At 61.6% G+C, this 56662-nt stretch carries 52 protein-coding genes and 1 pseudogene (1 of these 53 only partly in view); 34 read left to right on the top strand and 19 right to left on the bottom strand.

Annotated elements, in window-relative coordinates:
- On the top strand, positions 1–1674 hold the 3' portion of the coding sequence (locus tag KHO23_RS18360; RefSeq protein ID WP_211612634.1) for an RHS repeat-associated core domain-containing protein. It extends 2007 nt beyond the left edge of the window; only the last 1674 of its 3681 coding nucleotides appear in the window; its start codon lies beyond the left edge, outside the window; its stop codon occupies positions 1672–1674.
- A gap of 17 nt (positions 1675–1691) precedes the next feature.
- A complete protein-coding gene (locus KHO23_RS18355; protein ID WP_211612633.1) occupies positions 1692–1994 on the top strand; it encodes a hypothetical protein in 303 nt (100 codons plus the stop codon).
- A gap of 106 nt (positions 1995–2100) precedes the next feature.
- Here KHO23_RS18355 and KHO23_RS18350 read toward each other — a convergent pair whose 3' ends face one another.
- Entirely contained in the window at positions 2101–2181 is an 81-nt protein-coding gene (locus KHO23_RS18350; RefSeq protein WP_236066911.1) for a SymE family type I addiction module toxin, read from the bottom strand.
- 279 nt (positions 2182–2460) lie between these two features.
- Between KHO23_RS18350 and KHO23_RS18345 the strand changes: the two genes are divergently transcribed.
- From KHO23_RS18345 to KHO23_RS18330, 4 genes and pseudogenes are all read left to right on the top strand, one after another.
- A complete protein-coding gene (locus KHO23_RS18345; protein ID WP_211612632.1) occupies positions 2461–2922 on the top strand; it encodes an Imm50 family immunity protein in 462 nt (153 codons plus the stop codon).
- 149 nt (positions 2923–3071) lie between these two features.
- Positions 3072–3347: pseudogene (locus KHO23_RS35675) on the top strand (RHS repeat-associated core domain-containing protein); the annotation flags it as partial.
- 59 nt (positions 3348–3406) lie between these two features.
- Positions 3407–3925 (top strand): hypothetical protein, encoded by a 519-nt coding sequence (locus KHO23_RS18335; protein WP_211612630.1) that lies wholly within the window; start codon positions 3407–3409, stop codon positions 3923–3925.
- Entirely contained in the window at positions 3918–4463 is a 546-nt protein-coding gene (locus KHO23_RS18330; protein WP_236066906.1) for a DUF4279 domain-containing protein, read from the top strand. Before KHO23_RS18335 ends, KHO23_RS18330 begins: the two co-directional genes overlap by 8 nt.
- Positions 4464–4659: 196 nt before the next feature.
- Here the strand turns inward: KHO23_RS18330 and KHO23_RS18325 are convergent, their stop codons facing one another.
- From KHO23_RS18325 to KHO23_RS18310, 4 genes are all read right to left on the bottom strand, one after another.
- Positions 4660–6324: a J domain-containing protein gene (locus tag KHO23_RS18325; RefSeq protein WP_211612629.1), complete on the bottom strand. Its 1665-nt coding sequence runs from the start codon at positions 6322–6324 to the stop codon at positions 4660–4662.
- Between the two features lie 6 nt (positions 6325–6330).
- Positions 6331–8040, bottom strand: a complete 1710-nt coding sequence (locus tag KHO23_RS18320; RefSeq protein ID WP_211612628.1) for a molecular chaperone HscC — start codon at positions 8038–8040, stop codon at positions 6331–6333.
- 293 nt (positions 8041–8333) lie between these two features.
- On the bottom strand, positions 8334–8795 hold the full coding sequence (locus KHO23_RS18315; RefSeq protein ID WP_054034106.1) for a GNAT family N-acetyltransferase: 462 nt from the start codon (positions 8793–8795) through the stop codon (positions 8334–8336).
- 50 nt (positions 8796–8845) lie between these two features.
- Positions 8846–9124 carry a hypothetical protein gene (locus KHO23_RS18310; protein WP_211612627.1) on the bottom strand — a complete coding sequence of 93 codons (279 nt, stop codon included), beginning with the start codon at positions 9122–9124 and terminating at the stop codon, positions 8846–8848.
- Positions 9125–9232: 108 nt separating this feature from the next.
- On the opposite strand from KHO23_RS18310, the gene pdxR reads away from it, so the two are divergent.
- Positions 9233–10732 (top strand): MocR-like pyridoxine biosynthesis transcription factor PdxR, encoded by a 1500-nt coding sequence (gene pdxR / locus KHO23_RS18305; protein WP_211612626.1) that lies wholly within the window; start codon positions 9233–9235, stop codon positions 10730–10732.
- Between the two features lie 2 nt (positions 10733–10734).
- On the opposite strand, the gene KHO23_RS18300 is transcribed toward pdxR, so the two are convergent.
- The 3 genes from KHO23_RS18300 to KHO23_RS18290 form a co-directional block, all read right to left on the bottom strand.
- The gene (locus KHO23_RS18300) at positions 10735–11838 is read right to left on the bottom strand and encodes an NAD(P)/FAD-dependent oxidoreductase (protein ID WP_211612625.1); all 1104 of its coding nucleotides are present in this window, start codon (positions 11836–11838) and stop codon (positions 10735–10737) included.
- Positions 11839–12015: 177 nt separating this feature from the next.
- Entirely contained in the window at positions 12016–12219 is a 204-nt protein-coding gene (locus KHO23_RS18295; protein ID WP_211612624.1) for a DUF3562 domain-containing protein, read from the bottom strand.
- 186 nt (positions 12220–12405) lie between these two features.
- Positions 12406–13470 carry a DMT family transporter gene (locus tag KHO23_RS18290; protein ID WP_211612623.1) on the bottom strand — a complete coding sequence of 355 codons (1065 nt, stop codon included), beginning with the start codon at positions 13468–13470 and terminating at the stop codon, positions 12406–12408.
- Between the two features lie 333 nt (positions 13471–13803).
- Here KHO23_RS18290 and KHO23_RS18285 point away from each other — a divergent pair, with 333 nt between their 5' ends.
- The 6 genes from KHO23_RS18285 (at position 13804) to KHO23_RS35570 (ending at position 20068) form a co-directional block, all read left to right on the top strand.
- Positions 13804–14403 (top strand): uracil-DNA glycosylase family protein, encoded by a 600-nt coding sequence (locus KHO23_RS18285; RefSeq protein ID WP_236066905.1) that lies wholly within the window; start codon positions 13804–13806, stop codon positions 14401–14403.
- Positions 14404–14585: 182 nt separating this feature from the next.
- Positions 14586–15185: a cytochrome b gene (locus KHO23_RS18280; RefSeq protein ID WP_211612621.1), complete on the top strand. Its 600-nt coding sequence runs from the start codon at positions 14586–14588 to the stop codon at positions 15183–15185.
- A gap of 60 nt (positions 15186–15245) precedes the next feature.
- Positions 15246–16697, top strand: a complete 1452-nt coding sequence (locus KHO23_RS18275) for a glycosyltransferase family 2 protein (protein ID WP_211612620.1) — start codon at positions 15246–15248, stop codon at positions 16695–16697.
- A 190-nt stretch (positions 16698–16887) separates the two neighbouring features.
- Positions 16888–18126: an aromatic ring-hydroxylating oxygenase subunit alpha gene (locus tag KHO23_RS18270; RefSeq protein WP_211612619.1), complete on the top strand. Its 1239-nt coding sequence runs from the start codon at positions 16888–16890 to the stop codon at positions 18124–18126.
- A 162-nt stretch (positions 18127–18288) separates the two neighbouring features.
- Positions 18289–19278, top strand: coding sequence for an alpha/beta hydrolase (locus KHO23_RS18265; protein WP_211612618.1), 990 nt, complete (start codon positions 18289–18291; stop codon positions 19276–19278).
- Positions 19279–19651: 373 nt separating this feature from the next.
- Positions 19652–20068, top strand: coding sequence for a rubredoxin (locus KHO23_RS35570; RefSeq protein ID WP_211612617.1), 417 nt, complete (start codon positions 19652–19654; stop codon positions 20066–20068).
- Between the two features lie 30 nt (positions 20069–20098).
- Here KHO23_RS35570 and KHO23_RS18250 read toward each other — a convergent pair whose 3' ends face one another.
- Positions 20099–21061: a LysR family transcriptional regulator gene (locus KHO23_RS18250; protein WP_211612616.1), complete on the bottom strand. Its 963-nt coding sequence runs from the start codon at positions 21059–21061 to the stop codon at positions 20099–20101.
- A 112-nt stretch (positions 21062–21173) separates the two neighbouring features.
- On the opposite strand from KHO23_RS18250, the gene lysA reads away from it, so the two are divergent.
- Positions 21174–22415: a diaminopimelate decarboxylase gene (lysA, locus tag KHO23_RS18245; protein WP_211612615.1), complete on the top strand. Its 1242-nt coding sequence runs from the start codon at positions 21174–21176 to the stop codon at positions 22413–22415.
- 11 nt (positions 22416–22426) lie between these two features.
- Here lysA and KHO23_RS18240 read toward each other — a convergent pair whose 3' ends face one another.
- A complete protein-coding gene (locus KHO23_RS18240) occupies positions 22427–23347 on the bottom strand; it encodes a LysR substrate-binding domain-containing protein (RefSeq protein ID WP_211612614.1) in 921 nt (306 codons plus the stop codon).
- A gap of 123 nt (positions 23348–23470) precedes the next feature.
- Here KHO23_RS18240 and KHO23_RS18235 point away from each other — a divergent pair, with 123 nt between their 5' ends.
- Together KHO23_RS18235 and KHO23_RS18230 are read left to right on the top strand one after the other, a co-directional pair.
- Positions 23471–24238: a transporter substrate-binding domain-containing protein gene (locus KHO23_RS18235; protein ID WP_211612613.1), complete on the top strand. Its 768-nt coding sequence runs from the start codon at positions 23471–23473 to the stop codon at positions 24236–24238.
- Between the two features lie 34 nt (positions 24239–24272).
- A complete protein-coding gene (locus KHO23_RS18230; protein WP_211612612.1) occupies positions 24273–25391 on the top strand; it encodes a succinylglutamate desuccinylase/aspartoacylase family protein in 1119 nt (372 codons plus the stop codon).
- 411 nt (positions 25392–25802) lie between these two features.
- Here the strand turns inward: KHO23_RS18230 and KHO23_RS18225 are convergent, their stop codons facing one another.
- Both KHO23_RS18225 and KHO23_RS18220 read right to left on the bottom strand, forming a co-directional pair.
- Positions 25803–27956, bottom strand: a complete 2154-nt coding sequence (locus KHO23_RS18225; RefSeq protein WP_211612611.1) for a phosphocholine-specific phospholipase C — start codon at positions 27954–27956, stop codon at positions 25803–25805.
- 61 nt (positions 27957–28017) lie between these two features.
- On the bottom strand, positions 28018–28332 hold the full coding sequence (locus KHO23_RS18220; RefSeq protein ID WP_211612610.1) for a hypothetical protein: 315 nt from the start codon (positions 28330–28332) through the stop codon (positions 28018–28020).
- Between the two features lie 211 nt (positions 28333–28543).
- Between KHO23_RS18220 and KHO23_RS18215 the strand changes: the two genes are divergently transcribed.
- The 5 genes from KHO23_RS18215 to KHO23_RS18195 all read left to right on the top strand — a co-directional run bounded on the left by KHO23_RS18215 (position 28544) and on the right by KHO23_RS18195 (position 36634).
- Complete coding sequence (locus tag KHO23_RS18215) at positions 28544–30562, top strand: amylo-alpha-1,6-glucosidase (RefSeq protein ID WP_211612609.1); 2019 nt, start codon at positions 28544–28546, stop codon at positions 30560–30562.
- A gap of 51 nt (positions 30563–30613) precedes the next feature.
- On the top strand, positions 30614–33436 hold the full coding sequence (locus tag KHO23_RS18210) for an MGH1-like glycoside hydrolase domain-containing protein (protein ID WP_211612608.1): 2823 nt from the start codon (positions 30614–30616) through the stop codon (positions 33434–33436).
- A gap of 21 nt (positions 33437–33457) precedes the next feature.
- Positions 33458–35068 (top strand): glucose-6-phosphate dehydrogenase, encoded by a 1611-nt coding sequence (gene zwf, locus KHO23_RS18205; protein ID WP_211612607.1) that lies wholly within the window; start codon positions 33458–33460, stop codon positions 35066–35068.
- Between the two features lie 36 nt (positions 35069–35104).
- Positions 35105–35905 carry an ROK family protein gene (locus KHO23_RS18200; RefSeq protein ID WP_211612606.1) on the top strand — a complete coding sequence of 267 codons (801 nt, stop codon included), beginning with the start codon at positions 35105–35107 and terminating at the stop codon, positions 35903–35905.
- A gap of 159 nt (positions 35906–36064) precedes the next feature.
- Positions 36065–36634: a YbhB/YbcL family Raf kinase inhibitor-like protein gene (locus tag KHO23_RS18195; protein WP_211612605.1), complete on the top strand. Its 570-nt coding sequence runs from the start codon at positions 36065–36067 to the stop codon at positions 36632–36634.
- 63 nt (positions 36635–36697) lie between these two features.
- Here KHO23_RS18195 and KHO23_RS18190 read toward each other — a convergent pair whose 3' ends face one another.
- Positions 36698–37693 (bottom strand): aldo/keto reductase, encoded by a 996-nt coding sequence (locus KHO23_RS18190; protein ID WP_211612604.1) that lies wholly within the window; start codon positions 37691–37693, stop codon positions 36698–36700.
- 194 nt (positions 37694–37887) lie between these two features.
- Here KHO23_RS18190 and KHO23_RS18185 point away from each other — a divergent pair, with 194 nt between their 5' ends.
- Positions 37888–38577, top strand: coding sequence for a nitroreductase (locus KHO23_RS18185; protein WP_211612603.1), 690 nt, complete (start codon positions 37888–37890; stop codon positions 38575–38577).
- Positions 38578–38605: 28 nt separating this feature from the next.
- Positions 38606–38917, top strand: a complete 312-nt coding sequence (locus KHO23_RS18180; protein ID WP_211612676.1) for a high-potential iron-sulfur protein — start codon at positions 38606–38608, stop codon at positions 38915–38917.
- A gap of 37 nt (positions 38918–38954) precedes the next feature.
- Here KHO23_RS18180 and KHO23_RS18175 read toward each other — a convergent pair whose 3' ends face one another.
- Positions 38955–39305, bottom strand: a complete 351-nt coding sequence (locus KHO23_RS18175; protein WP_211612602.1) for a DOPA 4,5-dioxygenase family protein — start codon at positions 39303–39305, stop codon at positions 38955–38957.
- Positions 39306–40150: 845 nt separating this feature from the next.
- Here KHO23_RS18175 and KHO23_RS18170 point away from each other — a divergent pair.
- The 6 genes from KHO23_RS18170 to KHO23_RS18145 all read left to right on the top strand — a co-directional run bounded on the left by KHO23_RS18170 (position 40151) and on the right by KHO23_RS18145 (position 47610).
- Positions 40151–40624, top strand: a complete 474-nt coding sequence (locus KHO23_RS18170; RefSeq protein WP_211612601.1) for a hypothetical protein — start codon at positions 40151–40153, stop codon at positions 40622–40624.
- A 141-nt stretch (positions 40625–40765) separates the two neighbouring features.
- The gene (locus tag KHO23_RS35115) at positions 40766–41128 is read left to right on the top strand and encodes a hypothetical protein (RefSeq protein WP_236066904.1); all 363 of its coding nucleotides are present in this window, start codon (positions 40766–40768) and stop codon (positions 41126–41128) included.
- Between the two features lie 92 nt (positions 41129–41220).
- Positions 41221–42516 (top strand): TolC family protein, encoded by a 1296-nt coding sequence (locus tag KHO23_RS18160; protein WP_211612599.1) that lies wholly within the window; start codon positions 41221–41223, stop codon positions 42514–42516.
- Between the two features lie 11 nt (positions 42517–42527).
- On the top strand, positions 42528–44060 hold the full coding sequence (locus tag KHO23_RS18155) for an efflux RND transporter periplasmic adaptor subunit (RefSeq protein WP_211612598.1): 1533 nt from the start codon (positions 42528–42530) through the stop codon (positions 44058–44060).
- Positions 44057–47263 (top strand): efflux RND transporter permease subunit, encoded by a 3207-nt coding sequence (locus KHO23_RS18150; RefSeq protein WP_211612597.1) that lies wholly within the window; start codon positions 44057–44059, stop codon positions 47261–47263. Before KHO23_RS18155 ends, KHO23_RS18150 begins: the two co-directional genes overlap by 4 nt.
- The gene (locus tag KHO23_RS18145; RefSeq protein WP_211612596.1) at positions 47260–47610 is read left to right on the top strand and encodes a copper-binding protein; all 351 of its coding nucleotides are present in this window, start codon (positions 47260–47262) and stop codon (positions 47608–47610) included. The genes KHO23_RS18150 and KHO23_RS18145 overlap by 4 nt, the downstream gene beginning before the upstream one ends.
- A gap of 131 nt (positions 47611–47741) precedes the next feature.
- Here KHO23_RS18145 and KHO23_RS18140 read toward each other — a convergent pair whose 3' ends face one another.
- Together KHO23_RS18140 and KHO23_RS18135 are read right to left on the bottom strand one after the other, a co-directional pair.
- Complete coding sequence (locus KHO23_RS18140) at positions 47742–49703, bottom strand: hypothetical protein (RefSeq protein ID WP_211612595.1); 1962 nt, start codon at positions 49701–49703, stop codon at positions 47742–47744.
- A 222-nt stretch (positions 49704–49925) separates the two neighbouring features.
- Complete coding sequence (locus KHO23_RS18135) at positions 49926–50090, bottom strand: glycine zipper 2TM domain-containing protein (RefSeq protein WP_211612675.1); 165 nt, start codon at positions 50088–50090, stop codon at positions 49926–49928.
- Between the two features lie 259 nt (positions 50091–50349).
- Between KHO23_RS18135 and KHO23_RS18130 the strand changes: the two genes are divergently transcribed.
- The 5 genes from KHO23_RS18130 (at position 50350) to KHO23_RS18110 (ending at position 53642) form a co-directional block, all read left to right on the top strand.
- Positions 50350–50703 (top strand): YciI family protein, encoded by a 354-nt coding sequence (locus tag KHO23_RS18130; protein ID WP_211612594.1) that lies wholly within the window; start codon positions 50350–50352, stop codon positions 50701–50703.
- A 156-nt stretch (positions 50704–50859) separates the two neighbouring features.
- The gene (locus KHO23_RS18125; protein ID WP_211612593.1) at positions 50860–51273 is read left to right on the top strand and encodes a YciI family protein; all 414 of its coding nucleotides are present in this window, start codon (positions 50860–50862) and stop codon (positions 51271–51273) included.
- A gap of 61 nt (positions 51274–51334) precedes the next feature.
- Positions 51335–51862 (top strand): SRPBCC family protein, encoded by a 528-nt coding sequence (locus tag KHO23_RS18120; RefSeq protein ID WP_211612592.1) that lies wholly within the window; start codon positions 51335–51337, stop codon positions 51860–51862.
- A 90-nt stretch (positions 51863–51952) separates the two neighbouring features.
- On the top strand, positions 51953–52360 hold the full coding sequence (locus KHO23_RS18115) for a VOC family protein (protein WP_211612591.1): 408 nt from the start codon (positions 51953–51955) through the stop codon (positions 52358–52360).
- 4 nt (positions 52361–52364) lie between these two features.
- Entirely contained in the window at positions 52365–53642 is a 1278-nt protein-coding gene (locus KHO23_RS18110) for an RNA polymerase sigma factor (protein ID WP_211612590.1), read from the top strand.
- A 38-nt stretch (positions 53643–53680) separates the two neighbouring features.
- Here the strand turns inward: KHO23_RS18110 and KHO23_RS18105 are convergent, their stop codons facing one another.
- From KHO23_RS18105 to KHO23_RS18095, 3 genes are all read right to left on the bottom strand, one after another.
- Positions 53681–54370 (bottom strand): class I SAM-dependent methyltransferase, encoded by a 690-nt coding sequence (locus KHO23_RS18105; protein ID WP_211612589.1) that lies wholly within the window; start codon positions 54368–54370, stop codon positions 53681–53683.
- 233 nt (positions 54371–54603) lie between these two features.
- Positions 54604–55182 (bottom strand): DUF4337 domain-containing protein, encoded by a 579-nt coding sequence (locus KHO23_RS18100; protein ID WP_211612588.1) that lies wholly within the window; start codon positions 55180–55182, stop codon positions 54604–54606.
- A gap of 213 nt (positions 55183–55395) precedes the next feature.
- Positions 55396–56364, bottom strand: a complete 969-nt coding sequence (locus KHO23_RS18095; RefSeq protein ID WP_211612587.1) for a quinone oxidoreductase family protein — start codon at positions 56362–56364, stop codon at positions 55396–55398.
- Between the last annotated feature and the right edge of the window lie 298 nt (positions 56365–56662).

The raw sequence follows: 56662 nt of genomic DNA, 5'->3' as shown, positions 1-56662 counted from the left end.
CAGGTCACCGAGTTCATCTACGACGCGGCTGGACGCAAGATGTTCAGGATGGCCACCCTTCCAGGCGAACCGAGGGCCCTGCGACAGTGGAGCTATGGGTGGGATGGTAATGGGCGGCTCACGGGCGTCCAGCTATATGGGGTGCGTGATCCATCCATCGGGCAGACTCTGACCCGGGTCTACTACTACGACGCCGTGACCGGCTACGTGGCAAAACAGGCCGAGGCGCCGGTCTTGCCGGGGCACACCATCGAGTACAGGTACGCGCCGGATAGTCGCGAATTGAGCAGTCTCCTGCTCGACCGGGTGACGGTGCAGTACACGCGTGACACGGAGCACCGCGTCACGCAGGTGGAGTACCTGCTCAACGACGACACTTCAAAAGCCTTCGGCTACACCTATGATGCACTGGGGCGCCGCAGCAAGGCGACGCTGGGCAACGGCATCACGATCAGCTATGCGTGGGATGCGGCGAGCCAGTTGACGGGCATCACGTATCGCAGGGCGGACGGCAGCGTTCTGGGTGACCTGACGTACGGCTACGACCTGGCCGGCCGTCGCACGAGCATGGGCGGTAGTCTCGCGAAAACCGACCTGCCACAGGCAGTGAGCGACGCGCAGTACAACGGCGCGAACCAGCTCACGCGTTGGGCCGGCCGGACGCTCACTTACGATCTGAACGGAAACCTGACCAGTGACGGGCTGAACCAGTACGGATGGGACGTCCAGGACCAACTGTCGCAATTGAGCAGGGCGTCGGGGTCGTGGAATGCGAGCTACGTGCATGACATGCTCGGCGGCCGCTATTGGGCGAAGATCAACGGCTCACGCACGGACTACTTTGGGGTAGGCGGTGACCCGAGTCTGTCGAACACGGACAACGACTGGTCCCACCGACAGCGCCAGTTCTCGCTATTTGGTGAGGGTGCGCCGGACGAACTCATGTTCCGTCGAATCGGCGACGACGCAAGTCAGGACCGCTACGTTCTGCGCGACGCGAACAACAATGTCATTGCGCTGACGGACGCGAACCAGCAGATCGTGACGGAGTACCGGTACGAACCGTACGGCACGACGACGCTGAGTGGTGCGGCGGATGTGAACCCGCAGCAATATACGGGGCGGGAGAATGATGGGACGGGGTTGTATTACTACCGGAATAGGTATTACAGTCCGGCCACAGCAAGGTTCATCAGTGAGGATCCGGTTGGCTGGGCGAGTGGGCAGACGAATGCGTATGCTTATGTGGGTGGCAATCCGGTGCAGTTCAGCGATCCGATGGGGTTGCAGGCAATTCCGGTTCCTATGCCTCCTCCAACTGGGCCGGGTTGCAATCCGGATTCGGGAGGTGTTCCGCAATGGTTTAGCGATCTGTTTGACGGATCGACATGGGCCAAGCCACCTGCAAATGCCTACGACAAGGACGGACCCAAGGCACCGGGCAAGCCGACAGCGGCTGATGGATTCAAAGATCCTAAAGGTGGTGACGATTGGGTCAAGAATCCGAACGGAAGGGGAAATGGCTGGCGCGATGACAGTGGCAAGGTGTGGGTGCCTTCGGGGCCGCCGGACAAAAGCAAAGGCGATTCGCATGGCGGGTCACATTGGGATGTGCAATATCCAGGATCGCGTGGGAGATACGACAATATCTATCCGGGTGGGCGCAGTCGATAATTTCCGGGAATCAAAGAATGCAGATTGAAATTCGTCTGAGCAGCTTCTACTCATTGGGTGATGAGCGGCGTTTCTTTAAGGCACTAGAGGATATTGCCGCGATCAAGCACGTACAGGGTGTAGGAAGGGGGTTGCTGATTGACATCGACCTGCGCTATTTGAGCGAGGATGCCTTGCTAGACATGATCGCTCTGTTCTGGCGTTATGGAGTCGTACTTGCCCCATTGCAGGCGTTGGCGACCCGGAAGAGATTTGCGTGGTTAAGCGACGAGCAGGCCTATTGGCACAAGAGCATGTTTGAGACATCTCTTGCGGAGTGAACATAATTTATGGGGCATTGTGTTGAAGCTGCTAGAGAACAAGGCTTCAGTTCTTGCCAAGCATCCGTGACGTGACAGAAGGGCCGCGCGAGCGGCCCTTCTGTATTTAAAGCGGCGTAATGATGAGCTTCTGGTGCTCGACGGTGATACGCACGCGCTGTCCGGGCTCGAAGCCGGCGGTCTCGATCCATCGGTATGCTTATGTTGAGGGCAACCCAATTTCCTACACTGATCCAGAAGGGTTAGCACGTGGCGTACCTCTAACGGGCAATGAACCGGGAGGATTTAGACTGAACCCCAACGGGCTGGACGTCGACTATTTTGACGGCGCAGGAAATCTTTGCGCGCAATACCATGAAAGCCGTGGAACTGCGCACGGTCATAATTTCGGACCGTCGGGTAGAGTAACACCCATATTCCGATGTGGCCTATACGGTGGCGCTAAGGATGATTCAGAGGAGCAAAGATGGATTACACGGACGGCGGTAACGGATGGGATTTGGCGAAAAACAAGGAACTGCTTGTCAAGGCTTTCGGAGGCTATCCCTCTTTTCACGATGCGTTTGTAAGTTCCATTTGCATGCAGCGGGGGAAGCGATGCCGAGAGGCCTCAATCAGCGCATCATCGGATCGGCACGGACGAGAAATTGTCGATCTTGAACTCGAGATTTTGCACAATCGCTTTGGACCGTTTGATGCCGCAGGTACAGACTACTTGGTTATGCTCTGCTTGCAAGATGTCAAGATGGCAAACATAGACGTGAATGCCATGCTTCAGGACAGTTGGGTGATGAATATGACCTTGTCCCGACAAACGGATGGTCTACTTGTCTTTGATCTTGAACCAAACATTGGGCTTGACGTACAAGTAACTTGTGCGGAGGTGGCGGTGTTGGGTATTCGGCCATATACCCGTGTCGATAGTTGACGGCGGTAAGCACGGGTTATTGCAAGCGGGGTAGCGGCGGCAGTTCGACGATGCACATTTGCGGCCGTCTATTGTGCGGAACCGTATTGAATCGATGCAGCTACGACGCGGCCACCCAGTGTGAACAGTTGCGTGTCCCGCAGTACCGGTTGTACTACTATCGGAACCGGTATTACAGCCCGGCGACCGCAAGGTTCATCAGCGAGGATCCGATTGGCTGGGCGAGTGGGCAGACGAATGCGTATGCTTATGTAGGTGGCAACCCAGTTCAACTCAATGACCCGTTCGGTCTCGGGTCAACAGGTACGCCGGGCAACAATCAAGCTCAAAACAAACAAGTTAGCGATATCATTAGGGAGCTTGGCTTGACCAAAGGTCAGCGTCGCAAATTGCATGACGCGATAACTGGTCAAGACTACGGCTAGCATGAGATCAAAGCGAAAGCGATAGATATGTTTTGCCCGACCAATAACTAGGCGAAGGTATGTTGCGTGATGACATAAGAGATGCTTTTTCGGAGGTCTGCGGCCTGCCCACCTGGCAGGTCCGGAAAGGCGTCGGATCGTTCCTTACCATGGAGTACGGTGACCCGCGTCTGCAGATTCAGGAACCGTGTTTGTCTCGATCGGAGTTGCCTGAAGTTCGCAAGTCGGCAGATCGTCGTCGAGTAATCGTGTCTGGTCGGTGGCACCTTTGGATCTATATGTGCAACTGGACGATAAGCTCGAATGGTACGTGGCTCGCGGATAACGAGGCGTCGAGCGAAGCCATCAATGAAGCGTCGCAATATCTCGATGGGCAAATATTGCTGTCGGTCGAGGTCTTACCGAAAGATGTAAAGACGGTCTTTCGGTTTGATCCTGGCGGAGAGCTTGCAACATGGCCATATCTGGACGAGGGAAATCGATATGAGGAGCAGTGGCTACTCTACGACTATGAGGCGAAGAAGGTGCGGACGCTTAGAGGTGACGGGACTTGGCTTTGTGAACCATTAGATGATTGATCTGTTGCTGCCGTTGCGTGTTACGGCGTCACGCAGCGGGCGATGCTGGAGCGGCTGCTGGTGCAGGCCGAAGAGGCGGCGCTCAGGCGGGCGGGGAAGCTACCCAGAGGGCAGGCTGATTACTACGCTGGCCGGCTTCGCGGTACGAAACATGTCAGCTTGTGCGCGGACCTATGTAACGCTTTGTATTTATGGTTCTGATGCGGACACGATGAATCGCATGGCGGACGAGATCAAAATGTCGCCGACCAGAACCAGCAACAAGAACGGCCTTCTTGGCTGGTTCTTCGACACCAAGGAACTCGACTCTGTCGACGTCGCGGATCATTTGGATCTGTTACTGCGAGAGTTGGAAGCGTATGGCGTTGACATGAAAAAGATTAAGGAAATGGGCTGCTGGTACCGAACTTACTGCTTCTGGTCTTCCGTTTCGGGAAATGGTGGCCCTGCGCTTGGGCCGAAGCAAATGGCGGCACTGGCATCGCTGGATATGGAGTTGCACTTCGATTTGTGGTTTGACCCGCCGGAAGAAGAGTAGCTGTAGCGGGATTGTGAATTGAAGAAGGGCCGCTTGCGGCCCTTCTGCTTTTAAAGCGGCGTAATGATGAGCTTCTGGTGCTCGACGGTGATACGCACGCGCTGTCCGGGTTCGAACCGGCGGTCTCGATCCATCGCCCGGAGAGCTTCATCCACTGAAGAAGGGGCATCCCATGCACAGGTGGCTACGCGACCCGCTAGGGCGCTGTCCGCTGCGATAGACGCCGTTGTTTCAGTTCCTCAATAATCCAGACACCCATCAATCTCGCGCTCACGCAAGCGATGATGTCCGGTTTGGAGAGTGCAAACGCCAACCAGACGAGGTGTACATAGCCACGGAAAAAGGGCGGCACGGCCCCGCGCAAATCGCTCCAACGCGTCGTCGCCAACACTCCACCCGTCGCCGCCATCACCGTAAAAAGCGCCCACGCGAATTGCGTCGAACGCTCTTCCCGTTGCAACAGCAAAACGATCAACGTAACGAAGCCCGCAAACCACATCGCCATGCCAACCCATGCGACGCGCGGCCGACCTACGAGCCAGCCGCGACATTCTTGCTGCGCAAAAGAGAAGAAGAAAGCGAACAGCACGCCGTGCGCGAACGGCATCTGCCACGCGCGAGGATCAGTGGAGAGCCAATGGCCGGCGAAGCCGAACCCGATCGCGCCGACGGCGGCGAGTATCGCGAGTTGTTTGATGCGCGGCCATCCATAGATCAGCGCGGCCCACATCGTGCAGATCCCGAGTGTGTCCATTGCGATCGACGTCAAGCGCCCACTGCCTCCGTCGCACAACGCGGCGGCGGTCGCGCCAAGCCACACCGGAATCCATCCGTAGCGCAGCCAGCCAATCGAGCGCAGCGTCCTCAGCCGCTGTTGCTGCGGTTCGGACAGCAGCACAGACGTCGCGGCGCTGGTGACCAGCGTCACCATCAGCGTGGCCAGAAGCACGGCCAGCTGAACGGGCGTCCATTGATCGAACCACCGATTGCTATTCAGGTTCATCGACGCGTTGGCGAACAGCAAGCCGCACCAGGCGCTCAACGCAAGAGCCGGACCGAACAGGCGGCCCGCACCAATCCGGAACGACAGGCAGCGGGTCCAGAATTCGACCTTCTCGCTGTCGAGCCGCAGGCGCACGACGTTCGGATGATAACGAGCGAGCGCGGTCAATAACTGCTCCATCTCGGTTCGCACGCCAGCGCGCAGCAGTGTGTGTGCACCGGCCGCCAATGGAGGCTGCGGCCCTTCCAGCAGCGCCATTGCATTCGTGAAGCGCAAACGTAGCGCGTTGTAGTCCTCGTCGGCGAATACGCGGTCTAGCGCGAGGGTTGCGATGGCCGCGTTGCGCCGCCGCAGATGCGCGGCGTTGTCCCGCCATCCCAGGACCGCACTCAGGTTCATGCGCAGCGCGGCCGGCGCATCCTCGTTCAGACAATGAACCAGCGCTTGCCATTCGAGTTCGTCGCGCATCTGAATATTGACGACGGCTGCGAATAGATCCTGCAGCGAACGACGCGACTCGAGTTGGTCGCGTTGCAAGACGAAGTGCTGCCACAACTGCACGGCGCTTTCGAAGGCGTCGTGTTCGGGAAGGTGGTGAGCCTCAGGTGGCGGGCTGGGCACCGACACAGGTACCGGTACCGAAGCCGACGCCGCGGCTATGGTCCCCGCGGCACCGCCGCTCGCCATCTGCAAAGCCGACTCATACGCGTACCGAAGCCGCTGAAACGCCTCAGCGTCCTCATCCGGGCGTTGCTGTTTCAAAAGACGCGCATAAGCGCGGCGCACGGTACGCTCGTCGGCGTTTGCCGCAATGCCGAGCACGTCCCACGGCCAGTGGTGAGCAGAAGTCGTATCCATAGCCGGTCAGTACGTCACATGCACATCGAAGCGATCCAGCAACGCACTCAATTCGCTGCGCACATGGGCGATTTCCTCGGCGTTCTGCCGCTCGAGCAGCGACTGAAAGCGCGCGATATGCGCAGCCAGATATTGCCGATGCTCCCCCAGCGTTTCCTCGTAGACGCGATCCGCACGCGTGAGCAGCGTGCGATTCTCCAACTGATCGCGCGGATGAATCTTCAACGCAGCCAGGGCCGCGAGTCGTTCACCGATTTCTTCCGGCGTCAGCACGCCCGGGTTCTCTTCAATCACCATCGCGCGCTTCACGCCATCGGGAAATGCAGTGGCTTCCACTTCCAGCACGCCGTTGACGTCGTAGGTGAAGCGTACATCCGCACCGGCCTGGCCAGCCGGCTTGACCGGCACCTCAAGCGTGAATTCGCCGAGCGCCACGTTGTCGACGGTCAAACGCGCTTCGCCCTGGAATATCTTGATGCTCAACATCCGCTGACGGTCGCTGACCGTAAAAATACGCTGCATGCGGCTCACCGGCACGATCGTATTGCGCTCGATGATCGGCAAGAAATGTCCCGGCACATATTGATTGGCACTGACCTGCATCGCAGTATCGATGCCGAGGCTATACGGCGCGACATCGGTCAGCACCATTTCGTCGAGGCCTGCGTCTCGCGTGACGAGCCCGGCCTGCACGGCGGCGCCAAGCGCGACGACTTCGTCCGGGTTCAGATTGGCGGCCGGCAAACGGCCGAACATCTTCGAGACCAGCTTGCGCACCATCGGCATACGCGAGGCGCCGCCGACGAGGATGATTTCATCGAGCGCATCCACGGCGATCTTCGAATCGCGTAACGCTCGCTCGACCGGTTTGCGCAGACGTTGCAGCAGATGCTCGCAGGTCCGTTCCGCGGCCAACGCGTCGAGTTCGAGGTTGTGCTCGTTATCGCCAACCGTGAGCTTGAGCGTGACGCTATCGGCACCGCTCTGCGTGAACAGACGCTTCGCACGTTCGGCCTGCTGGTGCAGACGTTGTGCGGCAATCGGAGTAAGCGATTTGACTTGAAGGCGATTGCGCTGGCAGAACAACTCGACGAGCGCTTCCGTGAAATCCTCGCCACCCAAAAAATTGTCGCCCGTGCTGGCGCGCACTTCCATCACGCCTTCGAAGAAGTCGAGCACCGAGACATCGAACGTGCCGCCGCCCAGATCGAAGATCAGGAACTTGCGTTCGCTGTCGCGCTGATGCACGCCGTACGCGAGCGAGGCCGCGGTCGGTTCGTTGACGAGGCGCAGCACATTGAGCCCGGCGAGTTCGCCGGCGATGCGCGTGGCCTTGCGTTGCGCGTCGCTGAAATAGGCGGGCACGGCGATCACGGCGTCGCTTACCGTTTCGCCGAGGAATGCTTCGGCATCGGCTTTCAGCGATTTGAGCACCAGCGAAGACAGTTCTTCAGGACGCAGTGTTTGCACGCCAAGCGTCACGTTGCGATTCGTGCCCATGTAGCGTTTGAAGTTGGCAGCGGTGCGTTCGGGATGCGTGTGCAACCGGTCATGGGCAGGCCGGCCGACGAGGATCGAGCCGTCGTCATCGATCGAGACGCACGACGGCGTTAGCACATCGCCCAGTGCGTTCGGGATGAGGGCAGCCTCGTTATTGCGCCAGACTGCCGCAAGACTATGCGTGGTTCCAAGATCGATGCCGATGATCGAAGGCATGTACAGTTTCCGATTCGTTTTGCGTCCCTTCGTGAGGAGATCGCCCAAGGTCGCGTGGGAGCCAGATGGCGCTCCGTCCAATGGCGATAACGGCAGGCTGCCTGCAAACTTGAGCGGCGAAGGGAACGAATGCGGTGTGTGTCGATGAGAGCGATGCGCTACGCATGCCGGCTGGATGGGCCGCCGGCCATGCGAATGCGATGTGTGGCCGCGCAAGAATGGCGACGCGAGAAGGGGATGCGAAGCGGGGACGCAAAGCCCGCCAGGCGGGCCTGCTGCGCTGTATCACAACGTCACAACGCCTTGCGGTACACCACGAAGCCGGAGTGATCGGCGACCTTGTCGTACAGCTTCATTGCCGTGTGATTCGTCTCATGCGTTTGCCAGTAGACCCGTTGCAAACCGTCGGCCTTGGCGCGTGCATACACTGCTTCGATCAATGCACGGCCGACACCTTTACCGCGCTCGGCTTCCAGCGTGTAGAGATCTTGCAGATAGCAGGTCGGTGCAACCATGGTCGTGTGACGGTGGTACAGGAAGTGCACGAGGCCGAGCAACTGGCCGTTGCGTTCGGCGACCATTGCGTGCATTGGCTCGTAAGCGTCGAAGAAACGCCCCCACGTGACTTGCGTGATTTCGCGCGGCAATGCCGTTTCACCCGAGCGGCCGTAGAACGCGTTGTAGGCGTCCCACAGCGGCAGCCACGCATCGAAGTCGGCGGGCGTGACGGGGCGGATTTGAATCGCGTCGGACATGGGTGTGGCTCCTTGTGTTGTGATGGTTGAGGGCGAGTGCGTCGTCGCTGCTAAGGCTGAGTTGAACAAGCATAGACGGCCGCGCTGAACGCCTGCTCGCGCTCTTCTTCTGCAGTAGGTGTTGCGGACGTTGCTGAAGCTGCGCCGGCTGCGCTACTGTGCTGCTCCAGATTTTCGTTCACGCAGGCATCCAGGCTCGCGCGTGCCGTTGCTGCCGGCTCAAGCAGCCCGTAGTAGGCATAAGCCGCGCACGCCAACGCCACGCACCACTTCACCGCGGCGCCATAGCGCAGGCGTGCGGTGACGGCGTGACGTGCATGCGTATTCATGGCAAGGGCCTCTCTCGAGAGTATTCGGCGACTCCAGAACCGTCAGCATAAGAAATTTGTGGCACCATTGTTAGCTCCACAATACGACCAGAATTTGGAGCCACGAAATTGGACTACGGTCTGTTGATGTCGAACGTCGAACGCGCAATGGGTGGGCGCAAGCTTACACAACAGGACTTGCTCTACGAGAGTCTGCGTCGCGCGATTCTCGATGGCGATATCCGCCACGGCAGCCGTCTTCTTGCTACGCGAGCGCTTGCCGAACAATTGGGCATTGCGCGCAACTCGGTGCTCTACGCGTACGAGCGGCTTACCGACGAGGGCTTCATCACGGCGAGCCGGCATGGTTCTATCGTCAGCATGGTGAGCGGTTCGGGCGCTTCGATCTCCGCAGCAAGCGGCAGCGTGCAGACGCCTGAAAACCATCTGTCGCGCCGCGTCGCCGATCTGCCGCGCGAGCGCACGAATCCCGACGACCCCACGCCGTTTCGTCCCGGCGTGCCCGCACTCGATGAATTTCCGCTTGCGCAATGGCGTGCCTCGATGGAGCGCGCATGGCGCGCGGTCGAGCCACGGGAACTCGGTTACGGCAACAACGCCGGACACCCCGCATTGCGCCGCTCGATTGCGGAATACGTGCGCGTGTCGCGTGGTGTGCGTTGTTCGGCGGAGCAGGTGTTTATCACCTCGGGCACGCAGGCGAGTCTCGATCTATGCGCCTGCATGCTGGCGGACCCCGGCGACAGTGTCTGGGTCGAGGATCCCGGCTATCACGGCGCGAAGGCCGCATTCCAGGCAGCGGGTCTGCAACTGGTGCCGATTCCCGTCGACGCGGCCGGCATGGCGCCGACGCCCGATCACTGGGAACAGACGCCCCCACGCCTGATGTACATCACGCCGTCGCACCAATATCCGCTCGGCAGCGTGCTGAGCCTCGAGCGGCGCTGGTCGATCATCGAGAACGCGGTGGCGCGCGGTGCATGGATCATCGAAGACGATTACGACAGTGAACTGCGCCACAACGGTCCACCGTTGCCGTCGATCCAGGGCCTCGCGGCCGACGCGCCGGTGATTTACCTCGGCACCTTCAGCAAGACGATGTTCCCAGCGCTGCGTATGGGCTTCATGGTCGTGCCTGCGCATCTCGTCGCCGAAATCGAGGAGGCGCTCAGCGAGATTGCCCGGCAAGGGCGCGTGGCTGAACAGATCGCGTTGGCGGATTTCATCGACAGCGGGAAATATGCGCGGCATTTGCGGCGCATGCGGCGACTGTATCAGCAGCGTCGCACCGCGCTGGTGCATGCGATCGAGCGGCATATGGACGACCTGGTGACCATTTCGTCCGATGGCGGCGGCATGCATCTGACGGTGCGGCTCGATGCGCCGCTGTGCGACCAGGACGTGAGCGCAGCGACGCGTGAGCACGGCTTGCATATCGCGGCGCTCAGTGCGTTTTGTCAGCCGTCTGCTAAAAACGTTACGCACTACAACGGCTTCATGCTTGGCTACGCGGGTATCAAGCCGCACGAAGCGGACGCGCTGGTGGCGCGGCTTGCCGCCGTGGTGCGTGGGCTAGAACGTGAACGCCGTATTGTTATGAAGAAATAAAGCTAAACCGTTTCCGCCCTGAGCCAGCGCGCGAGCGTGGCGTCGTCGTCGGTATCCAGTGCTTGTGCGACCCGGCGCCCGACTGCCGCACCGAATTTATAGCCGTGGCCCGAGCATGCCGACAGCACCAGCGTGTTGCCGATGCGCTTCGAAAAAAAACGGTTGTCCGCAGTAAACGTGTAGGCGCAGGTTTTTACTTCGGTAACCGTATATTCGCCGATGCGGCTGAACGGCGGTGAAAACAACCGGCGCAGGCTATCGCCTTCCCCAGGCGCCGCGACCCGGTTGGCATCAGGATCGGGCGCGCGTGATTTATGCACGCCGGCCCCGAACTTCAAACCGACGCCGTCGATCGGCGGCAACACGTAACCACCGCTATCGCCGCCAATATCGACGATAGCGGGCGCATTCGACCATGCGTCCCCCAAATCCGCAGGCGGCTCCATATAGGCAACCGCATTGCGATAAGTCATCAGGTTTTCGGCAAGCGCGGGGAACAATTGCAGCGTCCACGCCCCGGCGGCAACCACGAGCCGGTCGGCGCGAATAATGGTGTCGTCCTCGACCCGCACGGAGGCCGCATGGGCATCGACGGCGAGCACCTTGGCGTGGGTGCGAATCTCCGCGCCGCGCATCTTGAGCCACGCTTTCATGTCGCGCGCGATGTGTTCGCTAAACAGCGCGCCGCCATCGTGATCGAGATAGGCGTAGCGAAACGTGGCGGGATCGAGAAACGGATAACGCTCGGCCGCTTCGCGCGGGTCGAGCTGCTCATAGTCGAATTTCATCCGGTCGAGCCCGGCGCGGAAGAGCTCCGCGCCATCGCCCGCATGCTGCGAAATGCCGAGCACACCGCAGTTTGCATAGTGGGACACGCCCAGGTCATTCCACAGCAGGTCCCAGCTATCGAACGCCTCGGCGATGGTGCGTGCGTAGCCGTCGGCGTCGCCATAAGCGCGACGGATCATGCGATGCCGGTCGCCCGAGGCGGCGAGTGGATTTGGAATCGAGCCCTGCTCGATCAGCGTGATGTCGTGTCCCAGCTTGGCGAGCGACCATGCCGTGCTCAAGCCGGCAATGCCCGCGCCTACGATCGTCACCCGCATGCCGTCTTCCCCCGAGTCGATGTATCCGGGTCAGAGTCTAGCAGTGGGAAAAATAAATCGGTACGCGTTCTGGCGAATCAAAAATAATTCGGTACGCGTTCTAGCGAATCGCCACGCGAGCCAGCGAGGTCGATCCAGAGTGTTACAGGCAAGCAGTGGTCTCCGCGCGCCGCCGTATCAGTGTTTGTGCTTCGACGTATGGCGCAGCGTGTCGCGTACTTTCTTCGCGGCGAACAGCGGCACGTAGTCGAACACACGCGCCTCGTGCCGATAGTCGGCCAGCGTGTCCGCGTACATCTTCGAAACCGTTTCGGTGGGTGTGTCGGTTTCCTCTGCGATGCTTTTCACCAATTCGTCGACGTTAGGCTCGGGTTGGGACATGGATATCTCCGGGGCAGGCGGGGTGGGCTGGCGGGGGTGCCATGAGCGGGCGCGCACGACAGGAGTTTCATTAGAGGATGCGTTTGGCCGTGATGCCAATTGAATCGGTCTATCGCACAAATCGTTCCACAGAGATTTTTGTCTTGCACTGCCGCAAGCGCTCGCGCTACGTGGCGCCGCAGAAAATCAATGCGTATGCCGATGATGAATATCTGGGAAATGCGCGTGCGCATGGGTGAGCGGCGCATGGGAATGCGGGTGGGTGTGCGGTTCGTTGCCGTCCCAGGGGAAATCGTGCTCGTGCTGGTGATGCGCGTCGTGCCGATGCCGATGCGTGTGGTCCAGCGGAGCATGCGTATGCGGATGCTCATGACGTTCGCGGATGTGCAGCCAGACGCCGAGCGTCATGAGGGCCGCGGCCACCCAGAACAGCAGCGGCGGCATCTCCGGCCACAGCAGCCACGACAAGGTCACGCCAAATAGAGGGGCAACCGAGAAATAGGCGCCGGTACGCGCGGTGCCGAGATTGCGCAGCGCGACGACGAACAGCACGAGACTCACGCCGTAGCCCGCGAAACCTGTCAGCATGGCAAGCGCGAGGGTCGCGGCTTTGGGCCAGGATGCACCAAGAGTGAGCGCGAGCGTCACGTTGACTGATCCGGCTACGAGTCCTTTTACGCAGGCTATGAACATGGCGTCGTGAGTCGACACCTTGCGCGTGAGATTGTTGTCGACTGCCCAGCACGCGCAGGCGCCGGCCAGCAGCAGCGTGCCGGAGGGCAGGCCGACCGCGCCCGGCTGCCAGGATAGCGCGACGCCGCCCGCGACGATCGCGGCCATGCCCAGGAACACCTGAATGTCGACGTTCTCGCGAAACACGATCCACGCGATCAGCGCGGTGAATACGCCTTCGAGATTCAGCAGCAGCGAACCGGTGGCGGCCGGCGTCGTTTTCAGACCCAGCATCAACAGTGCCGGGCCCGCCACACCGCCGGCCACGATCGCGCCGGCGAGCCACGGCACGTCGTGCAGCGGGAAGCGGTGTTGATTGGCTGGCTGTCCGTCCGCGTGACCTTTCAGGCGGCGCGCCAGAATCACGGCGGCAAGGCCGGTGCCGCTGCCGAGATAGAACAGGCCGGCCAGCAGAAACGGCGACAACGAGCCGAGCAGCGCCTTGGCGAGCGGTGTGGTCGCGCCGAACAAGGCGGCGGCGAGCAGGGCGGTGAAAGCTGCGTTGAAGCGGGTAGGCATGAGCGGAAAAGTCGGCGGATGCGGGCGTTGCCGACACGATACCGCTATTGGCCAGCGCACGCCTAACTTCGCTGAACAAGTGCCCGGCTCGCCAATCCCGCCATCGCGATTGGCCGGGTCCTGCGTGACGCGTAGCGGGTACGCGAATGCGAATGAGTGGGGCGTTGGGCACTATCGGTTTGCAAAGCGGGTTCGCAAAGCACTGACGGGCGTCGCTTCGTAGGCCGGCGGTTTCGGGTGGCATGGTTGACCCGATGTCGCGGACGGGGTAAACGTAGCCTTTCGCCGTCCTGCATGACCCACCAGAAACCAAATCCCGATCCGCGCCACGGTATGAACGCAAGGAATCCCAGGTTACTCAATACGTTATTGCGTGACATACGCGCCTGTACGGTGTGCGCGCCGGTGCTGCCGCATGCGCCGCGGCCGGTTGTCGTGGCGTCTGCTGACTCGCGCATTCTGATCATCGGTCAGGCGCCCGGCGCGCGTGTGCATGCTTCCGGCATTCCATGGAGCGATGCGAGTGGTGCACGTTTGCGCACATGGCTCGAGGTCTCCGACGAGACTTTCTACGACGCCTCGAAATTTGCAATCGTGCCGATGGGTTTCTGTTTTCCGGGCAGAGGCGCGAGTGGCGATCTGCCGCCGAGGCCCGAATGCGCCGCGCATTGGCATCGGGCCTTGCTTGCCCAATTAGGCCAGATCCGGCTCACATTGCTGATTGGCCAATACGCGCAGCGTTTCGGTCTCGGCGACGCGTTCGGTCCGACGCTGACCGATACACTGCTGCGCTGGCGAGAATACGGCCCAAACGTCATGCCGCTTCCGCATCCCTCGCCGCGCAATATTGCCTGGTTCAAGCGTAATCCGTGGTTCGAGGCAGAGGTGTTGCCGACTTTGCGGACTCGGGTTGCAGCGGCGCTCAAAGAATGACTCGCCACGCGCGGTCGAAATAATCTGAAACACATCGCCAAGCGCTTGACGGAATAAAACGTCACACTAAAGCGTTTGCTCCATACCGGCGGCGCGACTGAACCTGTTCAGGCAACCTGCTCAGGCATGGCCGAATTTTCAAACAGCTTTCGCAAGAAAACCATTTGCAGACGGAACGACCCATGAATACCCACGCCGATTCCCTGAACGATTCGACCGGCACGCCGCTGTCGTCGCGCTATACCCGCACGGCGATCACGCTGCACTGGCTGATCGCGCTGCTGATGATCGGCAATGTCGTACTTGGCCTGAGCGCCGAATCATGGCCCGACGACTGGGTGCGTCCGGTGGTCGATACCCACAAGTCGATCGGCATCACGGTGCTCGGTCTCGCGCTCATGCGTATCTTGTGGCGCGTGTCGCACAAGCCGCCGCCATTGCCGCGCGAGTTTCCGTCATGGGAAAAGATCGCCGCGCATGTCGCGCATTTCCTGCTGTATCTGCTGATGATCGCGTTGCCGCTGTCGGGCTGGCTGCACGATTCCGCGTGGAAAGACGCGGCCACGCATCCAATGCGCCTGTTCAACCTGTTCCCCTGGCCGCGCATCGGCTACGTGATGAACCTCGACCCGGCGCTCAAGGAGACCTTGCACGACCGCTTCGGCGCCTTGCATACGTGGCTCGGCTACGCGCTGTATGCGTTGCTGGCGATGCACATCGGCGGCGCGTTGAAGCATCAATGGATCGATCGCAAATCGGTTCTGAAACGCATGGTGCCGTAAGCACCGCGCAACGCTGTCTTCTATCTAACAACCGCACCAACGACGGACTCAGCAGTCATTTTGAAGAAAACTCTGGAACAGGCGCTCGCCCTTGCATCTCCGCGCATTTTGCCGCGTCCCACTACGCTGCTGAGCACGCTGATTCATTTCAGCGTCGTCGTGTTGTGGCTGCTGCTCTTCGCGCGCGCGTTCTTTCTGCAAGGCGTGGTGGCGTGGTCGACAGGTATTGCGTACGTGGTGTATGACACGTTGCTGCTCGCGTTCGTCACGTGGAAAACGCTGCCGCTGATGCGGCCCACCCGGCCGCTCGAGCCTGACTTCGATGCGCGCAGCTTGCCGAGCATGGGCGTGATCGTCGCTTCGCATAACGAGGCGGCGGTGTTGCCCGTCACGCTCGCGGCGTTGCTGCGTCAGACGCATGGCCCGGCGCAAATCGTGATCGCCGACGACGGCTCCACCGATGCCACCCACGCACTGCTCACCGAGCGCTTTGGTCTCACTGCCGCGGCCGACGGCGTGCTGAGCGCGCCGAGCACGCTTTACCCCAATCTGTTCTGGCTGCGCGTGCCGCACGGCGGCAAAGCGCGTGCGCTGAACGCCGCCATCACGGTCATGTCCACCGACACCGTCATGACCGTCGACGCTGACACGCTGCTCGACGACGATGCCACCTACGCGATGCGCGCCGCCTTCGCAAGCGAGCCGAAGCTCGTCGCGGCGGCCGGCATTCTGGTGCCGGTATGCGGCAAGTCGGTATCGGGCCGCGTGTTCCAGTGGTTCCAGACCTACGAGTACATGCGCAACTTCATCGCCCGCTTTGCGTGGATGCGCGCCGACAGTCTGCTGCTGATTTCAGGCGCCTTTGCGTCGTTCAAACGCGAGGCATTGGTCGACGTGGGCGGCTTCGATCCGCAGTGTCTGGTCGAAGACTACGAACTGATTCATCGGCTGCGCCGCTATTCGGTCGATCATGGTCTCGGCTGGGACGTGCGCGTGATCGGCGATGCCCATGCGCATACCGATGCGCCGGATAACCTCGGCAGTTTCCTGCGGCAGCGCCGCCGCTGGTTTGCGGGCTTCCTGCAAACGCAATACTGGAATCGCGACATGACCGGCAACCCGCGTTACGGCACGATGGGCATGCTGATGCTGCCGGTCAAGGCCATCGATACCATGCAGCCGATCTACGGACTGACTGCCTTCGCGCTGCTGCTCGGCTTTCTGTTCGGCGGGCATGGCGCGCTCGTCGTGTCGATTTTCAGCGTGATCGGCCTCAAAACGGCGATCGATCTCGCGTTTTATCTATGGTGTATCCATCTGTATCGCGGCTGGACCGGCGAGCGCACCGGCTCCAGTTTGTGGATGGCGATGCTCGCGGCGATCACCGAGCCGTTCACGTTCCAACTGGTGCGGCATGTCGGCGCATTGCTCGGCTGGCTGCATTTTCTGCGTGGCGGCCGCTCGTGGGGTGTGCAACGCCGCTCCGGCCTCGTGACGCACGACGAAAGTTAGCCGCCAATCGCCTGATTGGACGCACGCGGGGCGGTAGAAAGGCGCGATTGCACCCATGGGCTGCGTAGCAGGACAGGGTGTACCGTCGGCGGAACCATGCCGCTTCGGGTTCGAGTAGACTGTGCAACGATGTCGGCCCGCGAATGGCGGGGTGGCACCTTCCAGCCGCTCGTGCACGGAGGCTTCACTCATGCATGCTGTTCCCCCGCTCGAGCAAGACACCGTCGATGCGCCAGTCGATGCGTCGGCCGCTCATGCAGCCGCGCAATCCAACGCCCCAGCAGCCGCGAATGCACACGCGCCTGACCAGGCCTTCAACAACGCCCCCGTGCGCGATCTGCGCCGCGTCGGTATTCACCCTGACTACTGGTATCCGCTCGCGTGGACGCATGAAGTGAAGCGGGGCAAGACGCATGGTGTGACATTCGCGGGGGAGCCGATCGTGCTGGCGCGTACGGAGTCCGGCAAGGTGTTCGCGCTCGAAGATCGCTGCGCGCATCGTCAGGTGCCGTTGCATCAGGGTGTGGTGGACGGTGAATCGATCCGTTGCGGCTATCACGGCTGGACCTACGACTGCGCGGGCACGTGCATCGATGTGCCGTATCTGGGCCGCGAACGTCTGCCGAATGGCGTGCGATCTTATCCGTGCCGCGAAATCGAAGGCCTGATTTTCGTGTTTCCCGGCGATGCCGCTTTGGCCGAAGAGCGGCCGCCACCCGCGTTCGGCGCCGTATCGGACAAGAAGTACAAGACGCGCCGTTTCGGCCGTCCGGTGAATTGCCACTATTCGTTCATGCACGAGAACCTGATGGACATGAACCATCAGTTCCTGCATCGCCGGCAGATGGGGCAAATGCGCGCGCGTTCGCTGGGGCGGCGGCGCGGCGAAGGCTGGGTCGAAGTCGATTACACGTTTGCGCGCATGGCGGGCCAGCAGCCGATCGGCGAAGCGATCGTGTTCGGCCAGAGCCGCAAGACCGGCGGCGACAATGACAAGGACGTGATGACGATCCGCACCGAGTATCCGTATCAGACGCTGCAGATCCGCACGTCCGATCAGACGCTGGTGATGAGTTTGTGGATCGTCTACGTGCCGCTCGATCGCGAGCAGCGCACTAACCGAACGTTCGGCTTGCTGTCGATTCGCAAACCGGGAATACCCGGCGTGCTCGATCTCGCGTGGCCGTTGCTCGTGTGGTTCACCGAACGCATTTTCAAGGAAGACCGCGCCATTGTCGAAGCCGAACAACGCGCGCACGACACGCAGGGCGCGGACTGGAATCACGAGGTGTTTCCGGTCATCAACGAGCTACGTGCGCTGTTGCGCGAGAGCGGCGCGCCGGATCAGCGGGTGGGCGCCGGCACGGGTGGCGAAGCGGTGATCCGCTTCTGGGATTCACGTCGCGGCAACCGATTGTCGAATACCTGATATTCGAGTTTTTTGGCGCTGCGCAGGACCGTACAATCGTCGGCGGCGATGGGTGGCGGGCCAGCGGCGCCGGCTATGGCACGACGCATAAGACGCATGAAGCGCGGGCTCATCGATCGGCAAAATCCAGAATCATAATGAATCGCCCGAGGGGTCCATTCGATGAGTTCCGAACTGCTTGCAGTGGTGCCGGTTGTCGTGTTCCTTGTGGGCCTCGCCATCATGGCGGTGGCGCTTGTGAAGGGCGGGCCCAAACAGCCGCCGCCGCTCGCGTCGATCAATGAGCCTTTCAAGTCGGTCGATACTTCCGATTTACCCCCCGTTGAACGCTATACCGCACGCGATAACGCGGCGCTCGCGTATCGGCGCTATGCGAGCCCGATAACGCGGGTGCGAGGCAGCGCGGTGCTGATCCACGGCTCGTCGGCGAGTGGCGTGAGCCTGCATACCTTGGCGAAGGCGCTCGCCGTGGCTGGTTACGACGTCTACGTGCCCGACATGCGCGGGCATGGTGAATCGGGCAAGAAAGGCGCGATCGCATATATCGGCCAGCTCGAGGACGATCTCAGCGACTTTCTCGACGTGGTTCAGCTGGCCGGGCCGCGCACACTGGTTGGTTTCTCGGCGGGCGGCGGTTTCGCGTTGCGGTTCGCGGGGGATACGCGGCAAATGGCATTCGACCGTTACGTGTTGCTTGCGCCGTTCATTCATCAGAAAGCGCCGACCACGCAGCCCTCCGCCGGCGGGTGGGTGAATGTTGGGTTGCCGCGCGTGATCGTGTTGATGATCCTCAACAAACTGCACATCACGCTTTTCAATCATCTGCCGACGGTGGCCTATGCGTTGTCGCCTGAAGCGGCCGCCAGGCTCACGCCGCAGTACTCGTACAACCTGATGCAGAACTTTCGTCCGCATGAGGATTACCGCGCGGATATCCGGGCGACGCGGCAGCCGACTGAAGTGCTGGTCGGCGCGGACGACGAGGCGTTTCACGCCGGGAAATTTGCTGAGGTCTTTGCGGAAGCGGGGCGTGTGGTGCCGGTCACGATCGTGCCTGGCGTGGCGCATATCGCATTGACGCTCGAAGCGGTGGCTGTTGGCGCGGTTGTGAAGGCGGTGTCTGAGCATGCCGCCGAGGTGGCTCTTTCGTAGGCTGGCTTTCCTTCCGGTGGAGAATGAATCCATCTCCACCCGGGAGGGAATTCAGCCCGATCGAGCGGCGATAATGGCATCTAACACGCACGGGATTGCGCCAATCGAGATGGTCTGGCCTTCGACCCGTGTACCATTTCGCTTTTTCCGATCTTTAAGAACCTCTCCTGTGACTACGCAACAAATCCCTACCGTATCCCGTAAGTCCCTCACGCTGCTGCAATTGTTGGGCCTCATCGGTGCCGCCGGACTGATCGCGGCCATCGTGCTGAACCAGTTCGTCTGACCCGCTCTACCGCCACGAAGCGCTCGCTTCAAGCATCCGACCCTATGCCGGCGCCGGCCGCCGGCTTCATCGATATTCCGACTTCCCATGTACAAGAAGGGCGTAGCCGTAGAAATCCAGTTTTCCCCCGAGCGGCTCAACGACGGCGCCGGCGATCCGTACTGGATCGATTTGACGCAGGCTGAAGCGCAACGGCTACTGGAAAACCTGCAGGCACGCCTTGCCGAAAGCAGTGTGGGCACGGCCGCGCCGTTGGTCGTGAGTCTCGATGAGACGCCGGTGCCGCACGTGGCCGCTGCACCGCATACGTCTGAGGAAAACGCGGCGTCTGCGGACGAATTCAAACAATGGGTCTGCGTGATCTGCGGCTGGATCTACGATGAAGCCGCCGGCGTGCCGGAAGAAGGCATTGCGCCGGGCACCCGCTGGGCAGATGTCCCGGCCGGCTGGCGTTGCCCGCTGTGTGATGTGGGCAAGGAAGATTTTGCGTTGGTTGAGTTTTAAGCTCGGTTTTAACCCCGGCTCTTAAGCAGCTTAGAAATGCTGTCTGGCTTGCACAGCCACGTTGCCGATCCGCTTGCGTTTTGAGTGGGTTTTCAACTGTAGTCGGAGCGCGTCGGCCTCACTCTGTAGCGCTTCGACGAACGCGCCGGCAAGCGGATGACCCGGACGATGCTCCGGATGAACCACGCTCACGCGAAACGGCAGCGACACGGCGAGCGGCCGGATATGCAGATTACGGCCCGCGAAATCGAGCGCGGTAAGCGGATTGACGATAGCCACGCCGAGGCCTTGCCGCACGAAACTGCAAACGGAGACAGCGGTGGGCGTCTCGATCATCTGGCGGCGCGCAATGCCCGCTTGCGTGAAGGCTTCGTCGATCTGAATCCGGTACGGATCGTTTGACGACAGGCTGATGAACGGCTGATTCACCAAATCCTTCAACTCAATCACGCGCCTGGCGAGCAATGGATGCTCATCGGGCAGCACACAGACTTCGTCCACTTCGAGCAACGGCGTCAGGCGGGTTCCGGCGGGCGGCGCACCGTGTTCGGTCAAGCCGAGGTCGTAGCGCTGCGCGGTCAGCCACTCTTCGAGAAACGGCGATTCCTGCGTTGCGATGGAGAGGCTTATGCCGGGCTGTGCGTCGAGGAAACGTTTCGACGCGCCGGGCAGGATCGAATGCGAAAACGCGGGCAAGGCAATGATGGAAAGCTGGCCGCCCTGAAATTCACGCAGGCTTGCTGCCGTGGACGCCACCCGTTCGAGCCCGACATACGCGCGCTTGATTTCGTCGAATAGCGTCAGTGCGGACAGGGTGGGGCGCAATCGACCTTGCACGCGTTCGAACAAGGCAAAGCCGATGCTCTGCTCCATGCGCGCGAGTTCGCGGCTCACCGTGGGTTGTGAGGTGAAGAGCATGTCGGCCGCTTTGGTGACGCTGCCCGCCGTCATCAACGCGCGGAAAACTTCGATATGACGATGAGTGAGCGCCATGATGCCTATATCAGGAGTGAATGAGTCAGCGAAGAATAGGTATTTTACTGAATGACCGGTTTTCCGCATCATTCTGCTCACACCCATGCTTCGATAGTGAGAGCCGCAAATCGTGACCACGTTCAATCCACAACACCTTGTCGAACTCGCGCATCAGTACGGCACCCCCCTTTGGGTTTATGACGCCGACGTGATCCGCCAACGTATCGCCGAATTGCGCCGCTTCGACGTGATCCGTTATGCGCAGAAGGCGTGTTCGAACGTGCACATCCTGAAGCTGATGCGAGACGAAGGGGCGATGGTCGACGCGGTGTCTTCAGGCGAAATCGCGCGCAGTCTCGCGGCGGGTTTCACACCGGATGGCGATCCCGAGGGCGTGGTTTTTACGGCTGACCTCATCGACCACGCGACGCTGGCCACCGTGATCGAGCATCGCATCACGGTCAACGCCGGATCGCTCGATATGCTTGAGCGTGTTGGACAGCATGCGCCGGAAGGTCACCGTGTGTGGCTGCGAATCAATCCCGGTTTCGGCCACGGACACAGCAACAAGACCAACACGGGCGGCGAGCATAGCAAGCACGGCATCTGGCTCGATGACCTGCCGCTGGCGATAGCCATGGTGCGGCGTTATGGGCTGGCGCTGGTCGGGTTGCACATGCATATCGGCTCCGGCGTCGACTACACGCATCTATCGCGCGTGTGCGATGCGATGCTCGAAGCGGTCCAAAGCCTGGGGCACGATATCGAAGCGATTTCGGCGGGTGGTGGTTTGTCGGTGCCATATAGCGAAAGCGAACCGCGGATTGATCCAGAGCATTATTTTCGTCTTTGGGACACGGCGCGGCAGCAGATCGAAGCGCATCTCGGCCATCGCGTGAGACTGGAGATCGAGCCGGGGCGCTTTCTGGTAGCAGAGGCGGGTGTGCTGGTTGCCGAAGTGCACGCGCTGAACCGGCGTCCCAATCGGCAGTTCGCGTTAATCGATGCGGGTTTCAACGATCTGCTGAGGCCATCGTTTTACGGCAGTCATCATGAGATGACGGTGCTGAAAGGCAACGGCATGCCGAGCGACGCGCCGGTTGGCGCTTTCGCAGTGGCCGGGCCGTTGTGCGAAGCGGGCGATGTGTTCACTCAGGAGGCGGGGGGCATCGTCATGAGTCGTTCCATGCCGGCGCCGGAAGTGGGGGACTTCATCGTATTTCACGATGCGGGGGCGTACGGCGCGTCGATGTCATCGAACTACAACAGCCGGCCACTCGCGCCTGAAGTGTTGCTGGAGAACGGTAAGCCGCGTTTGATTCGGCGCAGGCAAACCATCGAGGAGTTGATCGCGCTTGAAACGCTGGGTTGAGCTCGCCGATATCATCGGGCCCGCACGGTGCGCGTGTAGGACGCGATCATTGTCGCGAGTTCTTGCGCGGCGGGCGTGACGGGGATCGCCGCGCGCTGCAGGAGGCACACGTTCTGTTCGATCGCGCGCTCGCGCACGTTGATCGACGTGAGTGTGCTCGCAAACGGCCCGCGCTTCGCGACAATCGACGATTCCAGCGACAGGCAGTCCGTCGCGCCGACCAGATGCAGCGTCTCATACAGACCTTCCACCGTCGCGATGATTTTCGGCGGTGGCAAACCGTGGCTCTCGAACAGATGGTTCAGGCGGTTGACTTGCGGATCGTCGGTGAGATTTGGCGAACGCGTGGCCACCCACGTGCAATCGACAAGTTCGGCAAGCGAGGTCGCGCCCGCTTTAGGATGACCGCGACGGCAGACGATCACCGGGTCGGACGGATAGAGCGGCGTGACAGACAGATCGGCCGTATCAGTATGTTTCGACACTAGCGCGACAGCGAAATCGAGCGTGCCTTCGCGAATCCACGAAATCATCATCCGCGAAGTGCCGGTGCGCAAATGCACCGCGACCCGCTCGAAGCGCGCGCGGAATTCCATCAGCACTGGTGCGAAGGCGTCGACGAGCGGCTCGGTGGTCATGCCGAAGGTCACCTCGCCCGCGTAGTCGCCGCGTAATTGCTGCACTTCCTGCTCGGCCCGCTCGCATTCGCCGAGAATCGCACCGGCGCGCTGCAACAGCCGCTGGCCGAGTGCGGTCAGCGCGATCCCGCGGTTCGTGCGCGTGAATAAGGTCGCGCCCAGCATCGATTCGAGGTTCTGCAACTGCTGCGTGATGCCGCTCTGAGCGTTGCCGAGCGCACGCGACGCCGCGCGGATGCTGCCATGCTCCGCAACAGCGGTGAATGCGCGCAACTGGGAGATCGTCAACGCCATGAAGCATCTCTGTGATCGGTAAAAGTGATCATGATATTACTTTCGGGGCTTCTTTGAGGCGCGACGGCGGCATAGGATGGCCCTGTACTTTGCAGTCATCCGTCCAACTCACACCTGCCTCCCATGAAAATCCCGCTGATGATCTTGAGCGCCGCGCTGGCTTTCAGCAGTGGTGCGTTTGCCGCCGACCCCGCCACGCTGCGCCTCGGTATCGATCCGAGCTACCCGCCGATGGACGCGAAGGCGCCCGACGGCAGCTTCAAAGGTTTCGACGTCGATCTCGGCAATGAAATCTGCCGGCGCATCCACGCGCATTGCCAATGGGTCGAACTCGAGTTCTCGGGAATGATTCCGGCGTTGCAGGCGCGCAAGATCGACGCGATTCTTTCGTCGATGGCGATCACGGAGAAACGCGAGCAACAGATTCTGTTTTCGTCGAAGCTGTTCCAGTTCAAATCGCGGCTGATCGCGCGTCAAGGTTCGGCGCTCGCAGGCGGTACGAATGCGTTGGCGGGTAAGCAGATCGGCGTGCAGTCGGGCACGCAGTTCGAGGGATACGCGTTGAAGAATTGGGCGCCGCTTGGCGCGCATGTGGTCGCGTACAAGAGTCAGGATGAAGTGTTCGCCGACTTGCAGAACGGCCGCCTCGATGGCGCGTTGCTCGGTTCGGTCGAAGCCGACTACGGCTTTCTGCGGACGCCGGCGGGGAAGGGTTTTGCGTTTGTCGGGGAGCCGCTTTCGATGGGTGATCGTGGTGTCGGCATTGGTTTGCGTAAGGATGAGACTGCGGTGCAGGGGTCCATTAACGAGGCGATTGCTTCGATGCTCACGGACGGTACGTACGCGCAGATCGCGAAGAAGTACTTCGACTTCGATCCGTACGGTAATTGATTCTTCTAATTTCTCTTTTATAAACCTTGCGCTCATGAACAAGCAATCGATTCCGCTTCTATCACCGGCTATCGGCACGCACCGCGAACTGGTGTCGTTTCATTTTGGTCCTGCGGATAGTGGACAGAAGATTTACATCCAGTCGTCGTTGCATGCTGATGAAACACCGGCGATGTTGACGACGGTTTTGCTTAAGCGTCGATTGATTGAACTGGAGATGCAGGGTGCGTTGAACGCGGAAATCGTGCTGGTGCCGGTGGCGAATCCTGTTGGACTCGGGCAGTACGTGCTCGGGCAGTTTCTTGGGCGCTTCGATCTGGGCAGTGGCAAGAACTTCAATCGACATTTCATGCAGTTATCGAAGCTGGTGGAGCGGGCTAAGGAGGTGTTGGGTTCGGATGCAGCGGAGAATCGGCGGATTGTTCGTGAGTTGATCGCGGCTGAATTGGCTGAGCAGAAGCCGTTGACTGAGTTCGAGTCGCTGCAATTGGCGTTGCTGAAGCTTTCCTTCGATGCGGATGTGGTGATCGATTTGCATTGTTCTTTGGAAGCGGCGATGCATCTCTATACCAGTGAGGCTGCTTGGCCTGAGTTCGAGGCTTTGTCGCGGTATTTAGGGGCGCGGGCTTCGTTGCTCGCGACTAACTCGGGCGGTGAGTCTTTCGATGAGACGCATAGCTTGCTGTGGTGGAAGTTGCAGCAGGAAATGCCAGCGGATAAGCCTGTGCCGAATGGGACGATTGCTGTAACGGTGGAGTGCCGTGGGCAGCGGGATGTTTCTTATGAAGTGGCGCAGGAGGACGCTGACGCGTTGGTCGATTATCTGGTCTGGCGGAAGGCTATCAGGCTTGATGTTGTTAAACCGTTGCCGGAGTTGTTGTCGCCTGCGACGCCGCTCGCTGGGAGTGAGCAGTTTTATGCGCCGGTTAGCGGGATTCTTATTCATCGCGCGAAGATCGGGGACACCATTCGTGTCGGGCAGGCCTTGTTTGATATCGTCGATCCGTTGACTGATGAGACTACTACTCTGTCTAGCAACACCGAGGGCGTGTTTTATATGCGGCGCGCGATTCGGTTTGTGACGGCTGGGGCGCCGTTGGGGAGGGTGACTGGGGAGCGGGCTTTTAGGACTGGGGTTTTGTTGGGGGCTTGAGGGTTTTTGCCTTCGTGGCGCTTCTTGTCTGGGCTTTTATGGTGTTGGCCTTTCCTTGTTTTGTTAGTGGTCTATTAGCGTTGCCCCTGTGCGGGGCGGGCACCTACTTTTCTTTGCCTGCCGCAAAGAAAAGTAGGCAAAAGAAAGCGGCTCACCCCGCCAGCTCTTAAGCGGGTCCCCTGGCTTGGAGGAGGTAGTGGTGCATCTGGAATCCGTGTTCTCGCACATTCGGCGTGAGTGACAAGGGCGTCATTCTTCCAGCGGCGCTGCGCGCGCCGACGCGTATTTCATTGAACCAACTGGGCGTTTTCGTGCGATGCTCACCCGACGCCCAGTACTTCGTCCGGGTTTCGATCAAGCAGCCCAACAAAGCAGCCACTCAACCGAAGCCCAGCTTGCATCCCCCCGCCCTTAATTCACCACCAACACCGGCGCCACCGCCGCCGGGTCACTAATACTCGGCCGGCCATTCTCCACATGCCCCGCCAGACGACGCGAGAAGCTGGCGTCATCGTTACTCGTCACCGTCAAGTCGTACCAGTGATGGCTCGATGCCAGCACCCACGCCTCTTCAATATGCGCCTCCGCCGGGACCAGCACCGGTCGCGTCCGTGCACCATACGCGTTGTCCGTCACCGTCAAGCGCGCAATACCGCCGCCCTTGTTGCTGAACTTGATAAACACATTGCCGTTCGCAACGTCGTATTGCACCTTGATCTCCGGCAGCGCGCGTCTATCGTGGCCATGCCACCCTGCAGCAGGCGACGTCTGCGCCGTCGCCTGCTGCGTATTACCCGCAAACTTGCGCACGAAGCCGTTCGGTCCAAACACCTCGAACGCGTACACACCGTTCGTCGTCGTCAGATCAAAGGTCTCGCTGAGCGACTTGCCGGCCTCGACCGTGTAGCGCCACGGTCCATCCGTACGATTCGTCGAGTACACGTAGAAATGCGCGCCTTGATCGCCGGCATTCGCAAGCACGATCTCGAACGTGTTCTTCTTCACGTCCGCGTGGCCGTTCACGTGCAATTCATACGGCAACGCACGCGCGAAACGGATGCCGCTCTCCTGCGGATCGATCGGGCCCGGTGTGGCAGGCACAGTCGGCTTCGGCTGCGTCTTGCACTGGTTGTCGGCAATGCTCATGTAGTTGCTCGTGTCGGGCAGCGGCGGCACCTTCGAGTCCGGCGTGCGGAAGTCGAACGCCGTGGTCAGGTCGCCGCACACCGCGCGGCGCCATTGCGTAATGTTCGGCTCAACCACGCCAAAGCGCGTTTCGATGAAGCGAATCACCGAGGTGTGATCGAACACCTGCGAGCACACGAATCCACCCTTGCTCCACGGCGATACGATCGTCATCGGCACGCGCGGGCCGAGGCCGTACGGCAGGCCGTCAGCCGTATAGCTGCCGCCGCGCGCCGGATTCACCACGTTGTGAATCTCGCCGTCGGTGCTGACCGTCGACTGGCCTTGCGCCGGCGTCGTCGCCGGTTGCGGCGGCACGAGGTGGTCGAAAAAGCCGTCGTTCTCGTCGTACATGATGAACAGCACGGTCTTGCTCCACACTTCGGGATTCGACGTCAAGGCATCGAGAATCTGCGACGTGTATTCCGCGCCGTATGCGGGCGTATAGCTCGGGTGCTCGGAATACGCGGCCGGTGGGCACAACCACGACACTTGCGGCAGCTTGTTGGCCAGCACGTCGGCCTTCAGATCGTCGATGGTGCGCACGGTTTGCGCACGCTCGTACAGCGGCGAGCCCGGCTGCGCGTTGATGAAATTCGCGAAGTTCTGCAGAACGTTGGTGCCATAGTTACCGTTCAACGGATCGGCGCCAGTTAGACCCTGCTGATACACCTGCCACGAAATACCCGCGGCTTGCAGGCGTTCCGGATACGTGGTCCACGAGAGCAACTGGTAATTCGGCGGACCGTCGCCGTCGACGAAATCGCTGTTGTCGAGCAGCGGACCGCCCATCGTGCCGCTCGGATCGACCATGCCGGTCATCAGATACGAACGGTTCGGGTGTGTCGGTCCCGGCAGCGAGCAGAAGTAGGCGTCGCAAATGGTGAACGCGTCGGCCAGCGCGTAGTGGAACGGAATGTCGCTGCGCAGGTGATAGCCCATCGTCATGTCGGTCTTGTTCGCGGGCCACTGGTCGTAGCGGCCGCCGTCAATCGCCGCATGGGTTTTATACCAGGTGTGGTCGAGGTCGCCGACGCATTGCGCGCTGGTCGTCGCCGTGTTCAGATGGAACGGCAGCACCGGCTGGGTCGGGTCTTCTTTCGACGGTTGATACCACACGGGCTTGCCACCCGGCAGCGGAATCGGGAAGCGGTCGTTGTAGCCCCGCACGCCACGCAGGTGGCCGTAGTAGTGGTCGAAGGAACGGTTCTCCTGCATGAACACGACGATGTGCTCGACATCGCGGATCGTGCCGGTGCGCGAAAACGCGGGCACGGCAAGCGCATTGCGAATGGACTCGGGCAGCGCGGTCAGCGCGGCGGCAGCGCCGGCGGATGAGGCCACGGTCTGCAGGAAACGGCGACGGCTATTTGATGTCATCGAATATCCCCTTCTGCGGGTAGAGAAAGAATAGCGCGCCGCGCGCGCCGGTGGAGTCAGGTCAGTTGCTATTGGCGTTGTCGCCCGGTGCGTAATGCATCACGGGCGCGACTTGCTGGCTGTCGGCAGCGAGGCTCGCTTGCATGATTTGGGTGATGGCGTCGGAGGCGGCAGCGGGGCCGGCTGCGAGTGGCGCCGACGCGTTGGGTATGCCACCCGCCGGGGCTATCGTGGCGCTTAGCGCGGCATTGTTATGAGTAGCGCCCGGCGATGGGCTCGTTGAAGGCGGATTGGAGTCACCGGCGCCACAACCGCTCAAAGCGAAAGTTGCAAGTGCAACGAAAACGACGCTGGCCAGGCGAGTATCTGTTCTCATGTCTGCATCCATTGTGTGGCGGCGGATGCAGTCTCCATTCCTTTCGAGAAATAATTGTGAAACGTTTGCGAGTGAACCAGGCTTAACAATTGGCGTCAGTTAATCGAAAGGAAGTGGAAGGCGATAAGCAGGAGAATAGTCACGGTAACGCCACGCGCCTGAAGTCCAGGCACACCGAAAGATTTGCGGTTTGCATCACTCCGGTACGTGCATGACACACATCGACAGACCTTTCGACATCACGCGTCTCGAAGACGAATGGCTTGAAGCAGACGGCTTCGGCGGCTTCGCTTCGGGAACCGTCGGCACGCTGCGCACACGCCGCTATCACGCGTTGCTGCTTACCGCCACGCGCACGCCAGGCGGGCGCGTGGTGCTCGTCAACGGCATCGAAGCGTGGCTCGAAGCGGACGGCAAGCGTTATCCATTAAGCATGCAACGGTACGTGCCGGACGTGATCTATCCTGACCTGAGCGCGAGTCTTCTCGCGTTCAGTACCGAGCCATGGCCCACGTGGCGCTTCCAACCTGATTCTCAGAGCGTGGTGACGGCCGAGGTGTTCGTGAGCAAGGCAACGCGCGAAACGGTTTTGCGCTGGCGGCTGGAAGGTTCAGGCGTAGCGTCTGCAGCGAGCGCGTTCAGTCTGAAAGTCAGACCCTTGCTGTCCGGCCGCGATTATCACGCGCTGCATCACGAGAATTCCGCATTCAACTTCAGCGCGCAGACAAGCGGCGACCTGGCCTGCGCGAGTTGGCAACCCTATGGCGACCTGCCCGTTATCAACGCGGTAACAAACGGCGTCTACGGGCACGCGCCTGACTGGTACCGAAACTTCTGCTACGTTCTTGAGCGCGAGCGTGGCCTTGATTTCAGCGAGGACCTCGCCACGCCGGGTGTGTTCAGCTTCGATCTTGCCGATGGCGAAGCGGTGATGATATTGAGCGCGTCGATCGCATCCTCAGCGTCGGCAATGGGGTCGGCCGGCATCGCCGCCTGTACAACGGCGTTGCCAGGCATCAAATTAGCCATTGCCCACGCCACCGAACTCGCACGCATCGAACAGCAGCGCCGCGGCGCCCTCGGCTCACGCCTGCAGCGTTCTGCCGATGCTTACGTCGTAGCGCGTAACGAAGGCCGCACGATCCTCGCCGGCTTTCCGTGGTTCACCGATTGGGGCCGCGACACGTTCATCGCCATGCGCGGCCTGCTAATCGCGACGGGCCGCCTCGACGAAGCCGAAGCGATCCTGCTCGAATGGTCGGGCACCTTGTCCGAAGGCATGTTGCCGAATCGTTTCCCCGACTATGGCGATACTCCGGAATACAACTCCGTGGATGCATCGTTATGGTTCGTCATTGCCGTCCACGACTATCTGGCGACGAACCACGCGAAAGCGGACACCCGAACGCGCCTGCAGCAGGCCGTCGACACCATCCTCACGGGTTACACGAACGGCACGCGCTTCAACATCAAGGCCTCCGCCGACGACGGCCTCCTGAGCGCCGGCGTCCCTGGCGTACAACTTACGTGGATGGACGCAAAGGTCGGCGACTGGGTGGTCACGCCGCGCATCGGCAAACCCGTGGAAGTGCAGGCGCTCTGGATCAACGCGTTGCGCATTGCAGCAACGTGGAATCCGCAGTGGCAGCAGGCAGCACAGCGAGCGTTGCAAGCGTTTCTTGAACGCTTTACCGATCCGTCGACGCAAGGGCTTGTCGACAACGTCGACGTGGATTTCGTGAAAGGCGCAGTGGATCGCTCGATCCGCCCGAACCAGATCTTTGCCGTTGGCGGTCTTCCGTTTCCCTTGCTCGAAGGCGTAGCGGCGCGCGCAGTGGTCGATCAGGTCGAAGCTCAGTTGCTCACGCCGCTAGGCCTCAGAACGCTGGCCTCGTCCGATCCGGCCTATCGCGGGCACTATGGCGGTACGCCGCTGGAGCGCGATGGCGCCTATCATCAAGGAACGGTCTGGCCATGGCTGCTAGGCCCGTTCGTCGAAGCATGGCTGCGAGTTCACGGCGCCGGGCCGGATGCCCGTGCACAAGCCAAAGCGCGCTTTCTCGACCCGCTGTACGCGCATCTCGATCACACCGGCCTCGACCATCTCTCCGAAATCGCCGACGGCGATGCTCCGCACACGCCCGCCGGCACGCCGTTTCAGGCGTGGTCGCTGGGGGAATTGCTGCGTATAGAAAACCTGCTTGCCCGATTGGAGTCCATCGGCCCTTAAACCGCGCTACGATGTGAGTCCCACCGCCAGGCCCGACGCAAGGACATCGTCATGCCACCGCTGCGCGCTGCCAATCTGCTCGACACGATCGAAGGTTCTCGCCTCCACTCCGCCGACTGTGCCCATTGGCAACGCTGGGGGCCGTATCTCAGCGAGCGCCAGTGGGGCACGGTGCGCGAGGATTACAGCGCGGACGGCACCGCCTGGGACCACTTTCCGCACGACCACGCGCGCAGCCGCGCCTACCGTTGGGGCGAAGACGGCATCGCCGGTTTCGGCGACGACAAACTTAGCTGGTGCGTGTCGCTCGCGCTGTGGAACCGCAAAGACCCGATCCTGAAGGAACGTCTGTTCGGCCTCACCAACGCGCAGGGCAATCACGGCGAAGACGTGAAGGAGCTGTACTTCTACGTCGATGGCACACCTACGCATTCGTACATGCGGATGCTCTACAAGTATCCGCATGCCGCCTTTCCGTACGACGACCTGGTTCAGGAAAACGCACGGCGTGGCGGTGACATGCCGGAATACGAAATCCTCGACACCGGCGTGTTCGACGATTTGCGCTACTTCGACGTGCAGGTCGAATACGCGAAACATGGGCCCGACGACATCCTGATGCGTGTGACGATCGAGAATCGCGCGGACGAGGGGGCCTCGCTCGACGTGCTGCCGCAAATCTGGGCGCGCAATTCGTGGTCGTGGAAGGAGAACAAGGACAAGCCGTCGCTCGTAGCAGGCAAGGATCACGACGGTGGGGCTCACGTGATCGGCCGCCAGCATGGCCATGAGCCGATCGTCGTGACAGCGTGGTCGAAAGACGCGCCGCAGATGGCGTGGCTGTTCTGCGAGAACGACACGAACGTCAAGCGCCTGTTCAACATGGACGGTACCGGGCCGTTCAAGGACGGCTTCAATGACTACCTCGTCCACGGTGACGAACAGGCGATACGCCGCGACGCCGGCACCAAGGCGGGCGCGCACGCCTCGATTGAACTCGGCCCGCATGGCCGCGCCGTGGTGTACATGCGCTGGCGTCCGCAGTCGAGTCCCGATGACACGCAACTGGATGCCGACGCGGTGTTCGCTCACCGCATTGCCGAGGCCGACGAGTTCTATGGCGCGCTGCAACACGAGATCGACGATCCCGACGCGCGCCTCGTGCAGCGCCAGGCGCTCGCCGGCATGTTGTGGTCCAAGCAGTACTACCAGTACGACGTGCAGCGCTGGCTCGAAGGCGATCCGCTGCAACCCAGGCCGCCCGAGTCCCGCAAGCACGGCCGCAATGTGGACTGGCGGCATCTGTGCAACGCGGACATCGTGTCGATGCCCGATAAGTGGGAATACCCGTGGTACGCGTCGTGGGACCTGGCGTTTCATGCGACCGCGTTCGCGCTGATCGATCCCGCGTTTGCCAAGCGTCAATTGCTGCTGCTGGTGAAGGACCGCTTTCAGCATCCGAACGGCCAGATGCCCGCCTACGAATGGGCACTCGGCGACGCGAATCCCCCTGTGCATGCCTGGGCTGCCTGGCGCGTGTATGAAATCGACCGTGCGCTCACCGGCAAAGCGGACCGCGATTTTCTCGAACTTGTCTTCCACAAGCTGCTGCTGAACTTCACGTGGTGGGTGAACCGCAAGGATGCGGACGGTCGCAACATTTTCCAGGGCGGCTTTCTCGGGCTGGACAACGTCGGCATTTTCGACCGTTCGTCGCCGCTACCTACCGGCGGCCATATCGATCAGGCCGACGGCACCGCGTGGATGGCCGCGTACGCGCTCGACCTGATGCGGATCGCGCTCGAACTGGCGTATGCGAACCACGTGTTCGTCGATATCGGCGTGAAGTTCTTCGAGCACTTCCTGTATATCGCCGAGGCCGTGAGTTGCGACGACGGTTGCGATACCGGTCTGTGGGACAGCGAAGATGAATTCTTCTACGACAAGCTGCGCCTGCCCGACGGTAGCAACATTCCGATGCGCCTGCGCTCGATCGTCGGTCTGATTCCGCTTTTCGCCGTGCACGTGCTTGAAGAACGTCTGCATGGGCGCTTGCCGGGTCTGCGCGAGCGGCTCGTCTGGTTCCTCGAACATCGTCCCGATCTGGCGAAGCTGGTTTCGCGCTGGAACCAGCCCGGCAAGGGCAATGCGCTGCTGCTCTCGCTATTGCGCGGGCATCGGATGAAAGCATTGCTGCGCCGTGCGCTCGACGAAAGCGAATTCCTCTCCGATCACGGCGTGCGGGCGCTGTCGCAATTCCATCGCGACCATCCGTTCGAGTTCAACCACAACGGCACCCGTGTCACCGTCAAGTATCTGCCGGCCGAATCCGACACACGCGTGTTCGGCGGCAATTCGAACTGGCGCGGACCGGTGTGGATGCCGGTGAACTATCTGCTGATTGAATCGCTGTACGAATTTCATCGCTACTATGGCGACGATTTCCGCGTCGAATATCCGACTGGCTCGGGGCAGAAGTTCTCGCTCAGCGAAATCGGCGATGAACTGGCGCGCCGCGCGACCACCCTGTTCCTCAAGGACAAAAACGGTGAACGTCCGGTGATGGGCGCGTATCCACTCTTGCAGGCCGATCCGCGTTCGCGCGATCTCGTGCTGTTCCATGAGTATTTTCATGGCGACAACGGGCGCGGTGTGGGCGCGTCGCATCAAACCGGCTGGAGCGGGCTGGTGGCGCTGCTGCTGCAGCCGAGGGCATTGGCCGCATCAGGTAGTGTGCCGCTGGCCGGCGAGCCGGACCGGGCGCCCATGCCAACATCACCAACCTCGACTTCGGCGCCTGCCCCCGCATGCCCGCCCGAGTCTGCGCCCGAACCTGCGTCTGCGTCTGCGCTGGCAACGGCAGTGACCAAGTAACGGCTTCCTTAGGCGAATCCCATGTCGACTACTCCGAATACCTCCATGACCACTAGCCACGAACCCAGTTGCAAAGTCAGGGCGGGTCCGCATGAGGGACCGTCGTCGCCTGCCGGCAAGCGGCCCGCGCCGCCTTGCACGCTGGTGATCTTCGGTGCGGGCGGCGATCTGACCAAGCGGCTGCTGATGCCCGCGCTCTACAACCTCGCGGTGGACGGCCTGCTCGACGACGGCATGAAGATCGTCGGCGTCAATCACGGCGCGCGCGAGACGGGCGCATGGCGCGAAGACCTGCACACGTCGCTGCAACAGTTCGCCGCCGACAAGGCCAGCACCTTCCATGCGGGCAAGCTCGACGACAAAGCGTGGGACTGGGTCGCGCAACGGCTCGAATACATGGCCGGCGAGTTCGAAACCGACGATACGTTCGCGAAGCTCAAGCAAAAGCTCGATCAATCGCCGGGCGGCAATGTGATTTTTTACCTGGCGGTCAGCTCGCGCTTTTTCAAACCGATTGTCGAGCATCTCGGCAAGGCGGGCTTGCTGAAAGAAGGCGAGGGTGGCGCTGGCGGCGCGGGTGGCTTCCGCCGCCTCGTGATCGAGAAGCCGTTCGGCACCGATCTCGCTTCGGCACGCGATTTGAACGCGCACATTCTGTCGTACGCGAACGAGTCGCAGGTGTATCGCATCGATCACTTTCTCGGCAAGGACACGGTGCAGAGCATTCTCGCGGTGCGCTTCGCGAATGCGTTGTTCGAACCGATCTGGCGGCGCGAATATATCGACAGCGTCCAGATCACGGCGGCCGAAACGATCGGCGTGGAAGGGCGCGGCAAGTTTTACGAGCAGACCGGCGCGTTCCGCGACATGCTGCCGAACCATCTGTTCCAGTTGCTTGGCATGGTCGCCATGGAACCGCCCAATTCGTTCGATGCCGAAGCCGTGCGCGACAAGAAGGCTGAAATCTTCGACGCAATCCAGCCGCTGACGGCCGGCGACGTCGTCTTCGGTCAATACGAAAAGGGCCCGGCGGGTGTCGGCTATCGTGAGGAGCCGGACGTCGCCCCGGACAGCACGACGGAAACCTACGCCGCCGCGCGCGTGTACGTCGAAAACTGGCGTTGGGCGGGCGTGCCGTTCTATCTGCGCACCGGTAAGCGGCTTGCCGCGCGCCGCACGGAGATCTCGGTGCAACTGAAGCCGGTGCCGTTCCGCCTGTTCCGCGACACGCCGGTCGACGCGCTGACGCCGAACGTGCTGACCTTGCGCATCGATCCCGCGCACGGCACGAGTTTCGATTTCAACGTGAAGACGCCAGGGCCGGTGATGCGGGTCGGCGCGGTTCAATCTTCGTTCGACTACGCCGACTTCTTCGCCGACCAGGCCAATGTCGGCTACGAGACCTTGCTGTACGACTGTATGCTGGGCGACGAGACATTGTTCCAGCGCGCCGACAGCATCGAAACGAGCTGGTGCGCGGTGGACGATGTGCTGCACCCGAAGGCTGGCGGCGCGATACCGGTGCATGCTTATGCGGCTGGCAGCGAAGGGCCTGCCGAAGCGGACGCGCTGCTCGCACGCGACGGCCATGCATGGCGGCCTTTGAAGCCGGCTGCAGTCGAGAAGAAGTAACTCCATGAGACGCACCGACACAACCGGGGGGATACCGTGGTTACACGTAAGACGAAAGTAAAAAGCAGTACCGAGCGAATTCTGGCGATCGACGTGGGTGGCACCGGCTTGAAAGCCGCGATCATCGATGCGGAAGGGCAGATGAAAACCGAGCGTTTGCGCGTGCCGACGCCGCATCCGTGCACGCCGGACCAACTGGTGGATGCATTGGCAAAGCTGGTTCAGCCGCTTGTCGAAAAGGAGGCGCCCACCCTGATGTCGATCGGCTTTCCTGGCGTGGTGCGTAACAACCGCATTCTGACGGCGCCGCACTTTGGCGTTGAAGGCTGGCACGACATTCCGCTGGCGGATTCGCTGGCGCAGCGCCTGGGTGGCCTGCCGGTGCGGATGATCAACGACGCCGAGATGCAGGGCTTTGCCGCGATTGAAGGTCATGGGCTCGAATTCGTGCTCACGCTCGGCACAGGCGCGGGCACGGCACTGTTTCGCGATGGCGAGCTGATGCCTCACCTCGAGCTTGCACATCATCCCGTCAGCAAGAAGGGTGTGGCGTACGACGAGTACATCGGCGACGCGGCGCGCGAGAAGACGGGGAATAAGCGTTGGAATCGCCGGGTGCAGAAGGTGATCGGGATTCTCGATTCGCTGGTGAACTACGACAAGCTGTGGATTGGTGGTGGCAACGCGGCGCGGCTGACGTTCAAGTTGCCCGCGAATGTCGCGACAGTATCGAACGACGCGGGGATCGAAGGCGGCGCGCGGCTGTGGCATCCGATGTCATTGCGTGAAACGCGGCAATTGCCGGAAGCGAATCAGCGGACCGGCCGGTTCAAGTGATGTGCGTGTCGATGAGTTGGGCGATTCGTGCTGTATCGGCGGAATAACCGGCCGTGTTGATACGTTTGCCATCCAGGGCCGCGACACCTGCGCTCGCGCGATTCCTCGTGGCCGCTGTTTCCGGCTGGCCATCAAACCTGAAACGGAGGACGGTCAACAATGAGTCGAATCCATGACGCCGGAGTTGCACGACGCCTGCTTGCTGCCGGTGTTTGCGTCTCGCTGGCCCTGGCTGCGGTAAGTGTTCGCGCGGCTGATGCCTTCGCGCTGTCGTCGCCTGGTGTGGCCGATGGTGGCACGCTGGATGCGAGCCATGGGGCGAGTGCGAACAATTGCGGTGGCGGGAACGTGTCGCCGGCCTTGCAATGGCGCAACGCGCCTGCCGGCACGAAGAGTTATGCGATTACTATTTTCGATCCGGACGGCGCGAAGGGATTGGGGATTGTGCATTGGGTGCTATATGGCATCGCTTCCTCTGCGACCGGGCTCGATGCCGGCGCTACGCCGCCGGCCGGGAGCGTGGCCGGAACGAACCGGACTGGCGGCCCGGGATATTACGGACCCTGTCCACCGGTCGGAGAGGTTCCGCATCACTACCTCGCGCAGATTTACGCGCTTGATCTACCGCCCGACGCATTGCCGGCAGGATTGACGCGGGACGCGTTGCAAGCGGCGATGAAGAATCATGTGCTTGCCGCGACCAGTACGGTGCTGCGATACGGGCGGTGACTTCTCCTGCCATTGAAGGCGGCGACCGGGCAACCAACCCGCGCAGCCGTCAAAAGCAATGCACTACCTGGCGGCATCGCCCCATCGATATTCCAGACTGACCTCGTCGAGCTGCGCCTTGACTTGTGCGTCGAGCACAAGCTCCGAAGCAGCCAGCGTATCGGTCAGTTGCTCGGCGCGGCTGGCGCCAATAATTGCCGAGGTAATGAGCGGATTAGCCAACACCCACGCAAGCGAAACCCGAGTCAAAGACTCGCCTGTCGGTGTCGCAATCGCTTTCAGTTTTTCGATCGTTTCGAACTCGCGCTGATGCCAGTACCGCTCCTGGTACATCGCCCCCGCCTTGCCGACTGTTTCGGTGAATCGCCCGGACGTGGGCGCTGCATCCACTCGATGCTTACCTGTCAGCAAGCCACCCGCCAGCGGGTTATAAGGCATCACGGCGAGTTGTTCTTCAGCCGCCAGCGGCAACAACTCCCTCTCGATCTGCCGAAACAGCAGGTTATACCGGGGCTGCACCGATACAAACCGCGACATGCGCAACACGTCGGCGCGGCCCAGAGCCCGCGCCAGCCGATAGGCCAGAAAATTCGACACGCCGATATACCGTGCCTTGCCCGATCGTACGATCACATCCAGCGCCTCCAGCGTTTCATCGAGCGGCGTATTGGCGTCGTCGGAATGGAGCTGGTACAGGTCCACGTAGTCCGTGCCGAGCCGTCGCAGCGATGCGTCGATCGCGTCCAGCAGATGCTTGCGCGATGCGCCTTGATCCCATGCAGCCGGCCCCATCTTGCCGACCGCCTTGGTCGCCAGAATGAAGCGGTCGCGTTTGCCCTTCAGCCACCGGCCGACGATCTCCTCCGTTCGCCCGGCAATGCTCTCGCCACCGCCGAGCGGATAAACATTGGCGGTATCGATGAAGTTCACGCCGGCATCCGCCGCCGTGTCGAGAATGCGATGCGAATCGTTTTCTTCAGTCTGCAGGCCAAAGGTCATCGTGCCGAGGCACAGGCGCGAAACGGTCAGGCCGGTGCGGCCGAATTTGCGGTATTGCATGGTCAACTCCGAAGCAGGACGGAATGGTTGCGGTATGCGGTGTTGCAAAAAAGGATAAACGATGTGGCGATTTCGCGTTCGATCGCCCGTGGCTCGCCCGCCCGGAACCCTGCATGCCCGCCAGCGGGAAAGTAGGCACCCGCGCTAGAATCTTCGCAGACCTCCAAACTGTTGGCCCCACCGGAATTCTGCCGATGACCCCACCCCCCAGTCAGGTCGACGCCGCGCTGATGTCGCGGCGCTCGATCCGCGCCTTTCTGCCCACGCCGGTCGCGCGCGCCGATATCGAAGCGATTCTCGAAACGGCCAGCCGCGCGCCATCGGGCACCAACACTCAACCGTGGAAGGTGTACGTGGTGACGGGGGAGTCGCTCGTGCGAGTGTCGCAGGCACTGGTCGCCGCCTATAACGATCCCCGGCGCGATACGCTGTACCAGGAAGAGTATCGCTACTACCCCCATCAATGGGTGTCGCCGTATATTGACCGCCGCCGCAAGATCGGCTGGGATCTGTACGGCCTGCTGGGTATCGAAAAGGGCGACAAGGCGCGCATGCATGAACAGCACGCGCAGAACTACCGGTTTTTCGGCGCGCCGGTCGGCCTGTTCTTTACGATCGAGCGGGTGATGGAGCGCGGCAGCTGGCTCGACTACGGCATGTTCCTGCAAGCGATCATGGCGGCGGCGCGCGGGCGCGGCCTCGACACCTGCCCGCAGGCCGCATTTACGCCGTTTCATCGGGTGATTACCGAACATCTCGGTCTGCCGGCCGAAGAGCAACTGGTGTGCGGCATGTCGCTCGGTTTCGCCGACGAAAGCGCGCTGGTCAATACGTTACGCACCGAGCGCGAACCGGTTGAACGGTTCACGCGATTCTTCGATTGACGGTTTCTCCCCTTCCCCTCGGACCATGATGAAAACCTCACGCCGCCATTTTCTGATGCTGAGTGCAAGCATGAGCTCATCGCTCATGTTGTCCCGCATCGCGTTCGCCGACACCGCGAACACATTGAGCGAAGCTGATCCGAAGGCGCAGGCCGTCGGCTATAAAGAAGACGCATCAAACGTCGACAAGGCGAAATTCCCCGGCTATACCGCCGGGCAAACCTGCGCCAACTGCTCGCTATTCCAGGGTAAAGCCACGGACGCCTACGGCGGCTGCACGCTGTTCGGCGACAAGCAGGTCGCCGCGCGCGGCTGGTGCAGTTCGTATTCGAATATGTGAGCGCGCGCGGGGAGGGGTGATTAAAAACGCCCTGGCCCTAGTTCAAAGCACTCAGTACCAGATTATGCGAATGACCGATCCATATCGCGGCGTCGCGGTGGTCACGCAAGGCGTCGCCGGTATTTGGGTGCAGAAAAATATCGAGCGCACCGTGATTCAGCGTGAGCCAGCCGACGAGTTCGGCGAACTGTTCCGGCGCGAATGCGAGCTGATACGACCACATCGGGTGCGGGCCGACCGGGCGTTCGTGAAAGCGGCCCATTTGCAGCTTGCCGTTCCAGTGCGCTTCGATCAGCTCGCGAAAGGTCCATGCGGCGTCGCGGCTGCCTGAATCGAAATAGATGTGGGCGTGCCAGCTCTCGATGACTGTGGTGTCGCGAAGGGTCATATGAGGGTCCGTTGCGGTTCCGTTTTTATCAGACGCTCATTCTGCTTGAGTTTCCGCGCACGCGTGCGGCGCATAGCTCATGTGGAATGTTCCCGGCTCTCAACTTCATGGTTCACGTCTGAAGAAACCGCCGCGCCGCGCCGATTCGGCAAACTGACCTGCCAATTCCCCTCGTTTCGCGCAATTGCATTCGCGCGCCTTCACATAAACTGTTTTCCATGGAGCGACAAGTCACCGAGCCCATCGACGCGGTCTTCCCCCGCGTTGTTTTGAACCGTACCGTTGATAGCAGTGTGCCGCGCTTGTCTCGCGTGGCAGGGCAGTGAAGCAGCAGGAAGTCGAAGCAATGCAAATAGTGCGCAATCGAAGCAACAATGCGCGCGAATCAGCAGGGGGTTGCAGCGAGGTGATGTTGATTGCGAGGGACCGAGCTGTAACGTAGTGGCAGTTCAAGTAGCAACAGCTTTGTTAGTTTTTGGTGGTTATAGGTCGGCAAGCATCCACGCGCCTGTACGACTCTCCATCCTGTCCGACCCTGTTCCCTCGCGGGAACAGGGTTTTTTTTCGTCGGTGCGGCCAGTGCGACTTGTAATTCGCCTCTCCGACTTTATATGGCAGCGTTGCATTTCCGGCCCGCAGAAGAGGAAAGTCTGCGCGCGCGGCGAGATGTCACGTGCAGTCGAGACTTTGAGTCGTTTAAGTCTGTCTTAATAGTTGCTTGCCATGATGGCTGCACAGACTCACATTAGGGCCTGTCAAGCCGCCGGCACATCGGCGGCATTTGCCACCGGAGAACACACCATTGGGTGGCAAAGCCAAGAGTTAGCGAAGGAGGTTAAATCCCTATGTCCAGTAAATCGCGAGTCCACAAGCACACCCAGCCGGCCATGTCCCCGCTGCTGCGCGCGCTGACCTTTAGCCGCACCGCCCACGAGCCGGTCACCACGGCGATGCTCCTGCAGTGCTATACGGCCCTCGATACATTCCGGCGCGGCCGAGGCTCGCGGGATTTGCATCTGACCTTGAGCCGGCATTTGCTGGTGTCGCAAGAGTTGGCGCGTCTGGGGCTTGGAGAAGACGTTCTTGCCGATATCGAAAGCGCGCACGCGGCGATGGCGCAGCTCGACGCGCGTGAGCATCAGGACGGCGCCTGGATTCTCGAGGACGGCGAATACGCCCGTCTTTGCACGGCGCTGGCAATTCTGGACGGCCAACTGTCCGCCGCATCGTTGAGCGAAATCGCGAACGCGGAAGCGAAGATGGTCGAGGGGCTGATGAGATCGGCTCGCGCGCAAGCTATTGTCGAAGCGGTGGCTTAAGCCCCGTAGCGGCTCTGCTGCGACTCACGCAGAAACAAAAGACGCCCTGCTTACATGGGGCGTTTTTGTATTTCAGGGCATATTCCGTTGCTTGCCAATCCGATGCACCACGGTTAAAGCACCGCGGCTATAATCTCGGTCATGAAATTTCTGCGGACTTTGCTCCTCCTGTTGCTGTGTGCCGCGCTGCCCATGAGTGGGCTGGCGGCCAGCGGCTTGACGGGAGAATGTCCCATGCAGATGAGCATGAACGCCGACGAGGGCGACTCGATGTCGGCGGACATGCCCAGCTGCGAGTCCACGCGGTCATCGCAGATCGAAAAAGCCAAGAGCTCGTTCTGCAAGGTAACGTCGCAATGCCAGCTTGGCAGTCTGTACCACCCGGTCTCCCCGACCGGAATAACCCGGCCTGCCGGGTTATCGAGCACGGTTGCTTTCCACTACACGCAGTCGCTGCCGGTCCGTGAGCCGACCGGCTTGTGGCGACCTCCTCGCGCCATCTAATCCCTTGCTGACAGGTTCACCGCATTTGCGGTGAGGTCGTCCTGCGTCCAGGACGTGGACTCCCTTTGGGAGTTCGCCGTTGGGGTTAGAACATGCCATTCATTTTTTGCACGCCGTCAAACCGGCGTGCGCCACTGCGCGCGCGCTCGCTTTTCGCCGCGCTGATTTTCGCGAGCGGCGCGGCACACGCTCAGGAAGCAAGCTACACGCTCGACGCGGCGCTTCAGGCCGCGACCGACCGTTCTTCCGCCATGGGGGCCGCGCAGGCATCCGTGCGCGCCAGCTCCAATGCCGCAGCGCGGGCCGGGCAGTTGCCCGATCCGATGCTCAAAGCAGGTATCGACAACCTGCCGGTGAACGGACCGCAACGGTTCACCATCGGTCAGGACTTCATGACGATGCGCCGTATCGGCATCGAACAGGAATGGGTCTCCGCCGATAAACGCCGCCTGAGCACCGACCGGGCGAACGATGTGGTGGACCGCGAGCGCGCCGGATATCTGGTGCAGCTCGTGAATACCCGGCAGCAAACGGCTGCTGCGTGGCTGACCGCCGTCTATGCCAAGCAGGCGCTCGTGTTGCAGCGGGATCTGGTGCGTCATATGGAGCACGAACTGGATGCGACACAAGCGTCTTATCGTGGAGCGAAGGCATCGGCATCCGACGTCGTGCAAGCCCAGGCGATGCTCGCGCAAACGCAGGATCAGCAACTCAAGGCCCAACAGACGTTTCAAACCGCGCTCATCGGCCTGTCCCGCTGGACTGCTACGCCCGTTTCCGATGTGAGCGGCGATCCGCCCGCGCCGCAATCGTATGTCGCGTCCCTGCCACCCGACGAGCTGCGCGATGTTCAACCGGTGCTCATTGCCGCGTCGCGGGACATCGCGGTAGCCGACGCCGATACGGCCGTCGCCAATAGCAACCGCAGTCCTAACTGGACGTGGGAAGTCTCTTATCAGCAGCGCGGCGGGCAGTACTCGAACATGGTGTCGGTCGGCGTCAGCATTCCGTTGCCAATCAATCGCAAGAATCGCCAGGACCGCGACGCCGCGGAGAAAGCGGAACTCGGCACCAAAGCACGGCTGATGTACGAAGACGCCGAGCGGCAAGTCGAAGCGGATATCCGCACGCAGTCGGCCACGCTCGCCAGCGGCCGCGAGCGCATCGTCCATCTCACCGACTCTCTGCTGCCCGCTGCGGATCGCCGCGTCCAGCTTGCTGCCGTGGCCTATCAGGCGGGTAGCAGCTCGCTCGCGGACGCGTTTGCCGCCCGACGTGCGTTGCTCGACGCTCAACTACAGGTGCTTGATCTTCGGCGCGAGGTGTCCCAGACATGGGCCCAGCTCGAATACCAGGTTGTGCCCGCGTCGATGTCCATCAGCCAGTGAAGGAGAACACCATGCAAAAGAAACCACTGGCGCGCGCTGTCCTCGTTACGTTCGCCGCCGCAGCCTTGTTAGGCGCAGGCTACCTGGCCGGCGCGCGTCATGCCGCGCGGGCGGATTCAGCGTTCGCCGCCACGACGTCCGCCACGGGCGACAAGACCGATCCAAAGACGGGGCGCAAGGTGCTGTACTGGCACGACCCGATGGTGCCGAATCAGCATTTCGACAAACCGGGCAAATCGCCGTTCATGGACATGCAGCTCGAACCCGTCTTCGCCGATGACGCGGGCACGAGTGGCATCAAAATCGACCCGGGCTTGCAGCAGAACCTCGGCATCCGCTACGCAACGGCGCGACGGCAGGACATCACTGAAGGATTCGATGCTGTCGGGAGCACGCAATTCGACGAATCGCGTGCCGACGTCGTGCAGTCGCGTGTGATCGGCTACATCGACCATCTGTACGCGAGCGCGCCGATGCAGCGGATAGCGAAAGGCGCGCCGATTGCGTCGCTCTTTGTGCCGGACTGGCTGGCGCCCCAGGAAGAGTACCTCGCGCTCAAACGCAGCGGCATGGATAGCGGCATGCTCGAAGCCGCTCGCGCGCGTATGCGGGCGATGTCGATTCCCGACGGTGTCGTCGCGAGTCTCGACCGGACCGGAAAGGCGCAGACGCATGTCGTGCTGACCTCGCCCGAAACGGGCGTTGTCAGCGAACTGAATGTCCGCGACGGCGCCATGGTGACGCCCGGGCAGACGCTCGCCAAGATCGCAGGCCTCTCGACCTTGTGGCTCATCGTCGAGATACCCGAATCGCTGGCACTGAGCGCGCAGCCTGGCATGACGGTGGACGCCGCTTTCGCGGGCGATCCCACCCAGCGCTTCACAGGGAAGATTCGCGAAGTTCTGCCAGGAATCAGCACTGGCAGCCGCACTTTGCAGGCGCGCCTCGAAATCGACAACGCCACGTTCAAGCTGACGCCCGGCATGCTGATGCGCGTGCGGGTCGGCGCGGGGAAGCCGGTCTCGCGCCTGCTTGTCCCGTCCGAGGCGGTTATCACGACCGGTAAGCGCAGTGTGGTTATCGTCAGGGGTGGAGATGGCCGGTTGCAGCCGGTGAATGTCACGGTCGGCAAAGATAACGGTGACGAAACCGAAGTGTTGAGCGGCCTGACGGATGGCGATCAGGTGGTGGCGTCCGGCCAGTTTCTGATCGATTCGGAAGCGAGCCTGAAATCGGTTCTTCCTCGCATGGAGGGCAGCGCAAATGCAGGCGCTCCGGCACCTGCGTCGGCGTCCGCCACGGCCGCTGCATCCCAAACATACGAGACCACCGGCAGGGTCGAAAAGGTGACCACCGAAGACATCACCTTCTCTCACCAGCCGGTCCCGGCCCTGGGCTGGGGCAAGATGACGATGGCCTTCGGCAAACCATCGCCGACTGCCTTTCCGGGCGCAAAGCCCGGTGACGTGATGCACTTCGCGTTCCGGCAAACGGACAGTGGCTACCAGTTGACGACAGTCGAGCCGGTTGGAGGCGCCAAATGATCGCGCGTCTTATCAGATGGTCTATCCACAACCGCTTTCTGGTGCTGCTGGCCACCGTGCTCGTTACCGCGTGGGGCGTCTACTCGGTCACACAAACACCGCTCGATGCGCTGCCTGACCTGTCCGACACGCAGGTCATCATCAAGGCGTCTTACCCCGGCAAAGCACCGCAGGTCGTCGAAGACCAGGTGACCTATCCGCTCACCACGACGCTGCTCGGCGTGCCGGGGGCCAAAACCATTCGCGCGTATTCGTCATTCGGCGATGCGTTCGTCTACGTTCTGTTCGACGACAAAACCGACCAGTACTGGGCGCGTTCCCGGGTACTCGAATATCTGAACCAGGTGCAGAGCAGGCTGCCGCCGGGCGCGACGGTTTCTCTCGGGCCCGATGCCACCGGCGTCGGCTGGGTTTACGAATATGCACTCGTCGACAGAAGTGGGCAGCACGACCTGGGACAGCTTCGCGCCCTGAATGACTGGTTCCTGAAGTTCGAGCTGAAATCAGTACCGGACGTGTCCGAGGTTGCGAGCATTGGCGGCATGGTGCGGCAGTATCAGGTCGTTCTCGACCCGGACAAACTGCGCGCGTACGGCATCACGCAGGCGATGGTTGCCGATGCATTGGGCAAGGCGAATCAGGAGTCGGGCGGGTCAGTTGTCGAGATGGCCGAGTCCGAATACATGGTGCGTTCGTCCGGCTATCTGCGCACGCTCGACGACTTCCGCCATATCGTTCTGCGTACTAACGAAGCCGGTACGCCTGTGCTTCTCGGCGACGTCGCGCGCATTCAGATCGGACCCGAGATGCGGCGCGGCATCGCAGAGCTGAACGGCGAGGGAGAAGTTGCGGGCGGCGTTGTCGTGATGCGCTCGGGCAAGAACGCGCTGACGACCATCGAGGCGGTGAAGGCCAAACTCGCCGAGCTGAAGCGTTCGCTGCCCGCGGGCGTCGAAGTCGTGACGACGTACGACCGCTCACAGCTTATCGAGCGCGCGGTGGACAACCTGAAAGACATGCTCGTCGAGGAATTCATCATCGTCGGGCTCGTTTGCGCGGTCTTTCTATTCCATTTGCGCAGTGCGTTCGTCGCCATCCTGTCACTGCCCCTGGGCGTGCTGGCTGCCTTTATCGTGATGCGGTATCAAGGCGTCAACGCGAATCTGATGTCGCTTGGCGGCATTGCGATTGCTATCGGAGCGATGATCGACGCGGCCATCGTGATGATCGAGAACGCGCACAAACATCTCGAGGCATTCGAGCATGAGCATCCCGGCAGGGCGATGACTTCGGCTGAACGTTGGGAACTCATTGGCACGTCGGCCGCCGAGGTCGGGCCGGCGCTGTTCTTCTCGTTGCTCGTCATCACGTTGTCGTTTATTCCGGTGTTCTCGCTCGAAGGCCAGGAAGGCAAGCTGTTTTCTCCTTTGGCGTTCACGAAGACCTACACGATCGCGGCGGCGGCGGGGCTCTCGGTGACATTGGTGCCGGTGTTGATGGGTTTGCTGATCCGCGGCCGCATTCCGCACGAGAACGCCAACCCCATCAATCGCGTGCTGATCAGGCTTTACCGGCCCTTACTTGAGGCGACACTGCGTCGTCCGTGGCGCGCTATCGGCCTGGCGGTTGTTGCACTCGCGGCGTCGGCGATTCCGCTCTCGCAGCTCGGCGGCGAATTCATGCCGCCGCTCGATGAAGGCGACCTGCTGTATATGCCGACGGCGCTGCCGGGCGTCTCGGCGGAGAAAGCGAGTGAATTGCTGCAGCAGACCGACCGGCTCATCAAGACCGTACCGGAAGTGCAGACCGTGTTCGGCAAGTCCGGCCGCGCCGACACGGCCACCGACCCCGCGCCGCTCGAGATGTTCGAGACCACGATCCAGTTCAAGCCGCGCAAGGAATGGCGGCCCGGCATGACACCGGAGAAGCTGGTCGACGAGCTGGACCGCACCGTTAAAGTGCCCGGGCTCTCGAACGTGTGGGTTCCGCCTATCCGCAATCGGTTGGACATGCTGTCGACGGGTATCAAGACGCCGGTCGGCGTCAAGATTTCGGGCCCCGACCTCGGGCAGATCGACAAGGTCGCCACGCAGGTCGAAGCGGCGGTCAAGACCGTGCCCGGTGTGACGTCGGCATTGGCCGAGCGGTTGAACGGCGGCAGATACATCGACGTCGATATCGACCGGCTGGCAGCGGCACGCTACGGCCTTGCGGTTGCCGACATCCAGTCGATCGTGTCCACGGCGGTCGGCGGCGAAAACGTCGGAGAAGTCATTGCCGGCCGGGAGCGCTTTCCGATCAACATCCGCTATCCACGCGAGATTCGCGACTCGCTCGAGAAGCTGCGCGAGCTACCGGTCGTGACGGACCGTGGCGCGCAAATCCGGCTTGACGACGTGGCGCACATCACGATTGCCGATGGCCCGCCGATGATTCGCAGCGAGAACGCGCGACTCGCCGGTTACGTGTACGTGGATATCCGCGACACGGACCTGCATTCGGCCGTGCAGGCCATGCAGCGCGCGGTCGCTGAGCGGGTCACGCTTCCCGCGGGGTATTCGATTGCGTGGTCCGGTCAGTTCGAATATCTGGAGCGGGCGGCGACGACGTTGCGCACCGTTATTCCCGTGACGCTGGTGGTCATTTTCGTGCTGCTCTTCCTGACGTTCAACTCCGTTGCTGACGCTCTGCTGCTGATGTCGACGGTGCCGTTCGCGTTGGTCGGCGGCTTCTGGTTCATCTGGATGCTGGGGCATGCCGTGTCTGTCGCGACCGCCGTGGGATTTATTGCGCTCGCGGGCGTGGCCGCCGAATTCGGTGTGGTGATGCTGCTTTACCTCAAGGGCGCGTTGAATCGCAGGCTCGACGCGGGCGAGCCGCTAACCGAAGCGCTGCTGCTCGACGCGATTCGAGAGGGGGCCGTGCAGCGTGTGCGTCCCAAGGCGATGACGGTCGCCGTTGTGCTCGCGGGGCTCATACCCATCATGGTCGGACACGGCGCCGGCTCGGAAGTCATGCAGCGCATCGCTGCACCGATGGTCGGCGGGATGATCACGGCCCCCATCCTGTCGATGCTGGTTATTCCCGCAGCGTGGTTCCTGCTGCAACGCCGCCGCGCGAAGCGTCTGCGCGACGCGCGGTTTCCTCACGCAGTACCTTCCGGCACAACCGTGCCCACCACTCAAACTGGAGAGATTCAATGAAGAAAATGATGATCGCATTCGCGGCTTTCGGCGCGGTTGCTGTGACACCCGCGTTTGCGGGCGATGACATGGCGGGGATGAACATGTCCATGAAGCCGGCGGCTTCAATGGCGTCGTCGAATGCGGCGCTTACGGATGCGGAGGTGCGAAAGATCGACCCGGCCTCCGGCATGATCACGCTGAAACACGGCGCGCTGCGCAACGTTGGAATGCCCGCCATGACGATGGCCTTCAAGGCGAAGGATGCCTCGATGGTCAAGCAGATTCACGAAGGCGACAAGGTCAAGGTCCGCATTGAAGACGTTGACGGCACGCTGACCATTGTGAGACTGGAAAAAGCGTCGTGATGCGTTGTTGATGCAAACTCGCGGGCTTGTTACTTTGGCCTGCGAGTTTGCAGCGCTGCGGTTGAGTCGATATGCAGGTTTTGATGCACCGCGCGATTTCGCTGTGCATCATTCGCCGATTGATCCGGCTTTTAATCGTTGTACTTCGTCATATCGTAGTACAGGGTCCCATTCTGCCCACCACCCAACTGCACGAGCCGCGAACCGCCGGACGTCAACGCCGGGAACGGGCAATTCGTACACGTCTGCACGCCCAAGGCGTTGAGTCCCGCAAAAACGGTGGTTTGATACTGACCCACTGAGGTGTTGTTCGGCGCGCCGCCAAAGAAGCCGTCGATTTCAGTCGTCGAGCCTGCGCCCGTTCCAGGGGAAGCCTGGATCTGCACGGACGTTACCGGATAGGTGGGATTCGGCGCCGTCACGACGCTCGACCACGTCACGCTCATCGCATACTGCACGCCGGACAGCGACCCGCTCGGCGTGAGGAACTGCGTCGCGAAGCCCGGCAGCAGCGTCGGCCACGCGACCGTGCTGCCCGCCGCCGCGTTCAACGGACTCCCCGGATTGATGATCGACGACTGGCCGAGCTGCGCGCCGTTTTTGTCGTAGAACGTGACTGTGTAGGTCGCGTAGAGCGGCACGGTGCTCGCGTCGATCGGTTGCGCCGCGTAGTAGCCGCTCGAGGCCGGCGGCGTGAAGTTCGCGGTCGACGACAGCGATTGCCATGACCACCGGTACAGCTCCGTATTGCTGTTGGTCGTCGCCGGCGAAACCGGCGCCGCGCTCAATGGCAGATCCGACAGACCCAGCGAACTGACGCCGAGCGCATTACGCGGCATCAGCCAGACTGGCGCGGCGAGCCCCGGTCCCGTGACGGAGGCTGAATACACCGTCGGATTCGACGTGGTCGGAATCGCGATCTTGAGACCCGACTCATACCGGTTCACGTCGTTCAGCTTCGTATCCAGGAAAGTGTGGCGCTGGATTTGCGACATGATCGAAACAGCGAATTGCGACTGATTGCCGATCAGATCCCAGCCGAGTTGCGTGCCGTTGGCGAGCGTGACGGGCGTGGAAAGTTGTTGCGCGATGGTGTAGAGCACGCCGCTTGCAGCGCCGTTCGCGAGCGTGACCGGCAACTGCACGAACGCGAACTGCTTGCCGTTACGCGTGAAGAAGGCGAGTGTCTTCGGCGAACCGAACACCGCGCCACTGAGGACAGCATCGGTCAGACCGTGGGCGACGGCCAGATCGGTGGATCCGCTTTCGAGGTAGGCGGAGTCGATTGCCGGCGAGCATGACGTGTTGAGCGTACCGTTCGCCGCGCAGGCAGTCAGCAGGGCCGCCAGCGGCTCGAGATAGTTCGCTGCCGCAGAAGGCGCAGGCAGCGTGAGCGTCTGGCCAGTCTGGTTGTTCAGCGCGATGGTGGTCCCTGGCGCCGCATTCGACAGCAGCAACAAGCCGCCGCTGGCCGCCGATACCAGCGAGACCGTGTCGATCACCGCGTCGGCGCCGGTGTGATTCGGCGTAAAGGCCACGCCGATCGGATCGAAGCCCGCCGCCTGAATGCCGTTCTGCGCCAGGATTTTCGTGAGTATCGCCTCGAGCGTGATGGTGGCGATCTGCACGGACGGCAGCGTCACCTTGGCCAGCGTCGTGGTCGAGGCGAGGTCGAGCGGGTTGCCCGAGGCCGTCAGCATGGCGGCAATCGCGGTGGTCAGCGTGGTGACGTTGGCGACAGCGGGTGCCGTACCGTTCGGCAGTTTGGCGAGCACTGAGACGAGCGGGGCGGAGACGCCGGTGACATCGGTGGCGACGATCAGGAACGGCGCGGTCATGCCCGCCACCGAGATCGTGTACGCGCCCTGAGTGTTGGTGGTTGCCGTGGCTTGCGCGCCGGTCGCGTCGGTCAGCGTGACGCTCGCGCCCACCATGGCGCTGCCGGTGGCGACCGTGCCGCCCACCGAGGTGGCCGTGACCGTTGGCGTGCTCGATGACGTCGAGCCGGAGGAGCCGCCGCCACAACCGCCGAGTTGGATCAAGCCAAAGGCCACGGCGGCCGCGACGCCGGTACGCACTAACGATCGATGCATGAATTTCCCCGATGCTCTGCTTATATGATTCGTTTCTTTTGCCGGCAGATTATGCCGATGAGTTTGACTGTGTGTGCCGCGCCGTGCCGGCGGAATGAACGCGGATTATCGACTGCGATTATTGGATAAACGGCAAATTCATGACGGGCCTTAGCGCGTTCGGAGAATACTTCAAAGCGGCGGTCTTGTGTCGCGCGGCGAAGAAGCTGTTCAGCGCTTCAATTACTTGCCCAACTCGTGTCCGATTATCCCGCCTGCTACCGCGCCGCCGACCGTGCCCAACGTACTGTGATTGGTCACCTCGTTGCCGATGACGCCGCCTGCCGCCGCACCGCCCAGAGTGCAGCCGGCTGTGAATGTCAGCAGCGCCAGTCCCGTTGCAATCATGCCCAGGCCAAATAGGTTCCGCATGATGTCACCTTGGATGTGTGTCGATACCACCGCAGCAGCAATCCCCATGCCGCGTCCGTATGACGTTACGAGTGTCCGTAAGGCCTGCGGTCCATCAGCGCCCGGGCGGTGAAACGGGTTTGCTGGAGTCATCCGTGCTTGCTAGACTGCCTTTCGCAACCCCGCTGTAAGCGTGATTTTGCCGTCGTACGCCGGCCTGGCGTTCACGTTCACGCCGCGATCAATCGGAGACACCATGTCGTACATGCTGCTTATCGTCGAACCCCCGGATCAACGCATAGAACGTGGCGAGCAGGCGGGGCGTGAGGTCTATGACCAGATGGTGCGCTTTGCCGCCGACCTCAAAGAGCGCGGCAAGCTGCGCGCCGTCGAATCGCTGACTTCCTCCAGTGACGCCGTGCGCGTGCAGGTGCGCGACGGTCAGCCCAAACTGCTCGACGGCCCGTTTGCCGAAGCCAAGGAAATGGTCGGCGGTTTCTTCCTGCTCGATTGTGAAACCCGTGAAGAAGCGGTGGCGATCGCGCAAGCCTGCCCGGCAGCCTCGTGGTGCACAGTCGAAGTCCGCAAAATCGGACCTTGTTTCATCTGAGCGGGGACACCGCATTCGCGGCAAATGGACTGGGGTTTTCCCTAAGTCCGCGACAAAGATGTCGATCCGGTCGCGCATCGCTCGTCGTGTGAGTAAGGAGCCGGCAAAGAGATAACGGCTCGTCACTTACCACACACCACCCAAGGAGCGATTGCAATGCGATTCATGATCATAGTGAAGGCGAGCGCCGTCAGTGAAGCCGGCGGCCCGCCGGACGAAGCCCTGATGGCCGCGATGGGCACCTACCATGAAGAACTGGCCAAGGCCGGCGTGTTACTCGACGCAACCGGGCTGCAACCGAGTTCGAAAGGCTGGCGCGTCCACTACAGCGCCGGCGAGCGCACGGTCATCGACGGTCCGTTCGCGGAAACCAAGGAACTGATCGCCGGCTACACGCTGATTCAGGTTCGCTCCCGCGAAGAAGCCATGGAATGGGCGCGGCGGTTTCCGGCGCCGTTTGGCGAGCACGTCGAAGGCGAAATCGAAGTCCGGCAGCTCTATGAACTCGAGGACTTCGAGCCGAGCCCGGAACTGGAGCGCTTCAAAAACATGGACGCGGCCAAACCTTGATCGCAACGCCGATCCGAGCGCCGAATGAGGCGTCGATCCGGCCACACCGAAAGGATTCATCATGCTCAAGACCATTCTGATCGCCGTCGTCGCGGCGGTGGGTCTGCTGCTCATCTATGCGGCGACACGGCCCGATAACTTTCGCATTGAACGCAGCGTGCTTATCAAGGCGCCGCCTGAGCGGATCTACGGGTTGATCGACGACCTGCATCAATTTAATCGCTGGAATCCATTCCTGCGCAAAGATCCCGCGACGCAAGGCACTTATAGCGGCGCGGAGAGCGGCAAGGGTGCGCGCTATGCATGGCAAAGCGAAAAGATCGGCGTGGGGCAGATGGAGATCGCCGATACGGCGGCGCCGTCGAGCGTGACCATGAACCTCGATTTCCTGAAGCCGTTCGAAGCGCATAACATCGCTGAATTCGAACTGAAGCCGGAGGCGGGTGCGACTCAGGTCACCTGGGCGATGCATGGGCCCGCGCCGTTTCTGTCGAAGCTGATGCAGGTGTTCGTCAGCATGGATCGAATGGTCGGCAAGGACTTTGAAGACGGCTTGAGCAATCTGAAAACGCTTGCCGAGGCGAGCTGAATACGCTGGATGGCAGTGCAAACGTGGCGCACTGCGACGCAATGCGCCGCGCAAGCAGGCGAGCACACAACCGGATCAACGGATTCCATCATGCATAAGCAGATCTACGTCAACCTCGCCGTCGACGACCTCGAACGGTCGAAGGCTTTCTTCGGTGCGATCGGCTTCGGCTTCGATACGCAATTCACCAACGAGCAGGCCGCGTGTCTGATCCTCGGCGAGAACCTCTACGCGATGCTGCTGGTCAAGGACCTGTTCAAATCCTTTACGCGCAAGTCGCTTTGCAATCCGAAGGAAAACACCGAAGCATTGCTGGGCCTTTCATGCGAGAGCCGGGGCGAGGTGGATGCGCTGGTCGCGAAGGCGCTCGCCGCCGGCGGCACGGTGCCACGCGCACCGCAGGATTACGGCTTCATGTACGGGCACGGCTTCGAAGATATCGACGGACACATCTGGGAGCTGATCTACATGGACCCGAACGCCAGGGCAGCGGGCTGATCCCGTGGCAACGCCGGCCATCCATCGTGCCATCGAGGCAGTCTGGCGGATCGAATCCGCCAAGGTCATCGCCCACGTCGCGCGGATCGTGCGCGACGTGGGACTTGCTGAAGAACTCGCGCAGGACGCGCTGGTGGCGGCGCTTGAGCATTGGCCTGACGCGGGCGTGCCCGACAATCCGGGAGCGTGGCTGATGGCAACTGCGAAGAACCGGGCCCTCGACCGCTTGCGCCAGGAAGCGCTGCATGCGCGCAAGCGCGAGGAGTTGGGCCATGATCTCGACGCATTGGAGGCGCACCTCGTGCCAGATTTCGTCGATACCCTCGATGCCGCACGCGCCGACGATATCGGCGACGACCTGCTGCGGCTGGTGTTCACGGCGTGCCACCCGGTGTTGTCCACCGACGCACGCGTCGCGCTGACGCTGCGCCTGCTCGGCGGCCTCACCACGGACGAAATCGCCCGCGCGTTCCTCGTGCCCGAGCCGACCATCGCGCAGCGCATCGTGCGGGCCAAACGCACGTTGTCCGCCGCCAAGGTGCCGTTCGAAGTGCCGCAAGCGGATGCCCGTGCGCCACGGCTTGCCTCGGTGCTGCAGGTGATCTATCTGATTTTCAACGAAGGCTATTCGGCCACCGCCGGCGACGACTGGATGCGTCCGGCATTGTGCGAGGAAGCGCTGCGGCTGGGGCGCGTGCTGAGCGGGCTCGCGCCGGACGAAAGCGAAGTGCACGGCCTCGTCGCGTTGATGGAAATCCAGGCGTCGCGCACACACGCGCGTACCAATGCCGAGGGCAGGCCGGTGCTGCTGCTCGACCAGGACCGCAGCCGCTGGGACCCGCTCTTGATCCGCCGCGGGCTGGCCGCGCTCGCCACCTCGCGCGCGTTGGGCGGCGCGAGCGGTCCGTATGCGTTGCAGGCCGCGTTGGCCGCGTGTCATGCACGCGCGCGCCGTGCCGAAGAGACCGATTGGGAGCAAATCGTCGCGTTGTACGACGCGCTGGCGCAGGTGGCGCCTTCGCCCGTGGTCGAGTTGAACCGCGCGGTGGCAGTCGGCATGGCGTTCGGGCCGGCTGCCGGTCTGGACATTGTCGATGCGCTTGCAGCCGATGCGGCGCTCGTGAACTATCACTGGCTGCCGAGCGTGCGGGGCGATCTGCTGGAAAAACTCGGCCGCGTGGACGAGGCTCGCGCTGAATTCGAACGCGCTGCCGCCATGACGCGTAATGCGCGCGAGCGCGAGCTGTTGCTTGAGCGTGCCGCGCGCGGCGTCGGGCATTGAACCGTACGCGCATCGAGTCTGAGCCGTTTAAGACCGCGTCAGCCGGTGAAGGCCAACAGCAGATAGAACTCGCGTGGGCCGAATTCTTGCGGTGGATCAAGCAGTGGCTCGACGTAACGCGTGATCCCTATCCGGCCGAAACCTGCCGCCATGCAGGCGGCTTCCAGAGTGGCCGCATTGTCGACGGTGAAGCCGTATTTGGCGAACGGCATTTCTGCAGCTGCCTCGGGCGTGATGGCTGCAATCACCAATGCGCCGCCGGAGCGCAGCGTGCGGTGTGTTTCCCTCAGACCGGCGGTCAGGTCAGACCAGAAATACGTAGTGTTGATCGCAATGGCTTTATCGAACGAACCGGATGGGAACGGCATGGACATGACGTCAGCGGTTTCGAGCCAGACGCGACCATCGCGGACGAAGTTTGCATTGTAGCGGCGGGCCTCGGCGATCATGGTCGGCGATAGATCGACGCCGGTGACGAAGAGTCCCGCAGCCCGGTCCAAGACAGATGCGATGTGGCCGCCGTTGCCCAGACCGATCTCGAGGATCCGCTCATGCGCGTGCAGGTCGAGTAGATCAAAGGCCGCGTCGACGACGGCCAGATTGGCGCGCCCCAGCATGTCGCCGACTGCCACGCCGATTTCGCCTACTGGGCAGCCGAGTTGCGGGAGCAGAATACTTTCATCGAGGTTCGCGACCAGATCGTCTGCAGAGTTAGGGGATGCATTCACGGTAAGTCCTCCATGACGGGGTACGCCCAATATGGCAACGCGGACACGCGCTGCAAGATCACGGCGCCCTTAATTTATGTCATGAAGGTTGGACTGCTGAGCATCTAATCCGCACATCTTTGACCTATCGCAAAATGGTGCGCGGAGGATGTTAAGACTGTGTGAGGCGAACGAGAACACCTCGGCCAAGAACGCCATCGGCTTCGCGATGTTGGTCGCGAAGTCTTGCTCCATCAAGCCGAAAAGAACGCGACGGCGGCAGTGATCACACCCGCTGCCGCAATGCCGAACGACAGATTGCGCAGCCAATTCTTGCGGGTCAGCAACGTGATCGCGCACAGGGCGATCGATACCTGAATCAAGGTCGTGGCCTGCGCCCAGCGATGATGACCGTGCAGCAGCGCTTCACTTTTAGCGTCGTTGTCCACGACTTCCTTTTCGATTGCTTCGGCCTTTGCGCGGATCGGCTCTTTCTGCTGCTTGTACTTGTCGACGTCGGCGACGAACTTCGCATGCGCGTCGGCATTGCCGAGCGATAGCGCCGCGCCAAGTTCAGCGAGATTCTCTTTCTCGCCCTTGGCCTGGTAGTAGTTCCATTGATTCGACGCTTCGGTCTTTTTAATGGCGGCTTCGTTCTTGTAGTACAGCGCCAGATTTTCGCTGTTGCCGCTCTGGTAGGCACACAGTGCGCCGATAGTCGCGAGGATCGCCGTCATCACGGCCATGCGGCTCGCAAAGGGATCCGCGTCGTGGTGGCCGGCGTGTTCGACCGCATGGTCGTGCGGACCATGCACTTCATATTCTTCAGGCATCTGATTCTCCGAGCGAAACTTATCTTGTGATCTCCGGGCGGCGCGCAGGGCGGGGCACATGCGCTGGCGGCGCGGCACGCGCTTCGGGCCGGCCCGGCGGACTCAATCTTAGCGTGAGGCGCCCGGTGATGGAAAAAGGGTTCGGCGCGAACGGGTGTCAATGAGAGGCGTGGATGAATGCCGGCGGGCCGCCACGCCCGCCGGTCGCGTTAGTCATGACATCGTGATGACGACCCGGCCGCGCGTGCCGGTGGCCACCGCCTCGTAGGCTTCGCGTGCTCGTTCGAGCGGGAATTCCTGCGCGATGGCCGGCCCTTGCAGCTTGCCGCTTTCGAAGCCTTCCGCCAGCGCTGTCATGAATGACGCCGATTCGGCGACGCCCAATTTGGCGCTGTCCACGCCGAGCAGTTGCGTCTCGTTGTGATAGAAATCGATCAGGTCGAACTCCACGCGGCGTTGACCCGTGGCGCTGATTTCCAGCACCCGGCCGCGGCGCTTGACGAGACTCAGTGCGGTTCCGAACGCCACGCCGCCGACCGTGTCGTACACCACGTCGGTGCCGGCGCCGCCAGTTAGCGCCTTCACGCGCCCGGTCGCGTTTTCGTCGAGCGGAACGTAGTCGTCGATCAGCCGGCCCGCGGGCGTTCCGGCGCCAAGCAGATGACGGTCGACCGCGATCACGCGAGCGCCGCGCGCTTTCGCGATCTGCACTACCGCGCCGCCGACGCCGCCGCCCGCGCCAATCACGGCAATCGTTTCACCCGCTTGCAGGTGTGCATACTCGACGGTGCCGAGCCACGCGACCACGAAGTTCACGCCGATCGCGGCGGCCTCCGCATGACTGAGCATGGTCGGCTTGCGCGATAGGGCGGCGAGCGGAATCTTGATGAACCCGGCGTGCGTGCCGTCGCGTGTGAAGCCGATGTCGCCGCCGGTACCCCAGACTTCGGCGCCAAGCCATGCCGGCGGGCCGTCCACCACGATACCGCTGAAGTCGCGGCCTGGCGTGCGTGGCAGGACCGTGTGTTCGAAATGGCCGGACACGTTCTTGACGTCGCTCGGATTCACCGAGGCCGCCTTGATCTGCACGACAACGCTGTCGGCGTCAGCCTGGGGTGTCGGCAGATCGACGTATTCGAGCACGTCGGGTTTGCCAAAAGTCTTGAACTGAATCGCTTTCATTGCATGCCACTCCGGTCCTGTCTTGCGCTGCGTCGTGCAGCCGATGAGCGTAGTCTAAGTGACGGGCGCAACGGCGTGAGGGGCGGCTTCATGAATTCGCCAATCAGGCTGCGCAAGAGGTTCTCCCCGGTCATGCCCAGGCCCCAGACGAGTGTCATCAATCGGATATAGGCGGCGAGGATAGGGCGTTCGCGCCAACGTTTCTCATAGCTTTCAGCGCTGCGATGATCTTCGCGCGCCCTTGTCGAGCGGCCGAGGTAGAACACCAGCGTTTGCGGCGCGGCGCGCGCGTCGCCAG

Source organism: Paraburkholderia haematera (genome assembly GCF_905220975.1).
Classification (GTDB): domain Bacteria; phylum Pseudomonadota; class Gammaproteobacteria; order Burkholderiales; family Burkholderiaceae; genus Paraburkholderia; species Paraburkholderia haematera.
Note: the sequence above shows the minus strand (reverse complement) of the source record. Positions and strands in the feature narration are given on the sequence as shown.

What these genes read in the sequence shown, in the direction of transcription:
- KHO23_RS18355 (WP_211612633.1), top strand. Translation starts at nt 1,692, where the DNA reads ATGCAGATTGAAATTCGTCTGAGCAGCTTCTACTCATTGGGTGATGAG.
- KHO23_RS18345 (WP_211612632.1), top strand. Translation starts at nt 2,461, where the DNA reads ATGGATTACACGGACGGCGGTAACGGATGGGATTTGGCGAAAAACAAG.
- KHO23_RS18335 (WP_211612630.1), top strand. Translation starts at nt 3,407, where the DNA reads ATGTTGCGTGATGACATAAGAGATGCTTTTTCGGAGGTCTGCGGCCTG.
- KHO23_RS18330 (WP_236066906.1), top strand. Translation starts at nt 3,918, where the DNA reads ATGATTGATCTGTTGCTGCCGTTGCGTGTTACGGCGTCACGCAGCGGG.
- KHO23_RS18325 (WP_211612629.1), bottom strand. Translation starts at nt 6,324, where the DNA reads ATGGATACGACTTCTGCTCACCACTGGCCGTGGGACGTGCTCGGCATT.
- KHO23_RS18320 (WP_211612628.1), bottom strand. Translation starts at nt 8,040, where the DNA reads ATGCCTTCGATCATCGGCATCGATCTTGGAACCACGCATAGTCTTGCG.
- KHO23_RS18315 (WP_054034106.1), bottom strand. Translation starts at nt 8,795, where the DNA reads ATGTCCGACGCGATTCAAATCCGCCCCGTCACGCCCGCCGACTTCGAT.
- KHO23_RS18310 (WP_211612627.1), bottom strand. Translation starts at nt 9,124, where the DNA reads ATGAATACGCATGCACGTCACGCCGTCACCGCACGCCTGCGCTATGGC.
- KHO23_RS18300 (WP_211612625.1), bottom strand. Translation starts at nt 11,838, where the DNA reads ATGCGGGTGACGATCGTAGGCGCGGGCATTGCCGGCTTGAGCACGGCA.
- KHO23_RS18295 (WP_211612624.1), bottom strand. Translation starts at nt 12,219, where the DNA reads ATGTCCCAACCCGAGCCTAACGTCGACGAATTGGTGAAAAGCATCGCA.
- KHO23_RS18290 (WP_211612623.1), bottom strand. Translation starts at nt 13,470, where the DNA reads ATGCCTACCCGCTTCAACGCAGCTTTCACCGCCCTGCTCGCCGCCGCC.
- KHO23_RS18285 (WP_236066905.1), top strand. Translation starts at nt 13,804, where the DNA reads ATGAACGCAAGGAATCCCAGGTTACTCAATACGTTATTGCGTGACATA.
- KHO23_RS18280 (WP_211612621.1), top strand. Translation starts at nt 14,586, where the DNA reads ATGAATACCCACGCCGATTCCCTGAACGATTCGACCGGCACGCCGCTG.
- KHO23_RS18270 (WP_211612619.1), top strand. Translation starts at nt 16,888, where the DNA reads ATGCATGCTGTTCCCCCGCTCGAGCAAGACACCGTCGATGCGCCAGTC.
- KHO23_RS18265 (WP_211612618.1), top strand. Translation starts at nt 18,289, where the DNA reads ATGAGTTCCGAACTGCTTGCAGTGGTGCCGGTTGTCGTGTTCCTTGTG.
- KHO23_RS35570 (WP_211612617.1), top strand. Translation starts at nt 19,652, where the DNA reads ATGTACAAGAAGGGCGTAGCCGTAGAAATCCAGTTTTCCCCCGAGCGG.
- KHO23_RS18250 (WP_211612616.1), bottom strand. Translation starts at nt 21,061, where the DNA reads ATGGCGCTCACTCATCGTCATATCGAAGTTTTCCGCGCGTTGATGACG.
- KHO23_RS18240 (WP_211612614.1), bottom strand. Translation starts at nt 23,347, where the DNA reads ATGGCGTTGACGATCTCCCAGTTGCGCGCATTCACCGCTGTTGCGGAG.
- KHO23_RS18235 (WP_211612613.1), top strand. Translation starts at nt 23,471, where the DNA reads ATGAAAATCCCGCTGATGATCTTGAGCGCCGCGCTGGCTTTCAGCAGT.
- KHO23_RS18230 (WP_211612612.1), top strand. Translation starts at nt 24,273, where the DNA reads ATGAACAAGCAATCGATTCCGCTTCTATCACCGGCTATCGGCACGCAC.
- KHO23_RS18225 (WP_211612611.1), bottom strand. Translation starts at nt 27,956, where the DNA reads ATGACATCAAATAGCCGTCGCCGTTTCCTGCAGACCGTGGCCTCATCC.
- KHO23_RS18220 (WP_211612610.1), bottom strand. Translation starts at nt 28,332, where the DNA reads ATGAGAACAGATACTCGCCTGGCCAGCGTCGTTTTCGTTGCACTTGCA.
- KHO23_RS18215 (WP_211612609.1), top strand. Translation starts at nt 28,544, where the DNA reads ATGACACACATCGACAGACCTTTCGACATCACGCGTCTCGAAGACGAA.
- KHO23_RS18210 (WP_211612608.1), top strand. Translation starts at nt 30,614, where the DNA reads ATGCCACCGCTGCGCGCTGCCAATCTGCTCGACACGATCGAAGGTTCT.
- zwf (WP_211612607.1), top strand. Translation starts at nt 33,458, where the DNA reads ATGTCGACTACTCCGAATACCTCCATGACCACTAGCCACGAACCCAGT.
- KHO23_RS18195 (WP_211612605.1), top strand. Translation starts at nt 36,065, where the DNA reads ATGAGTCGAATCCATGACGCCGGAGTTGCACGACGCCTGCTTGCTGCC.
- KHO23_RS18190 (WP_211612604.1), bottom strand. Translation starts at nt 37,693, where the DNA reads ATGCAATACCGCAAATTCGGCCGCACCGGCCTGACCGTTTCGCGCCTG.
- KHO23_RS18185 (WP_211612603.1), top strand. Translation starts at nt 37,888, where the DNA reads ATGACCCCACCCCCCAGTCAGGTCGACGCCGCGCTGATGTCGCGGCGC.
- KHO23_RS18180 (WP_211612676.1), top strand. Translation starts at nt 38,606, where the DNA reads ATGAAAACCTCACGCCGCCATTTTCTGATGCTGAGTGCAAGCATGAGC.
- KHO23_RS18175 (WP_211612602.1), bottom strand. Translation starts at nt 39,305, where the DNA reads ATGACCCTTCGCGACACCACAGTCATCGAGAGCTGGCACGCCCACATC.
- KHO23_RS18170 (WP_211612601.1), top strand. Translation starts at nt 40,151, where the DNA reads ATGTCCAGTAAATCGCGAGTCCACAAGCACACCCAGCCGGCCATGTCC.
- KHO23_RS35115 (WP_236066904.1), top strand. Translation starts at nt 40,766, where the DNA reads ATGAAATTTCTGCGGACTTTGCTCCTCCTGTTGCTGTGTGCCGCGCTG.
- KHO23_RS18160 (WP_211612599.1), top strand. Translation starts at nt 41,221, where the DNA reads ATGCCATTCATTTTTTGCACGCCGTCAAACCGGCGTGCGCCACTGCGC.
- KHO23_RS18155 (WP_211612598.1), top strand. Translation starts at nt 42,528, where the DNA reads ATGCAAAAGAAACCACTGGCGCGCGCTGTCCTCGTTACGTTCGCCGCC.
- KHO23_RS18150 (WP_211612597.1), top strand. Translation starts at nt 44,057, where the DNA reads ATGATCGCGCGTCTTATCAGATGGTCTATCCACAACCGCTTTCTGGTG.
- KHO23_RS18145 (WP_211612596.1), top strand. Translation starts at nt 47,260, where the DNA reads ATGAAGAAAATGATGATCGCATTCGCGGCTTTCGGCGCGGTTGCTGTG.
- KHO23_RS18140 (WP_211612595.1), bottom strand. Translation starts at nt 49,703, where the DNA reads ATGCATCGATCGTTAGTGCGTACCGGCGTCGCGGCCGCCGTGGCCTTT.
- KHO23_RS18135 (WP_211612675.1), bottom strand. Translation starts at nt 50,090, where the DNA reads ATGATTGCAACGGGACTGGCGCTGCTGACATTCACAGCCGGCTGCACT.
- KHO23_RS18130 (WP_211612594.1), top strand. Translation starts at nt 50,350, where the DNA reads ATGTCGTACATGCTGCTTATCGTCGAACCCCCGGATCAACGCATAGAA.
- KHO23_RS18125 (WP_211612593.1), top strand. Translation starts at nt 50,860, where the DNA reads ATGCGATTCATGATCATAGTGAAGGCGAGCGCCGTCAGTGAAGCCGGC.
- KHO23_RS18120 (WP_211612592.1), top strand. Translation starts at nt 51,335, where the DNA reads ATGCTCAAGACCATTCTGATCGCCGTCGTCGCGGCGGTGGGTCTGCTG.
- KHO23_RS18115 (WP_211612591.1), top strand. Translation starts at nt 51,953, where the DNA reads ATGCATAAGCAGATCTACGTCAACCTCGCCGTCGACGACCTCGAACGG.
- KHO23_RS18100 (WP_211612588.1), bottom strand. Translation starts at nt 55,182, where the DNA reads ATGCCTGAAGAATATGAAGTGCATGGTCCGCACGACCATGCGGTCGAA.
- KHO23_RS18095 (WP_211612587.1), bottom strand. Translation starts at nt 56,364, where the DNA reads ATGAAAGCGATTCAGTTCAAGACTTTTGGCAAACCCGACGTGCTCGAA.